Origin of the sequence: Gordonia amicalis NBRC 100051 = JCM 11271 (genome assembly GCF_000332995.1) — a bacterium.
Classification (GTDB): Bacteria; Actinomycetota; Actinomycetes; order Mycobacteriales; family Mycobacteriaceae; genus Gordonia; species Gordonia amicalis.
The window spans coordinates 57,672-115,342 of record NZ_BANS01000022.1; the positions used below are offsets into that span (position 1 = coordinate 57,672).

The window sequence follows — 57,671 nt, forward strand, 5'->3', positions numbered from 1 at the left end:
GCCGCCGACTGCCGTGCGATCGCGAGCTCTTCGTTCGTCGGCACCACCAGGACGTCGATCGCACTGTCGTCGGCGGAGATCCGACGCGCCGATCGGTCGGCGGCCGTGTTGCGGTCCGGGTCGACGACGATTCCGAAACGCTGCAGCCCGTCGAGTGCATCGGCGCGGACGCGTGCCGAGTTCTCGCCGACGCCGGCGGTGAAGGTGATCGCGTCGAGCCTCTCGAGGGCGAAGGTGTAGGCGCCGAGGTAGTGCCGCAACCGGTGGATGTAGACGTCGTAGGCACGGCGGGCGTTCTCGTCACCGGCATCGACCAGCTCGGCGATCGAGCGGAAGTCGTTCTCGCCGCACAGTCCTCGGAGTCCGGACCGATGATTGAGCAGGGTGTCGATCTCGTCGACGGACAGGTGGGCCACGCGGTTGAGGTGCAGCACGAGGCCGGGATCGATGTCGCCGCTGCGGGTTCCCATCACGAGACCCTCCAGCGGGGTCATCCCCATGCTGGTGTCGACGGGCTGTCCACCCGAGATGGCCGACGCCGACGCCCCGTTGCCGAGATGCAGCACGATCTGGTCGAGATCGGCGAGGTCCTTCCCGAGGAACCCGGCGACGCGGCCCGACACGTACTCATGGCTGGTGCCGTGGAATCCGTACCGCCGGATGGCGTGTTCGGCCGCCACCTCGCGGTCGATGGCGTAGGTCGCGGCCGCGGGCGGCAGCCCGTGGAAGAAGGCCGTGTCGAACACCGCGACCGACGGCACGTCGGGAAGCAGGGCCCGGGCCGCCTCGATACCCACGAGATTGGCCGGATTGTGCAGCGGCGCAAGGGGCGAGATCCGCTTGATCTCCGAGATCACCCAGGAGTCGACGAGTGTCGGCTCGTAGAACGACCGGCCGCCGTGCACCACGCGGTGCCCGACCGCGGCCAGGTCCGCGTGCACCAGGTCGGTGCCGTTGTCCGCGAAGAATTGTTCGGCACGCAGGACCGCCGTCAGGTGATCGGGTAGCGACACCGGCTCGGTGACCGTCTCGCCGTTCTGTTCGTGCGTGATCGACGAACCGGCGTCGCCGATGCGTTCGGCGATCCCGTCCGCGAGGACGACGCCGGTGTCCGGCTGGACGAGTTGGTATTTCAGCGACGACGAGCCGGCGTTCAAGACGAGGACCGCGCCGGCGGTGCCGGCGCTCAACGCGCCTCTCCGGTGGCGACCTCTTCGGTGCCGGCTTCTGCGGTGCCGGCCTCTTCGGTGGCGACCCCATCGGTGCCGACCTCTTCGGTGCCCACCTGCTGCGCCTGGATCGCGGTGATGGCGACCGTGTTGACGATGTCGGACACGAGCGCGCCACGGCTGAGGTCGTTGATCGGCTTGTTCAGGCCCTGCAGCACGGGGCCGATCGCGACGGCACCGGCGCTGCGCTGCACCGCCTTGTACGTGTTGTTGCCGGTGTTCAGATCCGGGAAGATCAGTACCGTCGCCCGCCCGGCCACCGGGGAGTCGGGCATCTTGGTCTCCGCTACCGACGGTTCGACCGCCGCGTCGTACTGGATGGGACCCTCGACGAGCAACTCCGGCGCGCGTTGCCGCACGAGTTCGGTTGCGGTTTTGACCTTCTCGACGTCGACACCCGATCCGGACGTGCCGGTGGAGTAGGACAGCATCGCCACGCGCGGATCGATGCCGAAGGCGGCGGAGGTCTGCGCCGACGAGATGGCGATGTCGGCGAGTTGCTCGTCGGTCGGGTCGGGGACGATCGCGCAGTCGCCGTAGGCGAGCACCTTGTCGGCCAGGCACATGAAGAACACGCTCGACACCGTCGAGACCCCCGGCTTGGTCTTGATGATCTCGAACGCCGGCCGGATGGTGTGGGCGGTCGTGTGCGCCGCTCCCGACACCATCCCGTCGGCGCGCCCGGTGTGCACCATCATCGTGCCGAAGTAGGAGACGTCGATCACCTTCTCCCGCGCGCGGTCGAGTTCCATGCCCTTGTGCTTGCGGAGATCGGTGTAGATCCGGGCGAACTCGTCCAGGTACTCCGAGGTGGCCGGGTCGATGACCGTGACCCCGGCCAGGTCGAGTCCCAGCTCGATTGCCCGCTCCTGCACGACATCCGGGTCACCGAGCAGGGTGAGGTCGGCGACCCCGCGGCGGAGGAGCCGGCTAGCCGCCCGCAGGATGCGATCGTCATCGCCCTCGGGGAGCACGATGTGCTTGCGCTGTGCCCGTGCACGGGAGATGAGCCGGTACTCGAACATCTGCGGGGTCACGACCGACGGGACCTCGACGTTGAGGTTGCGCATGACCACCTCGGGATCGACGTGGGTCTCCATGAGCGCCAACGCCGCCTCGATCTTGCGTGCCGACCCGGCGCCGAGCCGGCCACGGGTGTGGGCCGCGGTCCGCGCGGTGTCGTAGGTGCCGTGCGGGCAGCTGATGATCGGCAGCGTCGGCTTGAGTCCGCTGACCAGCGCCTCGATCATCGGATGCGGTTTGAGCCCACCGTTGAGGATGATGCCCGACAGCCGCGGGAATCCCTGTGCCGTATTGGCATTCACGAGGGCGAGCAGGACGTCGGAGCGATCGGCGGGCGTGATGACGACCGTGCCGTCGGTGAGGCGCTCCAGAATGTGCTCGACGGTCATGCCGCCCACCATCACCCGCAGCGCCTCGTGGTCGAGGAGTTCCTCGTCGCCGCTGTACAAGGTGGCACCGAGCGACTCCTTCAACTCACCCATGGTGGGCGCGAACAGGATCGGCTCCTCGGGGAGACACAGACTCGGCACCCCGGTGCGGCGCAGCGTCGCCCGGATCTCGTCGAGCCGATCAGGGTCACAGCGGTTCGCGACCATGGCGATCGGTGTGGCATGGGCGGCGCCGACCTCGGCGAGCAACCCCTCGGCGAGGTCGGCGATCTCCGCCGGGGACCGGTCGATGGCTTTCAGTGCGAGCACCATCGGCGCCGACAGGTTCGCGGCGATGCGTGCGTTGAAGCTCAACTCCGACGGGGTGCCGACGTCGGTGTAGTCCGAGCCGACGATCACCACGCGGTCGCACCGCGTTGCCAGTGCATGGAACCGGGCGACGATCTCGCCGATCGCGGCATCCGGGTCGTCGTGGACCTGCTCATAGGTCACGCCCAGGCAGTCCTCGTAGGGAACGTCCACGGAGTCGTAGTCGATCAGGAGATCGAGCAGCGGGTCCCGCTTGTCTCCGTTGGCGCGGGTGATCGGGCGGAAGACGCCGACCCGGCCGCCCGTCGCCGCGAACAGGGCCAACAGCCCCAGCGCGACCACGGATTTCCCGGTCTCCCCCTCTGCCGAGGCCAGATAGATGCTGGTCGTCGACTCGCTTCCGGCACCTCTGTCACCGGCAACTCGATCTCCAGCAGAGCGGTCGGAAACGGCAGCGTCGGTGGCCATGCGCCCCAGCATAGTGGCGCCCGGTGATCAGATCAGGATGCCGGGATTGCAGACGCCGTCGGGATCGACGGTCGCCTTGACCGCCCGCAACGCGTCGAGTGCCAGCGGACCGATCTCGTCGTGGTAGGCGTCGCGATGGTCGCGACCGACGGCGTGATGGTGGGTGATGCTCGCGCCCGCGGCCCTGATCGCGTTGTTGGCCGCGGTTTTCGCCGACGCCCACTCCGCGATCGGATCGGCGCCGAGCGGTGCCACCACGGTGAAGTACAGGGACGCACCGGAGGCGTAGACATGGCTGATGTGACACATCACGAGTGGAGGTGTGCCCGATGCGGTCAGGGTGTCGGTGATCGCGGCGGTGACCGAGGCGCGCAGCTCGTGCAGCTTCGACCAGTAGGTCACGGTCTCCAGGGTCTCGACCAGCACTCCGGCGTCGAGCAGCGGGTCGCGCAGGTAGGGCCCGGCGAAACGTCCTGTGCGCCAGGACTCTCCGGGACCGCTTCCCAGGGCCGTACCGCCGGCGTCGACGAGCACCTCCGACGCGGCGTCGCGGCGTCGGCGCACCTCCTGATCGCCGCCCTCGTATCCGGTGATGACCAGGCAGCCCGTCGAATCACCGCCGAGCTGCGCGGGATCGGCGAGATTGATCGCGGTCTCGACCTCGTCGGACAGCCGGATCACGGTGGGCAGCGGGCCGTCCTGGGCGAGTCGTCGCAAGGCGGTCGCGCCGTCGGCGAAGGAGTCGAACCGCCAGCCGTCGAAGAGCCGGGTGGCCGGGACGGGACGGATCCGGACCCGGACGCCGGTGATGACGCCGAAGGCGCCCTCGGAGCCGAGGATCAGCTGGCGGAGGTCGGGTCCGGCCGCGGACCGTGGCGCCGTGCCGAAGTCGAGGGTGCCGCGCGGGGTGGCGAGGACGAGCCCCTCCACCATCTCGTCGAAACGGCCGTACCCCGCCGACGACTGGCCCGCCGACCGGGTCGCCGCGTACCCGCCGATCCCGGCTCCCTCGTAGGACTGCGGGAAGTGTCCGAGCGTCCAGCCCCGGTCACGCAGGAGTGCTTCGGCGGCACTCCCCCGCAGACCCGCCTGCAGGGTGGCGACACGGGAGACCTCGTCGATCTCGACCAGACGGTCGAGACGCCGGAGGTCGAGGCTGAGGACACCGGCGAATCCGGCTCGGTCGGGCGCGAGCCCGCCCACCACCGAGGTCCCGCCGGTGAACGGCACGACCGCGACCTTCGCGGCGGCGCAGACCTGCAGGATTCGCACGACCTCGTCGTGATCGGCCGGGTAGATCACCAGGTCGGGGGCGTCGACGGCGTCACCCACACGCAGACGCAGGAGGTCGGGAGTCGAGTAGCCGCGGGTGTGCTGGACGCGCTCGTCGTCGGAAGCGGCCACGTACCCGGCGCCGACGACGGCTTCGAGGTCGGCGCGAACGGCCGCCGGCAGGGTCGATTCGCGCGGGGTGATCGACTCGGGTGGGACGCCCCGGTCCTCGGTGGCGTCGCCGGCCAGCGCGGCCGCAGCAGCGGGTAGCTCGGTGACGCGCGCCGGGTCGCCCCAGCGCGGCCGCCGCATCTCGACGACGGGGATCGCGGTCTCGTCCGGCTTCGGCTCGTCACCCGTCCGATCCGTGCCGGTCGTCATGAGGTCACTGCTCGTTCTTGACGACCGCGCGTACGACGAGGTCGGCGATCTGCTCGTCGGTGAGCGAACTGTCCGGGATGAGCATCAGGGAGTAGATCGTGCGCACCAGGAACTCGGCGGCCCCACGCGGGTCCGGGACGAGCTGGTCCCCGATCTGCGGTTCGAGATCGGGCAGCGTCTGGTCGACGATCTGGTGGATGAGGGTCGGACCCGACGAATCGCTGGTCGCGACCAGCGCCCGGACGACTTCCTCGGGTTCCTTGCGCAGCACGTACTGCAGGGCCTCGTGCTCGCGGATGTAGGACAGCACGTTCACGACCTGCGCGCGCACCTTCCCCGCCGCGTCGGGCGCGGAGGCCGACCATTCCCGCAGCTTCACCCGCAGAAGGGACACCTCACGGTCGACGATCGCTGCGACCAGCGCATTCCGTCCGCCGAACATGCGGTAGGCGGTGGCCCGGGCGACGCCGGCATGACGCGCCACGGACGTCAGACTCAACGTCTTGGCGCCGAAGCGGGAGACGAGTCCCACTCCGACCTCCACCATGCGGTCACGATCCATGCGAAAAACTTATCGAATCAGGGTGCCCGCAGGTCCGGGCGCCTCCGATCAGGCTACCGTCCATCGGCCACCGACCGGATGTGCCGGGCGGCCACCGCGAGCGTCGCCAGGCGAAGCGTTCGGCCGCCTCGATCTCGCCCTGGGTGACCGTCACCCTCTGCAGCGCCGTCTGGTTGGAGAGTTCCCAGGCCTCGATGGCCTCGGTCGGCCAGTAGGAGACCGCGGCCGCCCGGACCGGGTCGTCGGCCAGGGTTCCGACGACGTCGCAGGTGAGGTCGCGGAGTGCGCGGTACAGGTCGTCCCGCAGCCCGGAGCGGGCCAGCGCATGCCAGCGATCCCCTCGGGGCAGTGCCGAGAGACGGATCAGCCCATCGGTCGACGTCGATGTGGTCGGACAGCGCGAAATAGACGGCCCCGACGGTCGCGATGTCGCACCCCGTCTCCTCGGCCACTTCCGCGATGTCGAGGACGCTGTAGCGGTACAAGCCCTCGGCCACCCGCCGTGCGATCGCCGGCGGAACCCCGGCCTCGGTGTATTGGGCCACCGCCGATTCGATGCGGGCCGCCTCGTCGCGGCGCAGCCAGATCGACACCTGCGGCGCCGAGTCCCGGACGATCCGGAAGCGCTCGATCGTCTCCGTCACCGGGATCGGCTGCGGGCGGCGCGTCAGCAACCAGCGCGACGCACGGTCGAGGAGCCGGCGCGCCTCGGCGATGATCTCGTACTCTACCTCGGGACGCAGACCGGCCGCCTCGATGTCGGACTGCAGCTCTGCCAGTCCCATAACCTCCACGGCGACGACGAATGCCCGCACGATGTCGGCGGCCGCCGCGCCGGTCTCCTCCCGCAGCCGGAACGCGAACGTCAGGCCGCCGAACGCGAAGAGATCGTTGACGAGTTCGGTGGCGATGACCTCGGTCCGCAACGGGAAGTCGTCGACATCGCCCAGATCCGCGAGGGCTTGCGGGAAGTACCGCGTGAGCCGGTCGGAGAAGTAGGGATCGTCGAAAGCGCCCGTCCCCGCACAGAGCTCGGTCTTCACATCCAGCTTCGCGTGCCCCATCAGCGTCGCCAGCTCCGGCGACGTCAGGCCCTCGCCGCGTCGGGCCAGCGCCGCGAACCCCTCTGCGGTCGGCACCCCACCGGTTACCTGGAGGGGCTCGCGGCTGCCGGAGCGGTCGGGGTGATCGCGGAACTCCTCGACGCCGACGTACCCGATTCCGTTGCGGCGAACGCTGATCGCCTCGAGCTGCCCGTGGTGGTCCTCGAACGCGCGATCCGCTTCGTGGACGTCACCGAAGAGGTGCACAGCGCCATCGTCGCCGACCAGTACGAGGAGGTCGTCTTCTCGCGGCACGTCCACGAGGTGTTCACCGGACTGGGGATGCGCCGGGCGGAAGTCACGGAGATCGTCGAGGCCGCAGCCGAACTCATCGACTCGGCGGTCGTCCTGGAGGATCTCACCCGGCAGGTGCTGGCATTCGCCGGTCGAGTTACTCCGGCGAAGGATCTGTTGCGCGACTGGGAAAGACGCTCCCGACTCACGCCGACCGGACGGGAGACCTCGACCTCCGGCCCCGAGGGATGGCTCACCGCGCCGGTGGGTGCGCATCGCCAGGAGTGGGGACGGCTCGTGGTCCCCCACCCCGGCGACCTCGGCGAACGCGCGCGCATGCCGTTGGAACGCGCCGCGCAGGCCCTCGCACTGCATCGGATGATCGAACAGAACTGGACCGAGCTGGAGATGCGTGCCCAGAACGGTCTGGTCGACGATCTGCGGCTGGGACGGATCCCCGACGAGGCCGAAGCCACCGCACGCGCCCATGCGCTGGGTCTGCAGCCGGGACTGACCTACGCGCCGTTGACGATTCGCGTCGTCGAGTCGGTGAGCGCCGACCAGGCGATGGCACAGGGCCGCTTGACGCGGGCGCTCGATTCGGTGCGGCACTCCGTGCGGGGTGTGGGACGCACGGCATTGACCGCGCTGCGTCCGACCGGCCAGATGGATCTGATCCTGTCGTTGCCCGCCTCCCGGAACACCGACGTGATGACCGAGGTGTACAGCGATCCACACCTCACTCCTGCGGGTCGACGGCGTCGTCCGCGTGACGATCGGTGTCGCACCGGACTCGACGCGGCTCGTCGACGCCGCGCGCGGTCTCGCGGAGTCGGCCCACGTGGCCGAAGCGGCGCTGTCACTACCCAAGAGCGACAAGGTGTTCCATCGGACGACCGACGTCCGGCTGCGTGGCCTGATCGCCGTCATCCGGTCCGACGCCCGCGTCCAGGCGTTCGCCGAGACCGAACTGCGCGGCCTACTCGAACACCACGCGCGTCACGACGACAACCTGCTCGAGACGCTGCGACGCTTCATCGGGTTGGGCGGCAACAAGACCGAACTCGCCAAGGCGATGAACCTCACCCGACCGACGGTCTACGCCCGTCTCGCACGGATCGAACGCATTCTCGGCGTCGAACTCGACGACGCCGAATCCCGGACGTCGCTGCATGCGGCACTGCTCATCCTCGACAGCCGGCCGGAAGCCGAACGCGGCCGCTGACGCAGGATCGGGGCCCGCGCTCATCGCAGCAGGCCGACCACCGCTCCTCGCACCTCAGGAAGCGGCTGTGCCCCGGATCTGCTGGACAGTGACGACGCGCAGACCGTGTTCGTCGGCGAATTCGAACGCCTCACCGGCGTCGGCCATCTGCGTCTCGTCGCGCACCGACACCAGGTCGGTGAAGGCAACGACACCGGAAAGCCCCGCGCGGCGGGCGAGTTCACCCAGTTCGCGTGCACGGCCGTACGACGCCGCGGCGTCGGCGGCGACACCGACGACCAGGACGTGGCCGGGCCGGGTGAAGTCCGCGTGGCCGAGCCGGTCGTCGGCCAGGGCCCGGAGGGTGCGGGCGCGGTCGGCGGCCGAGATGCCGGTTCCGACACCGGCAACCGCATCCACCGAGACCGCGAAATCGGTTGGTGCACCCGGGGTCACGTCACCGGCGGGCAGCATCGGCGGCAGCCCGAGGACCCGGCATCGATCGGCGGGCAGCGACACCGTCACGAGACCCGAGCCGAACCGGATGACGAAGGCCATCTCCTCGGTGGTCGCGGGTTCGGCGGCGAGTGCGAGTACCACCCGCCCGGATTCGACGTCGGACACGACGACGGGACGTCCGCCACGCACGTCGTCGAACACCTCGTGCGCGATGTGCGACGAATCCTGCGCAGGGGTGGCACGTTCCAGCAACACGGTCATCGTGAATCCTCTCGGAGGAAGAGTGGAGCGGCCGCCGACCGATCGGACCCATCACGATCGATCGGCGGCCGGGTTCTGGTGGAACACCTGCCCTGAGGCAGGACTTGCTCAGACGCGCTCGGCGAATTCGCCCGCGTCGGGATCGACGGAATCCGCTGCGTGCCGGACTCCGGCGGCCTCGTCTTCCGCGGCCAATCGCTCGGCCTGCGGGACAGCGAGCCACAGTGCGAGGCCGATCGCGACCACACCACCGAGGAGCTTGCCCACGAGCATCGCGCCGATCATGTTCGGCTGGAAGTTCGCGGTGAAGGCGACGTAGTCGCCGATCGCGAAGCCGGCGCACACCGCGAACGAGATCGTCAGCACCTTGTCGCGCGCCGGCATCAGCGGGACCACGCGGAACAGGGCGAGGACGTTCGCCGCGCCGGCGAAGAAGCCGGTCATGCCCGCCTCGGAGACCCCGACGCGATTGCCCAGAGCAGCCAACGGCTTCTCGAGCCAGGTCCTGATGGCGTAGACCATCGGGAACGCACCGGCCAGCATGACACCGACATAGCCGGCGACCTCGAGGGCTCGGAACTGGTCCTCCTCGTCGGCGATGAACGGCGCCAGTCCCCATGAACCGAACAGCCACGAGAAGACACCCGTGAAGTATTCGACGATCCCCAGCGCGAGTGCGGCCGCGGTGACGCCGCGGATCAGCTGCCCGAAGGCCATGAATCCCGAGATGGACTGACGGGGGAAGAACTTCAGCAGCATGGCCAGAACGACCATCAGCAGAACCAACGGGATGAGGTTCAGGAGGATGTCGCCGACCGGCAGGTCGAACGGCTTGCTGGCCTCCGAATCCGTCGACACGTCCTCGCGGAGCAGCACACCCGTCTGCGACAGGATCAGCGTCATGAAGAAGGCAGCGAACGGGATGCCGAGCAGGCCCGTCATCACCCCCAGCGCCATGTACTTGTGGTCCTTCTTCGGCAGCATCGCCAAGCCGACCGGAACGCTGAAGGCGATCGTCGCTCCCGCGGTCATCGCGACCGCGAAGGCCAGGATCCACGCGTTGTGACTTCCGGCGACCTCGTGCGACAGCTGGTAGGCGCCCTGATCGGCGGGGATGAACGAACTCACCGCAACCGCGGCGTCGGAGTGCATCCACCGGTACACCGGTGCGATCCACTTGTCGATCCCGTCCGCGAGGAACGGGATGATCGACATCATGCCGCCGACCGGGATGAAGATCGGACCGATCGATGCGAGGCCCTCACGGAATTCCTCGCCCAGCGGCGACCCCGGCTTGAAGATGTACGCACCGGCCCCGAGGAGCAGGAACGCCATCATGATGTAAACGATGATCTGGCCGAACAGTTCCATCAGGCCGACCTCCCTTCAAGTGATTTCAGTTGCACGCTCATCTGCCTGGCCCCTTGTCCTCGGCGCCTCAGCGACCCGCGAGCAGACCGCCGTCGATGAGCAGTTCGGCACCGCTGATGTACGAGGCATCATCGGAGGCCAGGAACGCCACCGCGGGGGAGATCTCCTCCGGGCCGGCCAGGCGACCCATCGGGATGGTGGTCAGGGTGCCTCTTCGGCGCCCTCGCCCAGCTGGGCGAACTCGTCACGCAGCATCTGGGTGTCGATGTAACCCGGATGGATGCTGTTCACGCGGATGCCGAACCTGCCGTAGCTGAAGGCGGCCGACTTGGTCATGAGTGTCACCGCGCCCTTGGACGCGACGTAGGACAGGTAACCGTCCGCACCGACCAGGCCGAAGATGCTCGAGGTGTTGATCACCGAGGCGTGCTTGCTCTTCTTGAGCAGCGGGATCATCGTGTGGAACGACAGGAAGATGGACTTCTGGTTGACGTTGGTCGTCTTCTCCCACGCGGCCTCGGTGGAGAGCTCGGCCGGGTGGATGTCGGCGAGGATGCCGGCGTTGTTGACCAGGATGTCGAGGTGTCCGACGGTGGCCTCCAGCTCGGCCGCCAGCGTCTGCCACTGCTCGATGCGGCTGACGTCGAGCTGATGGAAGACGACCTGCAGGCCCTCGGCTTTCAGGGTGCGCTCGGCCTCCGCGCCGACCTCGGCATTGATGTCGGCGAAGTGGACGATCGCACCCTCCTGCGCGAGGCGGCGGGTGTGTTCGAGTCCCTGACCGCCGGCACCGCCGGTGACCAGGGCGATGCGGCCCTCCAGGCGGTTGGCGACAGGTGCGGTGCTGCTCATGATGAAATACCTTTCAGTGCTCGTGAATCCTATGGGTGCGGTGCGTGCGGCAGCACCGTCTGTGGAGGGGGACTCTCTTGTCCCCGAAGTGAGGCGTGACCTGTGGGTCGGACCGCTGTGACCCGGGCTATCGATTGACGACGTAGAACTTGCGGACGGTTTCGAGGACCTCCCAGGTCGCGGTCTCATCGGCGTCGATGACGAAGGTGTCACCCGCGGCGATCTCGAAGACCTCCTCGGAGGGATGGACGGTCACCCGTGCGCGACCGGCCACCAGAGCCACCGACTCGGGGCCCGCCACGTTGCGCAGCACACCCGGCGTCATCTGCCAGATGCCGTGCGACTGTCCGCCGTCGGTCCACAGCACGCGCGAGCTGATGATGCCGGTCTCCGGGTCGGTACGCTCCCGATCGACGAGGTCGGCCTCGGCGATGCGGAGGTGACGGGAGTCGACGATGGTGCCCAAGGCATGGTCCTTTCGGGATGAGTCGGCCCGCCTGAGGCCGTTGTCCGGCGGGCCGATCCAGATGTCGGTGAAGCGGCGGGCCTCAGCCGTTGAGGTGGGCGAGCTGCGGGGCGACCTTCGCGCCGAGGAGCTCGAAGCTGCGTCGGTAGGGTTCCGGGTTGTCGGTGTACTCGTGGACGAAGCTGACCAGGGTGCCGAAACCACCGACGGCGTTGTACAGCTCCTCGATGCGGGCGGCGACGGTGTCCGGCGAACCGATGATGAAGAAGTTCTCGATCATCCAGTCCAGGTCCAGGTCGTCTTCGTCGATCAGGCCGCCGGTCAGCAGCGGACCGAGCCCCAGCCCCTTGAAGGTCGGGATGTTGTACTTGCCCCACAGGGTGCCCATCGCGCCGTTGCGGACCAGGTCGAGAGCTTCCTCGTCGGTGTCGGCGACGAAGATGTCGCGGCAGACGCGCCAGTCGGCCTTCGACGGGTTGTATCCCGCTTCCTTCGCCGCGGTGGAGTAGGTCTCCCAGTGGTTGATCCAGGTCTTCTCGTGCACCTGCTGGCTCAGCAGGTAGGCACCGCGGGAACCGGCGAACTTGATGGTCGAGGAGTTCTCCGACATGCCGGTGATCATGATCGGGATCTGAGCCTGAGCCGGCTTGAGGTGCGGGCCGGCGATCTCCTCGTCGTAGGCGGGCATGTCGACCGAGAAGTACTCACCCTCGATCTTGAAGGCGCCTTCGCGCTTGAAGATCGCCTCGAGGATGTCGAGTGCCTCCACCATCATCTTCGAGTTGTTGGCACCGCCACCGGTGCCGAACAGCTGCGCATCCGAAGCGTATGCGCCCGGGGCGATTCCGGCGATGTACCGGCCTCCGGTCATGTGGTCGAGCCACATCATCCGGTGCGCCAGCGCGATCGGGTTGTGGTACGGCAGCAGGTGTGCGGCCGCGCCCAGGGTGAGCCGCTCGGTCACCCTGGGACGCGGCGGCGATCATGGCGTCGGGGGCGGGCGACGGCTCACCGCCGAGGGTGTAGTGCTCGGCGAAAAAGGCCTCGTCCCAACCGTATTCCTCGGCCCATTTCACGAGCTGGAGGTCCCAGTCGATGACCTCTTTGGCGGTGCGCTTGCCGTGGGCGTAGTCGTGCGAGTAGGGCGCGCTGAAGGTTCCGAATCTCATTGATCTCCTCTTTCTCGATGGACCGGCGGGCGCCGGGCGGGTAGGGCGGGATGGCCGGCCGGCGCGATGCGCCGTCGGGTGAGTTCTGGTGGCTGGGGCCTGGGGGAAGGAAGGGGGCGTCGGCTCGGCGAGCCGGCGGAATCCGCTGCGATGGAAGATGATCGGCTCGCGCGGCGTGGACTCCTCCGCCTGCCCGAGTTCGAGGACCTCACCGAGCACGATCACGTGGTCGCCGCCGTCGAGAATGTCCGCGATCCGGCAGTCGAACCAGGTCACCGTCTCACCGAGGATCGGATTGCCGGTGTAAGTCGTTGTGTAGTCGAGGGATTCGAATCGGTCCCCGCCGCTCGAGGCGAACTTGCGGGCCAGCTCCGAGTGCTGCTCCGACAGGATGTTGACCGCGAACGATCCGGTTTCGGCGATCACCGGCCAGGTCGTCGAAGTCCGGGCAGGAGCGATGGCGATCAGCGCCGGCTCGAGCGAGAGCGACATGAACGACTGGAGCGTCATGCCGTGCGGCCGGCCGTCGTCGACACCGGTGACGATCGTGAGGCCGCTGGGGAACTGGCCGACGGCCTTCTTGAACGCGTCGTGGTCGAACGCTTGGGTTGGCATGAACCACCCCTTCCGGAGTTCTGAACCTTTGTTGACACTTTGTTGGACGTAAACCCAAAGGCGAGCATCCTCGCTGCCAACGGGTAGTTCTCAAGTTTTCCGCGCCGTAACAAGCGAACTCATTGGTTACACGGGTGTTAACCGGGGCGGGATTCTAGCCAGTTCCCGACCCGCACATACCGTCGAAATTGAGACACAACTGAACGTTTGTTGGACCTGGAGGTGAGCAGAGAGCGGACATGCACCTGGTAAGACACTTGAGACCCCGGCGTTCAGCTCGGCGAGCAGGGCGTGTCAGCCCGACCACGCCGAGCTGAAATCCGCCCCCGAAAACCGCCCCCGTAATCCGCCCTCCAGCAGGACGCCGGCGACATATCGTCCGTGCCGGACTTACAGAGGGCTCATCCCCGGGGTGCATTTTCGGTGGATGGCTACGGGGGCGTCGTCGATCGGGATCAGGCTTTCGCACCCGCGGAACGGGTCTTCACCTGCGGGTATTCGCGCGACTCGTCGGTGCGGATGATCGCGAGCACGACCTCGCGGAGCTCTGCGTCCGACAAGGACGCGTCACCGACGTTGCGCTGGACCGCCGATCCGTCCCAGACCGCTTCGAGGATGGTGGCCACTCGCGCCGAGCAGTACGTCTCGACACCCGATTTGGCACGCTTGGACCACTTCCGGATGAGCTGCCGGTAGGCCTTCTCGCGGACACCCTGCGCGTACATCTCCCACATGAGCACGACGGATTGGGTGTCCTCCGAAAGCTTTCGCGTCATGTCGACGACTGCGTCGGCGAGATCTTCGTCGTTCCGGACGAACGTGAATCCGCTCTCGTACTTCTCGGAGATGCGGTCCACGTAGTAGGCGAACGCGTCGAGGAGCAGTTCATCGAGATCGGCGTAGTGATAGTTCACGGTGCCCAGCGCGAGGTTTGCTGCGCTGCACACCTTTCGGTGGGTCACGCTCTTGACGCCGCTCTCGGTGATCACCTGCAGAGCTGCTTCCATGAGAGCGGCACGGGTCGCCTCGGACCGCGCATTCTTCGCTTTCATGAGCCCTTCCCCGACATCGACGGAACTGCGATTATCGCACTCCGGAGTCGCGCACCGCAGTGGCACCCTGGGCACCGATGACGCCGGCCGGCGCGACACTCTCGACACCACCGCCTCGGCGGGTACGCGGCAGCAGCCGACGGGCGATCGCCACCCCGCCGATGCACAGCACGCCGCCGATGATGCCGATACCCGTCGGGAGTTCGTCGAGAATCGCCCAGGACATCACGATGACGATCGCGGGAACCACGAGCGTCGTCGCCGCCATCGCGCCCGCATCCGTGCGCGCAAGCGCGTAGGCCCAGGTCGAGAAGGCGATCGCGGTGGGACCGATGCCGAGATAGATCACCGCGGCGACCGCCGACGCGTCCGCGTCGGCGAGTTCGGCGATCGCGGCCGGCGCGAACGGGAGCGTCGCGACGAGACCGGCGAGCGCACCGAGCCAGGTCGCGGTCAGCGCGCCGACCGTGCGGAGCGCGGACTTCTGGATGAGCACTCCGGTCGCGTAGAGGACCGCGGCACCGAGGCCCAACAGGATGCCGAACCAATCGGCGTGTGCGTCGGCGGTGGCCGAACCACCGACCGCGATGAGCACGACCCCGGCGAAGGCGATCGCCATCCCGATCACCAGGTGTCGCGGAAATCCCTCTCCCAGAAAGGGTCCCGCCGCCAGCGCGACGAGGATCGGGGCGAGGTTCACCAGCAGGGACGCAGTGCCGGCATCCAGATGCTGCTCGGCCCAGTTCAGCAGCACGGTGTAACCCGCGAACCAGGCGACACCGTAGGCGATCACGAGACCCAGTGCCCGTCCGCGGGGAAACCACGCGGGGACCGGACGGTCGTCGTCGACGGCAGTGCCCCGTCTCCGCAACCGCACCACCAGCATGATGGCCGTCAGCGGGACGACCGCCGCGAGCAACCGCACGAACGCCATCGACCCCGGCGAGAACGAATCCCCCAGCGCACGAATGCCGATGAATGCCGACGCCCACAACACCACGGTGACCACCGCAGCGAGCGCAGGCAGAGAGACGACGCGGATGCGTGGCGGGAGCAGGGGCACGGTCCCAGCGTCGCGTATCGCGCCTTGAAGGACAAGCGATTTCATGGGCTTCGACAAGCTCAGCCAGCGAGGACGGCTCAGCCAGCGAGGACCGCTCAGCCAGCGAGGACCGCTCAGCCAGCGAGGACGACTCAGCCCGCGGGGGCGGCCCAGCCAGCGGGGACCGCTCAGCCGGTGAGGGCGGCCCAGCCGGCGGAGCGGGTTAGCCGAGCTTGCGCAGGCGCGGTTCCAGGTCGCGCTGGAAGTTCTCCAGGAACCGACGCTGGTCGTGGCCCGGCGCGTGGAAGACGAGGTGGTTGAGACCGGCGTCGGTGTAGAACTTGACCTTCTCCACGGCCTCGTCGGGGTCGGACGCAACGATCCAGCGCTTGGCGACCTGCTCGATGGGCAGTTCGTCGGCGAGACGTTCCATCTCGGTGGAGCTGTTGACGCTGTGCTTCTGCTCCGGTGTCAGTGACAGCGGCGCCCAGAAGCGCGTGTTCTCCAGTGCCAGTTCGGGATCGGGATCGTAGGAGATCTTGATCTCGATCATCTTGTCGATGGCGTCGAAGTCCCGTTCGGCCTTCTCCGCACCTTCCTTCACCGCCGGCAGCAGCTTCTCGGTGTAGAGCTCGGCGCCCTTGCCCGAGGTGCAGATGAAGCCGTCCCCGGCGCGACCCGCATACCGGGCGACGACCGGACCACCGGCGGCAACGTACACCGGGATCGGTTGTTCCGGAACGTCATACATGTACGCACCCTGCGTGTGGTAGTACTCGCCGTCGAAGTTGACCTCGTCGCCGGTCCACAGTTCACGCATGAGCGTGATCGCCTCGCGCAGGCGGGCGAAGCGCTCCTTGAACTCGGGCCACTCGCCCTGGAAGCCGGTGGCGTATTCGTTGAGCGCCTCGCCGGTGCCGACGCCGAGCATGATGCGGCACGGGTACATGCAGCCCATCGACGCGAAGGCCTGGGCGATGACGGCCGGGTTGTAGCGGAAGGTCGGGGTCATGACCGATGTGCCGATCTGAACACGCTTGGTGCGCTCGCCGACGGCCGCCATCCACGCGAGCGAGAAGGGAGCGTGGCCGCCGTTGTGCCGCCACGGCTGGAAGTGGTCGCTCACCGCGACCGAGTCCAGTCCGTGTTCCTCGGCCGCGACCGCGATCTCCACCAGCTCGCGCGGGTCGAACTGCTCCGCCGATGCCTTGAAACCGAGCTTGAGTTCTGCCACGAGCCTCGCCCCTAACCGTCGGCCGTGCCGACCTGACATTCCCTGGTCGATCCGCTGATCGTGATCGCCGTCTGTGACCTCAGTTACCAACCTAGAGCATGGGTGGCGGGACGCCTCTCGAGCTCCCGGCATGCACCTCCACCCGCATCCGAAGGGACGAGTAGACATCAAGTTCACTTGAAGTCCTACCCTGGGCGACATGAGCATGGAGTCGGTCGCCTGGGACATGATGTACAAGTCGTCGACCTCGCCGGACGGTAAGCGGTTGCGGGGGGATCGGCGTACGACGCTGCGTCGGATCAGCGGGTTCGCCGGCCCCCATCGCCGCCGGATAGCGCTGTTCCTCGTGCTGTCCGTGTTCACCGCGGTCCTGACGGTGGTCACGCCGCTCCTCGCCGGACGCGTCGTCAACCTCATCACCGACAGCGGGTCCGAGGCGATGATCGTGGGTCTCGCGGTGACGATCGCCCTGATCGCCGTCGCCGAGGCGGCGGCCGGAATCGGGGTGCGGTGGCTGTCGTCGAACATCGGTGAGGGCCTCATCCTCGACCTGCGTCGCGCAGTCTTCGACCATGTCCAGCGGATGCCGGTCGCCTTCTTCACCCGCACCCGGACCGGCGCCCTGGTGAGCCGGCTCAACAACGACGTCATCGGCGCGCAACGCGCCTTCAGCGACACGCTCTCGATGTCGTGTCGAACATCGTGACGCTCACGCTGACGCTGGGCGTGATGATCTACATCAGCTGGCAGATCACGCTGCTCGCCCTCGTGCTGCTGCCGATCTTCGTGGTCCCGGCGCGCCGGATGGGACGCCGGATGGCCGCCCTGTCGCGTGAGGCCGCCGAGCACAACGCCCGGATGTCCACCCAGATGACGGAACGGTTCTCCGCACCCGGAGCCACCCTGGTCAAGCTGTTCGGACGTCCCGACCTGGAATCACGCGAGTTCGCCGACCGTGCGGATCGTGTGCGCGACATCGGTGTGCGACGCGCGATGCTGCAGGCCTACTTCTTCACCGCGTTGACGCTGGTCTCGGCTCTCGCGCTCGCCCTGGTCTACGGGCTCGGGGGATGGCTTGCGGTGAACGAACATCTGTCGGCGGGTGCGGTCGTCTCGCTCGCCCTGCTCCTCACCCGCATGTACGCCCCGCTCACCGCGCTGGCGAACGCACGGGTCGAGATCATGAGCGCGCTGGTCAGTTTCGAGCGCGTCTTCGAGGTCCTCGACCTGACACCGCTGATCACCGACGCCCCGGACGCACGCCCGGTCCCGGGCACCGAGAGCGGCCGGCCGGTCCCGGTGTCGGTGCGCTTCGACGACGTCTCCTTCGCCTACCCCGCCGCCGACAAGGTCTCACTGGCATCACTGGAAGAGGTTGAGCAGCTGGACAACCGGGCGGGTACGACGGTTCTGCACCACGTCGACCTCGATGTTCCCGCGGGCAGCATGGTGGCTCTTGTCGGCAGTTCGGGTGCCGGCAAGTCGACGATCGCGAGTCTCGCGACCCGGCTGTACGACGTCGACGAGGGCTCGGTGCAGCTCTCCGGCGTCGACATCCGCGACCTGCAGACCGCGTCGGTGCATCGCACCGTCGGCCTGGTCACCCAGGACGGCCACCTCTTCCACGACACCGTCCGCGCCAACCTCGTCCTCGCCCGACCCGACACCTCCGACGAGGAGATCTGGGACGCGCTGCGCCGGGCGCGTCTCGACGAGCTGGTGGCGTCGTTGCCCGACGGACTCGACACCATCGTCGGTGAACGCGGATACCGGCTCTCCGGCGGTGAGCGCCAGCGGATGACGATCGCGCGGCTACTGCTCGCGCAGCCGTCGGTGGTGATCCTCGACGAGGCGACCGCACATCTGGATTCGACCTCGGAGGCGGCCGTTCAGGAAGCGTTGGGCGAAGCCCTCGAAGGCCGGACCTCGATCGTGATCGCACACCGACTGTCGACGATCCGCGCGGCGGACCAGATCGTGGTGCTCGAAGCAGGACGCGTCGTCGAACGCGGCGATCATCCGACGCTGCTGGCGCGCAACGGACGCTACGCCGAGCTCTACCGCACGCAGTTCGCCGACGACGGCGACGCGAACGAGGACGACCCGCTCACGGCGTAGGGCTGCGACGTCATCTCACGAGGCCTTCGAGGCTCGTCGCTTCGCTCCTCACACCTCAGGCAGCAGGGGGTGGCTCGTCGCTATCGCTCCTCACACCTCAGGCAGCAGGGGGAGGGTTGTCGTCGAGGTCGTCGAAGTTGTCGATCAGCGGGCGCCGGGGGCGCTTCGGGCCCTTGGCGCGCTCTGCGCGTTGGCGGCGGATCTGCAGCACGATCAGCACGATGTTGACCACGATGATGGCGATCCCGACGGCCACCCAGAACCAGCGGCCGTCGCGCCACCAGTCGACGGTCAGCCAGCCCAGGCAGACGATGAGGATGGCCGCGCCGATGCTGGTCATCGTCGTCGACAGCGTCTGCGCGCCGCGGGAGAAGTCGGGGCCGGTACTCACGGGAACTCCTGGGTAGGACAGGTCGGGATGGCGATCAGGTCTGGATCACGACGACAACCGCGATCAGGATGGCCACCCCCACTATCGCAGTGACGACGAACAGGACCTGGGCCGGGCCCGGCATCTGGCCACCGTGTTGGAGCACGTGCATTGTGCGTTGCCAGCGCCACGCACCGATCACGGCGAGAGAGCAACCCAGAGCGACGAGGACGAGACCCAGGACCAGTTCGAACACCGGACTGTCGATGTCGGGGGCGAGGTAGACGATCGCCATACCTGCCGCCATGAATCCCATCGCGGTCCGCACCCACGCGAGGAGCGTGCGTTCGGCGGCGAGGGTGAAGCGCGCGTCGACCGCACCGGGCGGGGCGTCGGTGGGTGGCGCGGCGGTGGGGACGGCACCTGCTTCGGTGCCGGGGCGGCTTTCGTCAGCCGACCCGTTGGTCCTCTCGGTCGTCAGTGCTCTTGCCCTCTCGTATCGCCTGTTTCGCGAAGGTCGCGGTCACCTCGATCGCGTGGATGGTCTCCGGGTGATGCGAGGCCAGCACCGGGAACGCGTGCACCTGCCAAGCGTAGCTGTGCGCGAGGGCCTCGATCCCCGCCTGGTCGAGAATCTCGACCAGGTCGATGACGTCCGGCTCCAACATCTCGCCCTGGGCAGTGACCATGACCGTCGGCGGGAACTCGTCCGGATCGAGATCGGAGATCCGGCGCACCCCCGTCAGCGGCACGGGACCGCGATCGAACTTGGGGGCCAGCTTGGCCATCTTCGACTTCGGCAGATAGGCGTCGGAGCGACTGGACCGGTCCGGGTTGGTACCCAGGTCCACGTCGAGCAGCGGAGAGAAGCCGATGAGCGCCGCCGGGGCCGGGAGTCCGCGCGCGGCGACGGCCTCGACGACCTTGGCCGCCAGGAATCCGCCCGCCGAATCACCGGCGACGATGACCCGCCGATAGTGGCGTTCGTTGATCAGTTCGGCGTACGCGTCGATCGTGTCGGCCACCGATGCGCCCACCCCGGCCTTCGGCAGCTGCCGGTACTCGAGTGAAAACACCGGGATCTCGCAGGCGCGCGCCAGCCGCGCGGCGATCGAACGGTGGGTACCGAGACCGCACACGACGAAAGCGCCGCCATGCAGGTACAGCATCGCCGTGTCGCTGTCCCGGCGCGACGGACCGGAGGGCATGATCAGCTCCGTGGAACGACCCGCGAGGGTCAACTGCTCGCGGACGACCCCGCGGGGTTTGGGTCCGACCGCCATCAGCCGGTCGATCAGGAACAGACCGGCGAGGCCCGCACTGTTGACCGGCCACAGGGTGAGCATCGGCTTCAGGAACAGGCGCGATCCGAGCCAGAGAGGATATGACAGGAGACTCGGCCGCCGGTGATGGACGATGGGCATGGAATTCCTCCTGGTCTGAGCCGAAGCTACACCCTCAGCCCCCCTCCTGTATCCGGTAAACGCCGGGGAAAAACATTCACCGGGCCGAGCCCTGCTGGTCACCTGGGTCGGCTATATTCTCGAACTCGTGACTAGACGGTGGCTGTGACGCAGGTACAGATCTCTCCTCAGTTCCTGCTGTCCGCGCAGGCAGACGATCCGCGGACCCTGTGCGACGTCCTCACCGAGACCGCGCGGGCACACCCCGACGCCGCCGCGATCGACGACGGCGACGTCACCCTCACCTACGGCCAGCTGCTGGCGCTGATCCGACGCACCGTCGCTCGTCTCGCCGAGGTGGGCGTCGGGCACGGCAGCCGCGTCGGCATCCGGATGCCGTCCGGTTCACGCGATCTGTACGTCGCCATCCTGGCCACGCTGTACGCCGGTGCCGCCTACGTGCCCGTCGACGCGGACGATCCCGATGAGCGCGCCGAACTCGTCTTCGGCGAGGCCGACGTGGATGCCATCGTCGACGCCGACGGTCCGCACGCGACGAAACCCGCCGGCACCGCGGTCGCGCCGGCGCGTCCGACACCCGACGACGACGCGTGGATCATCTTCACCTCCGGCTCCACCGGGACCCCGAAGGGCGTCGCGGTCACCCACCGCAACGCGGCCGCCTTCGTCGATGCCGAGGCACACATGTTCCTCGCCGACGAGCCGATCGGACCCGGTGACCGTGTGCTCGCCGGGCTCTCGGTCGCGTTCGACGCGTCGTGCGAGGAGATGTGGCTGGCCTGGCGCAACGGCGCCTGCCTCGTTCCGGCACCACGATCGCTGGTGCGCAGCGGCATGGACCTGGGGCCCTGGCTGGTCGCGCGGGACGTCACCATCGTCTCGACCGTGCCGACACTCGCGTCGTTGTGGCCACCGGAGGCCCTGGAGGCGGTGCGACTGTTGATCTTCGGCGGCGAGGCCTGCCCGCCGGAACTCGCCGATCGCCTCGCCGTGCCCGGACGCGAGGTGTGGAACACCTATGGACCCACCGAGGCGACCGTGGTCGCGTGCGCCGCCCCGCTCGGCGGACCCGGTCCGGTGCGCATCGGATTGCCTTTGCGCGGATGGGATCTCGCGGTCGTCGACGCCGACGGCCGGCCGGTCGACGAGGGCGAGGTCGGCGAACTGGTCATCGGCGGCGTCGGACTGGCCCGCTACCTCGACCCGGCCAAGGACGCCGAGAAGTATGCCCCGATGCCGACCCTGGGCTGGGAACGCGCCTACCGCAGCGGCGATCTCGTGCGACTCGAGTCCGCGGGCCTGATCTTCATGGGTCGCGCCGACGACCAGGTGAAGGTCGGCGGGCGACGCATCGAACTCGGCGAGATCGACAATGCCCTACAGCACCTGCCCGGTGTGAGTGGCGCCGCCGCCGCGGTCCGCAAGTCCGCGGCGGGCAACAGCCTGCTCGTCGGCTACCTGGTCTCCGCTGATCCCGACTTCGACGTCTCGGCCGCGCACGCCGAACTCACCCGCCACCTGCCCACCGCGATGGTCCCGACCCTCGCCCTCGTCGACGAATTGCCCACGCGCACTTCGGGAAAGGTTGATCGCGATGCGCTGCCCTGGCCCCTGCCGGGCAGCAGCAGACCAGTGGATGAGGATGTGGAACTCGGTGAGACCGAGTTGTGGCTGGCCCAGTTGTGGACCGATGTGCTCGGCATCCGGATCAGCAGCCCCGATGTGGACTTCTTCGCCGAGGGCGGTGGTTCGCTCGCCGCCGCACAGCTGGTGACCGCGATCCGTGGACGCCACCCGGACATCTCGGTCGCCGACCTCTACGACCATCCCCGTCTCGGCTCGATGGCCGAGATGCTGGACGCGCGCAGACCGACGACGAACATCGTCGAACGTCATGTGAGACCGACACCGCGCGCCACGGGCGTCGCCCAGGTCGCGCTGACCGTTCCCCTGACAACCCTGACCGGTCTCCAGTGGGCGACCTGGCTCGGCGTCGTGAACAACCTGGCCGCCGTCGTCGCCGACCGGATGAACCGCTCGGTCCCGTGGCTGGTCGAGGTGAACTGGTGGGTTCTGCTCGTCGCGTTCCTGGTCTTCATCACGCCGCCCGGCCGGATGTTCATCGCGGCGTCGGGTTCCCGTCTGCTCCTCACCGGCGTCACCCCGGGTGAGTACCCCCGCGGCGGTGGCGTGCACGTGCGGCTCTGGGTGGCCGAACGACTCCTGGACGCGAGCGGGGCGGCGAACCTCTCCGGCGCGCCGTGGATGATCTACCTCGCCCGCGCTCTCGGCGCACAGGTCGGACGGGGCGTCGATCTGCACACGATCCCGCCGGTCACCGGACTGCTGACGGTCGGGGAAGGCGCCTCGGTCGAACCCGAGGTCGACCTCGCCGGTTGGTGGATAGACGGCGACGTCGTCCACATCGGGGAGATCGCGATCAAACGCGGGGCGACGATCGGCGCACGGTCGACGCTCATGCCGGGAGCCGTCGTCGGGCGCGATGCCGTCGTCGCGCCCGGTTCCGCGGTGTTCGGTCGGGTCAAGGCGCGCCAGCACTGGGCCGGCTCACCCGCGATCAAGGTGGGCAAGGCCGCACACCCCTGGCCCGATCACCGTCCGCCGCGCGCCAGTGCCTGGGTGCCGGCGTACGGCCTGTCCTCGCTGGTCCTGGCCGCCATCCCGCTGGTTTCGCTGGCCGCGGGACTCGCCGTCATCGGCAGCTGGGCCCTCTCTGCGGACCGGTTGCGCGACGCCGCGGTCCGTGCGCTCATCCTCCTGCCGGCCGCGACCCTCACCAGTCTCGTCGTCTTCGCCGCGATCACCGCAGGACTGGTACGCCTGGCATCGCTGGGGTTGAGCACCGGCTACCACCCGGTGCGATCCCGGGTCGGTTGGCAGGTGTGGCTCACCGAACGGCTGCTCGACACCGCCCGCACCTATCTGTTCCCGCTCTACGCCAGCCTGCTGACACCGATCTGGTTCCGCGTGCTGGGCGCCAAGGTCGGCAAGAGCACCGAGATCTCGACGGCACTCGTGCTGCCGCGCTTCACCACCATCGGCGACGGCGCCTTCCTGGCCGACGACACGATGGTCGCGTCGTATGAGCTCGGCGGCGGCTGGCTGCACATCGACGAGGCGAAGATCGGCAAGCGCTCGTTCCTCGGGAATTCCGGGATGACCGGGCCGGGCCGCAAGGTGCCCAAGAACGGCCTGGTCGCGGTGCTGTCGGCGACGCCGAACCGCGCGAAGTCGGGGTCGAGCTGGCTGGGCAGCCCACCGGTCCGCCTGCGCCGCACCGCCGCCGAGATCGACACGTCGCGCACCTTCGACCCGCCGACGAAGCTGAAGGTCGCGCGTGCCGTCGTCGAAACCCTGCGTCTCGTGCCGGTGATGGTGTCGTTCGGGCTCGGTGTCGGCATGTTGTTCGCGCTGCAGTACGTCGCCGTTCACGTGCACTACGGCATGGCCGCGCTGGTGAGCGGACTGTTGCTGCTCGGGGTCGGCGCCGTTGCCTGTGGCACCGCGGCCGCCGCCAAATGGCTCGTCGTCGGCCGCATCACGGTGAGCGAGCACCCGCTGTGGAGTTCGTTCGTCTGGCGCAACGAGCTGTCGGACGCGTTCGTCGAGACCGTGGCCGCGCCGTGGTTCGCCAATGCCGCCACCGGGACACCGATTCTCAACCTGTGGCTTCGTCTGCTCGGCGCCCGGATCGGGCGTGGCGTGTGGTGTGAGACCTACTGGCTACCCGAGGCCGATCTGGTCAGCCTCGGCGACGGCGCGACCGTGCAGCGAGGCTGCGTCGTCCAGACGCATCTGTTCCACGACCGCGTGATGGCCATCGACCGCGTCACCCTCGACGCCGGCGCGACCCTCGGACCGCACTGCGTCGCCCTTCCGGCATCGGGGCTGGGCGAATCGGCAACGGTCGGACCGGCTTCGCTGGTCATGCGCGGCGACGTCGTGCCCGCGCACACCCGTTGGCAGGGCAATCCCATCGCCCCGTGGCCGGCGGCGAAGTAGGTTTCGACAAGCTCAACCGGCAGAAATACAAGCTCAACCGGCAGAGAATGATCCGCCGGCCGAGCCGCGACGACCGAGCGCAGCGAGGACGCCGCGTGTCGAGGTCAGACCGCCGGTCCGGCGGCCTCGACCTTCTTGGGGAGCGTCAGGAGCGTCGCGATGGACAGTGCGACCAGCATGATGCCACCGACCCAGGCCAGGACCTGGAGCGAGAAGACCGGCAGGATGATCATCACGATTCCGGCGATCACCGCGACGATGCCCGAGAGGATCAGGAACCAGGTCGGGCTGTGACCGGACTTCGTGACCGCCGCGTAGAGGTCGGCGACACCCTGGAAGATCCAGCCGATGCCGATGAAGACCGCGAGCAGCCAGATCGCGTCGCCGGGGCTGAAGAGCGCGATGATGCCGGCGAGCAGCACGATCACGCCGACCACGCCGAGCAGGACGCGCACTCCCGTACTCAGGAACGACGCCGCGAACGCCTGGTAGATGCGGAAGATCCCGGCGATGATCAGCGAGATCGCGAACAGGATCGCCACCACGACGATGGTGGGTCCCGGCCACACGATCACCACGACACCGAGAACGATGCCGACGATCGAGGTGACGATCAGCGCGGCGCGGACGGCGCCGATCAGTTCGTCGGGGAAATGTTTCGTGTACGCCGTCGCAAATGTCATGGTCGAAGGTTATCGGGAGACGGACCCCGGCACATGCTGATCGCGGGGCCCTGGCACAAACCTGACTGCGGCTACCGGTAATAAGTAACGGATGACCACCATCGCCTTTTTCGAGGCTGTCGAGACCCCCTCGGCGGCGGACCGGCGCTACCGGCCCACGCAGTTCGCCTCCAGCCTGTGGGCGCCGGGCACGTTGAGCGGGCCTGCGGTGTGTGCGCTCGCCGCGCGCGCGGTCGAGGTGGAGTACGGCGACGATCAGTTCCTGCCGGCCCGATGCACGATCGACCTGTTCAAGGCCGCCCGCGACGTCATCACCTCCACACGAACGCGGCTGACACGCTCCGGTGGACGTATCCGGGTCGTCGACGTCGAGATCGTGCAACACCCGGAGGACGGTCAGGAGGTCGTCGTGGCACGAGGGACGACCGTGTTCCTGCGGACCTCGGTCAACCCGCCGGGAGAGCGATGGCAACGGCCGCCGGAGGCGGTGACGTTCCGTCCGCCGAGATCGACGACCACGGACGACGACCTCATCCCGCGATGGGCGTCCGACGCGCCGGGCCGTGCACCCAGGGAATGGGAGTACGAGATGCCCGATCACCAGAACGCCTATCGCAAACGAGTCTGGACTCGCGCGGCCCCGATCGTGCCCGGCGAGGAGCCGACACCGTTCCAGCGCGCCGTCATCAGCGCGGAGTCGGCGAGTGTCATCTCGAACTGGGGTACCACCGGCATCGGTTTCATCAACTGCGACCTCACCGTGGCGATCAGTCGTCTACCCCGTGGTGAACGCATCGGCGTCGAGGCCGACCTCCATGTCGAGGACGACGGCGTCTCGGTCAGCAACGCGGGACTGTACGACGCCGACGGGATGTTCGGGACGGCGCTGGTGACCGCGGTGAACAACGCTGCGGCACAGATCGACTTCACCACCGTCGACACCACCGCACGCTATCGTCCACTCTGACCGTTTTCAGCGTTTCGCCAGGGTAAAGACCTTTTCTTCTGGCCCCCAGCCCCTCTCAGGTCTTGATAAGGTCTCGCCCATGACACGACGCCTTCATCGGCTTCTCCTGGGTCTCGTCGTCCCGACGCTCACCGTTGCCCTGACGACGACACTGGCCGCTTCACCCGCACAGGCCGGCAATGCCGCCGGTCCGGCGTCGATCGTCAATCGCCTGACCGGGCCGTTCGCCATGAACGACACCATCGGGCGCTACAACATCGTCGGCACCGACCTGGGCGTCATGTGGGACAACGGCCGTGGTGAGGTCCTCACCGCGTTCGGCGACACGCAGTCGTTCAACGGGTGGTCGCTGCTGTACGGCGAGCTGTTCTACTGGCGATCCAACGTCCTGCTGCGCAGCGCGGACCGCAATCTGGCCGACGGCATGACCTTCACCTCGCACGCCGGCCGCCCCGGCCACGCGAAGCGACTGCTGAAGCCCAATGTCCGTCGCGAGGTCACCATCATCCCGACCGCGGGTGTCGCCGCCAACGGCAAGCAGTACATGACCGTCATGTCGGTCAAGCGGTGGGATCAGCCGGGTATCTGGACGACCAACTGGTCGGGCCTCGTCGTTTCGAACGACAACGGCGAGAACTGGCGTGCCCTGAACGCCTTCCGCCCGAACGGAGGCGGCAACAAGAAGTTCCAGATGGGCGCCTTCCTGAAGGTCGGCAAGACCATCTACTACTACGGCACCCCGGACGGCCGGTGGGGCGGCGTCTACCTCGCCCGCGTCGACGAGAAGGACATCGAGAACCTCGGTAAATGGGACTACTTCTCCTACGGCCGTTGGGTCCGCAACGACCCCGGCGCCGCGACCCCGGTGATGGGCGCCCCGACCGGCGAGCTGTCCGTGGCCTGGAACGATTACCTCGGCAAGTACATCTCGCTGGCGAGCCAGGACATCGGCGTCACCCTCCGCACCGCCGATAACCCCTGGGGCCCTTGGACTTCCGGTGAGATCGTCGCACCGTCCGCCGACCCGTACACCGGCTACTCGCCGTATATCCACCCGTGGTCGAAGGGCAGCACGCTCTACTTCACGTACTCGATCTCGATCGGCTATCAGGTCTATCTGATGCGGTTGCCCCTGAAGAAATGACGCTGAAGAGATGACCCTGAGGAGATGACGCGGCAACGCTGAGGTCGGCACAACGGGGGTGTGGGGCGGTTCCGGATCTTCTCCGAACCGCCCCACACCGCGTTCTCCGGGTGGTTCAGCCCTGGCCCAGCATCGCCCGCATCTGGTCGATCTCGGCCTGTTGGGTCTTCTTCACGTTCGTGGCAAGGGCTTTCGTGGCCGGGTCGGTGCCGTTGGCCAGCACCTCGTCGGCCATCGCGATGGCGCCTTCGTGGTGACGGATCATGCCCTCGAGCCAGAGTCGGTCGAACTCGGCGCCACTGGCGTTCCGGAGTGCCGCCATCTGCGCCGCGGACATCATCCCCGGCATGCCCCCTTGGCCCATGCCGCCGCCTCCGGGCCCCATGTCCCCGTCGTCCATGTTTCCGTCGTCCATGTTTCCGTGACCCATGTCCCCGTCGTCCATGTGTGCCCCCATCGGGACGCCCCATGACCTGAGACGGGCTGTCATCTGGTCGATCTCGTCTTCCTGCGCGTCCTCGATCGTGTTCGCGAGGGTGATCAGTTCGCGATTCTGCGTCCGGTCCTCGACGAGTTCGGCCATCATCACCGCCTGACGGTGATGCGCGATCATCTCGGTGGTGAACTCGACGTCGGCGTCGTTGTGGGCCGTCGCAGACGACTGACCGGGCGCGGACGAACCGGCCGGGGACGATGCCGCCGGGCGGTCGGCGGAGGTTGTGCCGGAAGGAGATTCGTCGGACGAACATCCGACGAGGGTGAGGGCGACGGCAGCGCCCAGGGCGGTCCCGATCGCGGCGCGGCGTCGAACAGTTGCATTGCGGTGTACAGACATCGGTTTTCCTTGCTGCTGAGGGTTTTCGGGTATGACGACATGGCGGACCCACCGGTCCGCGGACGTCTCCTCAGCAGCGGATCACCTGCAGCTGCAGGTGCGAGCGGATGGCCCACGGGGGCGGACGTCCGAGGACGACGACGCCGCGACGAGCCGGGCGATACCGCGCTGCCGCCGACAGGGACAGGAAGGCCCAGACGAGCAGCACGAGAGCGGCAGTCGGGAGATCGATGTCGGCGGCCCGGGTGAACACGCACCCGTGGTCGTGATCTCCGCAGTCCGCACCGGACATCGACGGGGCCTCACCCATCACCGCGGCATGGGTCATCCCGGGCTCCGACGACGCTGCCGCCGTCTGATGACCGGCGTGGGAGTGGGAGCCGGCACGACCTTCCGCCCCGGCACGGCTCTCCGCCTCGGCCGGACCCGCGACCACGGTGTGCATGAGCATCACCGCGAGCGCGAGCGGAAGGATCAGCCCCCGATACCGTCGTACGGTCCGGGCCCTGTGCCGGGTCATCTGTCCCAGGCTAGCGGGGTCACGACGCGGGCGTCAACACCTTCTCGGCGTCCGGGTCCTCACGTTCGGATTCGGTCCCGGCGGCATCGGAACCGGCGGCTTCGGCCTCGGCGGCCAACCGTTTCCGCCGCGGGATCAGATACTTCCGATCGACGATCTGGTACACCGCGATCACCGCTGCGGCGAGTGCCCACCCGAGCACGATGTCGAAGACGTAGTGCTCGGCGGTATAGACGAGGGCGAACGCCATCGCGAACGCGTAGCCCATGAAGAGCGTCTTGGCGAGCGCCTTCACCCGCGGCCACATGAAGAGCGCGAGCAGCATGGTGAGACCGGCGTGCAGCGACGGGATGGCCGCGACGAGGTTGGACTTGCCCTGACCGAGGGTGACCAGATTCGACGCGGCGTGGATGTTCAGGTAGTTCCAGCCACGCGCCGAGATGCGTTCCACGTACGGTTCCGCGTCGGGATGGGCATTGTCCAAGGGGCCGAGCAGGCCGCCCGGTTCCTTGGCCACGGGCTCGTACATGCAGATCGGGTCACGGGGATAGTCCTGGACCTCGGCCGCGGTGCATCGTGCGGCAGCCCACGGCGGGGCACCCGGGACGAGGGTGTATCCGACGAGGGCCAGGAAGGTCGTCGCGACGAAACAGGCCGCGTATCGGCGCCAGGCCGCTCGGTCCTTGAGCCACAGCCAGGCGGCCACCGCATACGGGATGATGAAGTACGACATGTAGACGACGCTGACGATGACCTCCCACCAGGGTGGGCTCGCCTGCTTGAGGTTCTCCTGCAGCCACACCGTTGGCGTGATGCCGCCGAAGAGGAACGCGTCGAAGTCGATCGCGAGATTCCAGTGCGTCGGCATGCCGACGACCTGCGCGATGTTGCGCGTCCAGTCGTAGAGGATCAGGATCAGGGCGAACGGCGCCCAGTCGAGGATGATCGTGATGAACCTGCGGCGCCCGATGCTGGCCGCCGCCAGTCCGAGGCACATCAGGATGATCAGCCGCGTGCGGTCGAAGGCCAGACCCTCGAGGGCGATGTGGACGCCCATCAGCACGAACCAGGCGGTGACAGCGATGCGTCGGACCATGGTCAGGTCGCGACGGTTCTCGGGTTCGGCCTCCATCTCCGCGGCGGCGGCCAGGTCCTCGAGAACCGGCGCCATCTCCGGCGGGTCGACCTCGGATGCCTCACGGCCGGATTCGGGTCCGGAGAGCGGTTGGCCGGGCTTCGACAGCGTCACATCCGCCGAGTTCGTGTCATCAGGCTTCTGGCCCTCACCGCGTTCCGTGGACCTGCCCGGCCGCGGGAAGCCCACCGACTCGTCAACACTCACCCGACACAATCCCGCCCGTCACGCCCCTCAGGGCACCCACGCTCGTAACCTGCCGTCAGTGTAATGGCCATGTCCCATTCGTGAGCCATCGCAGCACGGCGCGTACCTGCCGGTCGTCGCGACCGGCCCGATCACCCGCCCGGCAACCGGTTTCGGTTGAAATACACCCCGGCGGGGTGTCGTGGATCACACTGGAGTCCGGCAATCCCACTCCAGAGGAGGTCTCGGTGCCCAATCGCTACCTGCGCTACGGCGACCAGCGCTACATCATCACCAAGGAGGCGGAGGCCCGGCTGAACCGCACCCTCGATGCGGTGTATTCCGACGGGACTCGCGGCCATGAGTGGCTGAATCTGTATCACGACAGTGCGGCCCCGTGCCGCCTGCTGATCGCGGCCGGGGTACCGATCACGATCGAGACGGAGCCGGCACCCGACGAGTGACCCGACGAGTCGTCGAATGACCGACCGCGGTGGCCCGTCCATCGGGACACGGGCACCGGCATTGCCGCCCGGATGCGGGCACTATCGTTGACGCATGCGCATCGGAGCACACCTTCGCGAGGACACCGACCCGTTGGTCACCGCCGCCGAACTCGGCATCGACGTCTTCCAGATGTTCGTCACCGATCCGCAGAGCTGGAAGAAGCCGCAACCGAATCCGCATGCGGCCGCGATCCGCGAATCCGACGTCGACGTCGTCGTGCACTCCAGCTATCAGATCAACGTCGCGAGCCTCAACAACCGGCTGCGCATGCCGTCGCGCAAAGCCGTCGAACAGCAGGCCGCCGCAGCCGCCGAACTCGGGGCGTTCGGTCTCGTCGTGCACGGTGGGCACCTCCGTGACGGCGAGGAGTCGGCTGAGGGATTCGCCAACTGGCGCAAGCTCTTCGACCGCCAGGTCGACAAGGGCGGCTTCGGGGTGCCGATCCTGATCGAGAACACCGCGGGCGGCGATCACGCGATGGCACGGACGCTGGAGTCGATCGATCGGCTGTGGGAAGCGGTCGGCGACTTCGAGCAGGCCGGCTTCTGCCTCGACACCTGCCACGCCTGGGCCGGCGGTGAGGATCTCGTCGGACTGGTCGAGCGCGTCAAGGAGATCACCGGACGCATCGACCTGGTGCACCTCAACAACTCTCGCGACGAGTTCGACTCCGGCCGCGACCGTCACGCCAACCTCGCCTCGGGGCACATCGATCCCGAGGTGCTCGTCGCCGTGGCCGCGGCCGCCGACGCGCCGGTGATCCTGGAGACGCCGGCCGAGGGCATCCCCGCCGACCTCGAATACCTTCGTTCAGCGCTCTAGCCGGTCACGACAGATTCCGGCCCGGGGCCGGAGGTCTCACGGGATACGCGGCCACGTTCATGACGACCGTCCCGTCACAGGGTCCGCCATCGATCGTGGTGCGCCATACGCCTCCGAACCCTGCCGCCGCCAAGCGCATGACCGATTGGACCGCACATCCCCGTCACCTGCAGCCATTGCCGGAATTGTCGTGCGCCATCGCCGGCCCGGCGGTCGGTGTAGATCACATCGAGCAGCGATTGATCCCCCGGCGATATGGGTCTATATTGGCGGTTACCGGCGAGTAACTTAGCTCGAACCGAGACTGCTCCACCACGCCCGGCCGGTACCCACTTCACCCGAGTGGGATCGGACCGGGACATGGAACAACCCGCCATCACGCATACGGCCGCACCAGACAAGGAATTCATCATGGGCCATTACAAGAGCAACATGCGCGACCTGCAGTTCAACCTGTTCGAGCTGTTCGAGCTCGACAAGGTACTGGAGTCGGGCGACTTCGGCGACCTCGACCACGAGACCGCCGTCGACATGCTCCGCGAGGTCAAGGCACTCGCCGAGGGCCCGATCGCCGAATCCTTCGCCGACGTGGACCGCAACCCGCCGGTCTTCGACCCCGAGACCCACAGCGTCACCATCCCCGAGGGCTTCAAGAAGTCCTACAACGCCCTGGTCGAAGGTGGCTGGGACAAGATCGGCATCGCCGAGGAGCTCGGCGGCCTGCCCGCCCCGCGTTCGCTGTACTGGGCGATCGGCGAGATGATCCTCGGCGCCAACCCCCCGGTGTTCATGTACGCCGCAGGTGCCGGCTTCGCCAACATCTTCTACAACAACGGCACCGACGAGCAGAAGAAGTGGGCCGCGATCTGCGCCGAGCGCGGCTGGGGCGCCACCATGGTGCTGACCGAGCCCGACGCCGGTTCGGACGTGGGCGCCGGCCGCACCAAGGCCACCCAGCAGGAGGACGGCTCCTGGCACATCGACGGTGTGAAGCGCTTCATCACCTCGGCCGACCAGGACATGACCGAGAACATCTTCCACCTCGTGCTCGCGCGCCCCGAGGGCGCCGACCCCGGCACCAAGGGTCTGTCGCTGTTCTTCGTGCCGAAGTTCCACTTCGACTTCGAGACCGGTGAGCTCGGCGAGCGCAACGGCGTGTTCGTCACCAACGTCGAGCACAAGATGGGCATCAAGGCCTCGGCCACCTGTGAGGTCACCTTCGGGCAGCACGGCACCCCGGCCAAGGGCTGGCTCGTGGGCGAGGTCCACAAGGGCATCGCGCAGATGTTCGAGGTCATCGAGCACGCTCGGATGATGGTGGGCACCAAGGCAATCTCGACGCTGTCGACCGGCTACCTGAACGCTCTGGACTACGCCAAGGAGCGCATCCAGGGTGCCGACATGACCCAGATGACCGACAAGGCCGCTCCGCGCGTGTCGATCACCCACCACCCGGACGTGCGTCGTTCGCTGATGACCCAGAAGGCCTACGCCGAGGGCCTGCGCGCGGTCTACCTCTACACCGCATCGCACCAGGACGTCGCTGCCGCCAAGATCGTCTCCGGCGCCGACGCGGAGATGGCGCACCGCGTCAACGACCTGCTCCTGCCGATCGTCAAGGGCGTCGGTTCCGAGCGCGCCTACGCCACCCTCGGTCACGAGTCCCTGCAGACCCTCGGCGGTTCGGGCTTCCTGCAGGACTACCCGATCGAGCAGTACATCCGCGACTCGAAGATCGACTCGCTCTACGAGGGCACCACCGCCATCCAGGCGCAGGACTTCTTCTTCCGCAAGATCATCCGCGACAAGGGCCAGGCCCTCGCGCACGTCGCCGGCCAGATCCAGAGCTTCATCGACTCCGAGGCCGGCAACGGTCGGCTGAAGGCCGAGCGCGCTCTGCTGAAGACCGCCCTCGAGGACGTCCAGGCGATGGCCGCCTCCCTGACCGGCAGCCTGATGGCCGCACAGGAGAACTCGGCCGAGCTGTACAAGGTCGGCCTCGGTTCGGTCCGCTTCCTGATGTCCGTCGGCGACCTGATGATCGGCTGGCTGCTGCTGCGTCAGGCCCAGATCGCCCTCGCCGCACTCGACAACGGCGCATCCGACAACGACAAGGCCTTCTACGAGGGCAAGGTCGCCGTGGCCAGCTTCTTCGCCAAGAACATGCTGCCGCTGCTCACCTCCGTCCGCGTCACCGTCGAGAACGTCGACAACGAGATCATGGAGCTCGACGAAGCGGCCTTCTGATCTGAGAATCCGCAAACCCACCCTTAATCGGCAAACCCACCACCTTTCGAGGCGGTGGGTTTGCCGATTTGTGGTGGGTTTGCGGAGCTGAGCCCGCAACGAATCGGGTGAACGACTTACTGGCGACGACGTAGTGGAGGTCGGTGGTGTCACACGAGATCGTCTCGGCCTTCAGCGAGTCCGACGCCGCGGTCACCTCGAGGCACTGACCGACCTCGACAACTCCACACACCCACCCCTTTTCGGCAAACCCACCAGCCCGCAAGGTGCCGGATTTGCCGAAAAAGGGTGGATCTACGGCTGCGGTCGCGTCTCGATCCGAGAAGGTCCGGGTGTGTCCGGCGAAGGTCTCCTAGCCTCGGGAAGTGAGACCACCGACAGTCGGGGACAACTCGAGGGAGAGCCCATGAAGGCGCTCGTCTATCACGGACCGGGCCAGAAGAGCTGGGACGACGTACCCGATCCGACGATCCTCCACCCCACCGACGTCATCGTGAAGATGGACACGACCACCATCTGCGGCACCGATCTGCACATCCTCAAAGGTGACGTACCCGCGGTCGAACAAGGCCGCATCCTCGGCCACGAAGGCATCGGGACGATCACCGAGATCGGTTCGGCGGTAACCACTCTCGCAGTCGACGACCAGGTGATCCTGTCGTGCATCTCGGCCTGCGGCAAATGTGACTTCTGCAAGCACGGCGTGCATTCGCATTGTCTCGGCGAGGAGGGGGCGTCGGGTATCGGCTGGATCTTCGGGCACCTCATCGACGGCACGCAGGCCGAATACGTACGTGTCCCCTACGCCGAGACATCGGTCTACAAGCTGCCGTCGGGGGTCACGCCGGAGCAGGGCGTCGTCCTCAGTGACATCCTGCCCACCGGTCATGAGATCGGTGTCCGCTACGGCAGCGTCGAACCCGGCGATGTGGTGGCCGTGGTCGGCGCCGGACCGGTGGGCCTCGCGACGATCGCGACCTCGGGACTGTACGGGCCGAGCCGGGTGATCGCCGTCGACGTCGATGCCAACCGCGTCGAACAGGCCAAGGCCTTCGGCGCGACCGACGGCGTGGTGTCATCGGATACCGATTGGAAGGACCAGGTCCTCGCGATGACCGACGGTCTCGGCGTCGACGTCGCGATCGAGGCGGTCGGCATCCCGCAGACCTTCCAGATGTGCCTGGACGTCGTGCGCCCGGCGGGCCATGTCGCCAACGTCGGCGTGCACGGTGCGCCGGTCGAGTTCGCACTCCAGGACCTGTGGATCTCGAACATCAACGTCTCGATGGGTCTGGTGAACACCGACACCCTCGGCGTCCTGCTCAAGCTCGTCGCGCAGCGCCGGATCGACCCGGACCTGTTCATCAGCCACCGATTCGCCCTTTGCGACATCATCGAGGCCTACGACGTCTTCGGTCGGGCCGCGGAGACCAAGGCACTCAAGGTGGTCCTGCAGGCCTGAGCCATCCGCACACCCTCCGGGAACGGCCGAACCCACCACCCCGGAGGGCAGTGGGTTCGGCGAGCAGTGATGGGTTGTGCAGGCTACTTCGGAGGCATCCGGATACCGCCGTCGACGCGGATCACCTCGGCGTTCATGTAGCTGTTGGTGACCAGCTCGACGACCATCGAGGCCAGCTCGTCGGGAGCGCCCAGGCGGTGCGGGAACAGGACCGACTCGCCCAGCTTCGCCTTGAACGCCTCAGCGGCCTCGCCCTCGCCGTAGATCGGGGTGTCGATGAGGCCCGGGGCGATGGTGTTGACGCGGATGCCGACCGCGGCCAGGTCGCGGGCGACCGGCAGGGTCATGCCGACGACGCCACCCTTGGACGAGGAGTACGACGCCTGGCCGATCTGGCCGTCGAAGGCGGCGACGCTGGCCATGTTCACGATCGCGCCACGCTCACCGTGGGCGTCGAGCGGCTCGTTGCGGCTCATCGCAGTGGCGGCCAGACGGATGCAGTCGAAGGTGCCGATCAGGTTGATCGCGATGACCTTCTTGTAGGCGTCCAGGTTGTGCGCCGACCCGAACTCACCGTCGCGGCCGATGGTGCGCTGGGCCCAGCCGATGCCGGCCGAGTTGACCAGCGCGCGCAGCGGGCCGAGTTCGGTGGCCGCGTTGACGGCGGCCTCGATCTGCTCGGTCGAGGTCACGTCGACGGCGACGAACTGTCCGCCGATCTCCTTGGCGAGTTCCTCACCTTTGTCTGCGTTGAGGTCGGCGACGATGACCTTCGCACCCTTTGGCCGCCAGCTGGCGAGCCGCAGCTGCGCCGATGCCCGACGCTCCACCCGTGACGATTGCACTAGCTCCATTGATATCCACGACTCGGAGCCTATCGAGCGTTCTATCGCTCGGCAAAGTCCTTCGGTGAAAGACGCCGATCGTCTTACACGCACTTCACGTTCGGCTCGGGCGCGTACCGGACGGTGCGGGTGTACCGGTTGATCTCGCGGCCCGTCTTCGCGTCACGGATGATGCGCGTGTTCGACGTGGTGAATCCCTTGCTGCCGCTGCTCGCGATGCAGTCGTCGCCCTTGGGGAGTCTGATCCGTTTCGGTTCGGTGGTGTCATAGCGTTCGCCGGTGATCGACTCGACCTCGAAGGCCTTGGTGCCCCACAGCCGCACCGTCACCGCGGACGGCGACCAGCTCGTCTCGATGAGCACACCGTGACGGGTGTTGTTGCGGAACTTCAGGTCGATGGCGCCCTCGAAGACGGTGGCCTCCCGGGCCTCCGGATACCGCGAGATGTAGTACGCGTGCTCGGTGTGGTCGACGTCCTCGAGACCGGCGAAGTAGGCGGCGTTGTAGAGGGTGGTCGCGAACTGCGAGATGCCGCCGCCGACGGCCGTCGCGGCGCGGCCGTTGTTGATGATCGTCGAGTCGACATAGCCCTGCGCCGTCCCGCGCGGACCGGTGTGGCCGTTGAGCGAGAACACCTTGCCGGGCAGGACCAGCGCACCGTCGACCTCGGCGGCGACGAGGCGGATGTTCTCGCCGGAGGCACTCGAGAAGCCATCGGTGGTGTACTCGCTGATCAGTTCGCGCACACCGAGTTTGCGGGCGGCGTCGGTGGTGAGCCGCGGATCGACGTCGTCATAGACCACCTCGGCGGTGCGGCTGCCGCCGCCTGCGGTCGCCGTCGTCGCGAGTTCCCGAAGCGTCTTGTCCCAGTTGATCTTCGAGCCGGTGACCGCGGGCACGACGGTCGGCCGGCCACTGGCGAGACTGAAAGTCGCACTGACGGCGGGACTCTGGGACGGATCGAGATCGGGCGCGAGCGCTTCCCGCGCCTTCTTCTCGTCGACGAGCGGCGTGAGCCCGCCCCGGCCGTCCGGACCGAAGGTCAGCATCGACGCGATGTCTCCCGCCGGGACCTCGACCGTGCGTTTCCGCCGGTCGATCAGCTTCACCGGGCCCGACGTGGCGCGTTCGGCCGGCCCGGCCACGGTGGCCGCGACGACCTGGGGGCCGACGGTCGGCGAGAACGGTTCCATCGGCATGTCGATCGGCGCCCCGTCGAGCCAGTGGTCGACGAGCACGGCGGCCGCGGCCTCCCGTGCGATGCGTTCACCCGGCGCCGGTTCGTCGCCCACCGGCGTGGTGCCCTCGAAGTGCACCCCGCCCTCGACCGCGGCCTTCTCCAGCGACCGGCGGTGGGCGTCGAGCGCCTTGTTCATGGTTGCGGGGTCGAGTTTCACGACCGGTTCGACGTCGACATCGCGACCGACGAGTGCCAGGAATCGCACGAGCGGGTTGCGCGGCTGTTCAAGGAGGCGTGCGCGGGTCGTCTCGGCGTCGAACTCGAGGCCCAGTTCGGCAGGCGCGACCTCGGCCGAGCCCTCGGGGGTCCGGAGGACGACCGGCTGGGTGGAACGCATGGTCAGCTCGTCGAGGACGGGCTCCAGCCCGGCGGTGTCGCGATTGCCTGCCGAGATCCCGCCGATGACGGCTCCACGGGCGGAGTGGTCACGGGTGGCGACGAAGTCGATGGAGAGCGTGAGGGTGACGATGGCCACGACGGCGAGCACAGCGCGTATCGCGTGGCGTACTCGCCCGGCGCTTGTGGTCACAACTCCATCCATCACGGCTGACTACCTGGGCCGGTCATGGTGGTGGCCGTAGAACGTACCCGAGAAAAGTAGGTGCTCCAGCCGAGCTGTCGGGTCGGGGGTCTGACAGCTCTGCCGGAGCTGTCTTCATGTTTACGCTACTTTTCGGCCGTTGACACGTCCGCGGCCGCGTTTGGTCCAAACATGTGACGAAGGACCCCATTTCGCGCGCGAAAACGAGACGGATCGAGCGATTCGTCGCCTCCCCCGCTCCTTGCGCGAAAAACTAGACGGATCGAGCGATTCGTCGCGTCCCCCGCTCCTTGAGTAGCCCCGGAGCTTGCGGAGGGGCGTATCGAAAGGACCGGCAGACGAGCGTCTTCGCCGAGTCCCTTCGATACGCTCGCAAGCTCGCTACTCAGGGAGCAGGATCGCGTCGCAAGCTCGCTACTCAGGGAGCAGGATCGCGTCGCAAGCTCGCTACTCAGGGAGCAGGATCGCGTCGCAAGCTCGCTACTCAGGGAGCAGGATCGCGTCGCAAGCTCGCTACTCAGGGAGCATGGAGTGCCGGACGAGGGATCAACCCTCGATGATCGCGGTGACGCCCTGCCCGCCGGCGGCACAGATCGAGATCAGCGCGCGTCCGCCGCCGTTCTCCTTGATCTGCTTGGCCGCCTGGGCCACGATGCGTCCGCCGGTCGCGGCGAACGGGTGGCCCGCCGCAAGCGAGGAGCCGTTGACGTTGAGCTTGGACCGGTCGATCGGTCCGAGTGCCGAGTCGAGGCCCAGACGCTCTTTGCAGTACTCCTCGGACTCCCACGCCTGCAGGGTCGCGAGCACCACGGAGGCGAACGCCTCATGGATCTCGTAGAAGTCGAAGTCCTGCAGCGTGAGACCGTTGCGCGCCAGCAGCCGCGGTACGGCATAGGTCGGGGCCATGAGCAGGCCGTCGGGCCCGTTCACGTAGTCGACGGCGGCCGTCTCGCTGTCCACGAAGTACGCGAGCACCTGCAGGCCGCGCTCGGCCGCCCACTCGTCGCTGCCCAGGAGCACGGTCGACGCCCCGTCGGTGAGCGGCGTCGAGTTGCCCGCGGTCATCGTCGCGTCGCCGAGGGAGACGCCGAAGACCGGCTTGAGCTTCGCGAGCTTCTCCGCGGTCGAGTCGCCACGCAGGTTCTGGTCACGCGTCAGACCCATGAACGGGGTGATCAGGTCGTCGAAGAAACCGTCGTCGTAGGCGGACGCCATGTTCTGGTGGCTGCGTGCCGCGAGTTCGTCCTGGTCGGCCCGCTTGATGCCGAACTCCTTGGCGGTGATGGCGGCGTGCTCACCCATCGACATGCCGGTGCGCGGCTCGCCGTTCTGCGGGATCTCGATCCCGAGCTTGGTGAGCAATTTGGCGGCACCGAGGATCTGGTCCTTGGTCGACCGCGCGCGATTGACCTCGAGCAGCTGGCGGCGCAGGCCCTCGCCGACGGCGATCGGGGCGTCGGAGGTGGTGTCGACACCGCCGCCGATCGCGGCGTCGTAGCGGCCACGTGCGATCCCGTCCGCGACGGTGGTGATGGCCTGCAGGCCGGTGCCACACGCCTGCTGGATGTCGAAGGCGGGGGTATAGGGCGAGAGTGCCGAGCCCAGCACCGATTCGCGGATGAGGTTGAAGTCACGGGCGTGCTTGAGCACGGCACCTCCGGCGACCATGCCGAGCCGCTCGCCCTGCAGGTTGAAGCGGCTCACCAGACCGTCGAGCGCGGCGGTGAACATCTCCTGGTTGCTGACCTTGGCGTATGCCTTGTCCTGGCGGGCAAACGGGATGCGATTGCCGCCGAGGATCGCCACCGGACGCTCGGGGCGGGTCTTCGGTTGGGTGGTCTTGTTCGCGGGGGAATTGTTCTCTGCCACGTCGATCTCCAGGGTCGTGTGCGGTATCTATAGCGTATTCTTACTCAACAGTAAGTTCGTTGTCGAACGACAGTCAGAGGAGATCAACATGGCCGCCACCGGAAACACTGGCCTGTACTCGAGCTTCGTCCATTCCGCGCCCGGCGCTTTCATCGCCAAACAGGCCGGACTCCCCGTCCCGCCGCCGTTGCGGCGGTACAAGCCGTCCGAACCGGCGCTGCCCGGTCCCGTACTGCTGGGAGGATCGGGACGCCTCGTCGAACCGCTGCGCGAGATGCTCTCGGGCGACGACTATGACCTCATCCAGAACGCCGTGACCGGCCGCAGCGCCGACAAGTACGGCGGGCTGGTCTTCGACGCCACCGGCATCACCTCCCCTGCCGAACTGCGTCAGTTGTTCGAGTTCTTCCAGCCGGCCATGCGCTCGACCGCCCCGTGCGCGCGCTTCCTGGTCATCGGCACCACGCCCGAGCTGGTGACCGACCCGTCCGAGCGCGTCGCACAGCGTGCTCTCGAGGGCTTCACCCGCTCGCTCGGCAAGGAGCTGCTCAAGGGCTCCACCGTCCAGCTGGTGTACGTCTCGCCCGACGCCAAGACCGGTCTGACCGGCCTGGAGTCGACCGTACGCTTTGTGCTGTCCGCCAAGTCCGCTTTCGTCGACGCGCAGGTCATCCGCGTCGGTTCGGCCGACGCGACCGCCCCGAAGGACTGGGATCGCCCGCTCGAGGGCAAGGTCGCGGTGGTCACCGGCGCCGCCCGTGGCATCGGCGCCACGATCGCCGAGGTCCTCGCGCGCGACGGCGCACACGTCATCGCCGCCGACGTCCCGCAGGCGGGTGACGCGCTGTCGGAAACGGCCAACAAGGTCGGCGGCACGTCGTTCCCCATCGACGTGACCGATCCCGAGGCCGGCGCGAAGCTCGCCGAGCACGCCCTCGAGCGTCACGGCGGCATCGACATCATCGTCAACAACGCCGGTATCACCCGCGACAAGCTGCTCGCCAACATGGACGACGCCCGCTGGGACGCCGTCATCGCGGTGAACCTCATCGCCCCTCAGACCCTCGTCGAGGTGCTGCTGGAGAAGGGTGCGCTGCGTTCCGGTGGCGCCGTCATCGACGTGTCGTCGATCGCCGGCATCGCGGGTAACCGCGGCCAGACCAACTACGGCACATCGAAGGCCGGCGTCATCGGCCTGGTCGACGCCTACGCGCCGATCCTGGGCGAGAAGGGCATCACCATCAACGCGGTCGCCCCGGGCTTCATCGAGACCAAGATGACCGCGGCGATCCCGCTCGCCACCCGTGAGGCCGGCCGCCTGATGAGCTCGCTGCAGCAGGGTGGGCAGACGGTCGACGTCGCCGAAACCGTTGCCTACTTCGCCAACCCGGCGAGCAGCGCCATCACCGGCAACGTGGTCCGCGTCTGCGGCCAGGGATTCCTGGGTGCGTGATGGGTAAGACGATCACGCTGCCCGGCGCCCCCGGCACGGGCGAGCTCTACGGCAAGGCCGTCACCGGGATGTTGCCGGGCATCGGCAAGCCCGCCCGTGTCCCGGCGGACGCGACCGTCCCCGACACCCATTACCGCCTCGACGACGTTCGCGTCGATCCCGCTGCGCTGCAGGCGTACTGCCATGCGACGGGCCAGCGTTTCGGCACCACCCTGCCGGTGACGTATCCGTTCGTACTGCAGTTCCCGGTGGTCATGAAGCTGTTGACGTCAGACGAATTCCCGTTCGGCGCAATCGGTTCGGTGCACATGACGAACAAGATCGAGCGCAAGCGCCCGATCGAGGTCGACGAGCCGCTGTCCATCGAGACGCATGCGGAGAACCTGCGTGAGCATCGCAAGGGCATCCTGGTCGACCTCATCAGCGAGATCAGCGTCGGCTCCGAACTGGTGACGACGCAGACGGCGACCTTCCTCAAGCAGCAGCGGACCAGCCTGTCCGACGAGCCGCGTGGCCCCGAGCCGAAGTCGAAGACCCCGCCGCCGCCGGATTCGATCCTGGCCGTGGATCTGGGGCGGATCCGCGAGTACGCGGCCGCGTCGGGCGACCGCAACCCGATCCACATGGCGAATCTGACGGCCAAGGCCTTCGGCTTCCCGAAGGCGATCGCGCACGGGATGTGGAGTGCCGCAGCGGCGGTCGCGAACGTCGAGTCGCAGCTGCCCGACGCGGTCACCTACGATGTGAAGTTCGGCAAGCCGATCCTGCTGCCCGCCAAGGTGAACCTCTACACCCGTCGGATCGACGGCGAGGGGAACTTCGACATCGCAATCCGCGACCGTCGCAAGGGATTCCCGCACCTCACCGCGACGACGCGGAAGGGCTGATAACTCGCTCACCGTTTCCGTTCCCGCTCACCCCATTTGTGTGAGCGGGAACGGATCGTGTGAGCGACCCTTCGAGCGCGGCTCAGATGTCGGTACCGACACCCTTCAGGCCGCGCCAGGTGATGCCGACGAGCATGTTGGTGGCCTTCTCGAGGTCCACGTCGCCCTCGGTGATCCGGTCGGCAACCGCCTCTGCCGCGCCGACGATGGCGACGGCCGTGAGTTCGAAGTCGATGTCACTCGCCGTCTCGACGGTGGTACCGGCCTTGATGAGCGCGGCGACCATCTCGGTCACGCGCCGGCGACTGTCGGAGACGATCCCGGAGAAGCTCGCCGTCCCGATCGCGACGCGGTACAGCACGCGCCACGATTCCCGGTTCTCGTGGACGAAGCGCAGGAACTCACGGATGACGGTGACGGCCTGTTCGCGCTGGGTGAGTGACGGGTCGAAGCCCACGCTCATCGCGTCGATGAACAATCCGGACTCGCGGGCGACGCAGGCGCTGAACAGCTCCTCCTTGGAGCCGTAGTACAGGTACAGCATCGGCTTGGAGATCTGCGCCTCGGACGCGATGGCGTCCATCGATGTCTCACGGAAACCGTTCTGCGAGAACACTTTCACGGCGGCGTCGAGCATCTGCTGTTCGCGCACTGCACGTGGCAGGCGTTTGGTTCCGCCCGACATGGCCACCTCCATCCTCACTGTCGTGTCCCCAACGACGATACCCAACAACTTACCAAGCGGTAAGTTTAACGTTCGCTCGGGCCGCTCACGACAGATTACTCAGCAGGTGACGACGCCCTTGGACCGGAGGATGCGTGTCACCTTCGCGTCGAGGCGTGCGGGTGCGAGGCGTCCGCGCTTCACCGCGACCTCCAGATTGTCCAGAACCGACGAGACCCGGTCGGTGGACAGCCACAGCGCGACGTCGCCGCCGGCGAGGATGAACTTCTCCACGGCCTGCTCGATCGGGTACCGCTGGCTGATCGCCGCCATGCCCGAGAGGTCGTCGGAGAAGATCACGCCGTTGTACCGCGGACCGTCGTAGCCCACCCCCGTGCGCAGCATCTGGATGGCCGGCCGGCTGATGGACGACGGCAAGCGGTCGGTCAGCCCGGGCACGATGAGGTGCCCGACCATGACGCCCGCGGTCCCGGGGTCGCGCAGCAGATTGCGGAAGGGCACCAGATCACTGTTCTGCAGTTCGGCGAGTGACGGCACCGTCACGACGCCGAGGTGCGAATCGCCCGAACCGTGGCCGTGTCCGGGAAAGTGCTTGTACACCGGCGTGATTCCGGCCTCGGCGAGTCCGGCGGCGTAGGCGGCCGCGTACTCGGTGACGACGGCCGGGTCGTTGCTGAAGGAGCGATCGCCGATGACCTCGTTGTCGGATTCGTCGCTGACGTCGGCAACGGGCGCGAAGTCGACGGTGACGCCGAGGTTCTTGAGTTTGCGACCGACGCCGGCGGCGATCTCCTTCACCTGCGCGGGCGTCTTCGTCTGCGCGAGTTCACGAGGCGAGGCGTGGTCGATGCCGAGCGACGACAGGCGCGACACCCGACCGCCCTCCTGGTCGACGGTGATCATCAACGGGATCGACGAGTTCTGCGAGATCCGTGATGCCGCACCACTCGTCAGGATCGCCTTGTCGGTCCAGCTCCCGACGAAGATCCCGCCGATCTCCTCGTCCTCGACGATCTGCTGGGCGTCATCGGCACCCGTGACACCCACGACGATCAGCTGGGCCAGTTTCTGCCGCAGCGTGACCTTGGCGAGTTGCTCAGCGCCACAAGGATTTGCGACGGTGGTCGTGGTCGCGGACACCGACGACGGGGAGGCCGACGGCGAGCCGGACGCGGACGGTGTGGGCGGCGGAGAATCCGGCGTCGACGAATCGCAGGCGACGAGACCGAGACCCAACGCCGCAACCGTCGCAGTCGTCAGCACGTTCCGAATCCACCGAGGTCGTCGAGTTGGGCCCATGGCACGAGTCTGGCATGTAACCTGAGCAAATGGACGTGGGGTCCATCCCGGCCACCACCGCGACCGCCCCCAGCGGTCGCGGTGGTGGCCGCGCCACTCAGACGCTGATGATCGCCTACGACGGCTCACCGAACGCCGATCGTGCCATCCGCTATGCCGGACACTTCCTGCGCGCCGAAGCCGCGGTCGTCGTGACCGCCTGGCAGCCGGGCGGCATGACCTCAGCCCGCATGTCCACCCTCGCCGGCGGAATGCAGCCGTTCGTCGACACGCAGCTCGACGTCGGAGTCGACCGTGCCCTCGAAGACGAGGCCGAGCGGATCAACGAACGCGGCGTGGTCCTCGCCCGCGAATGCGGACTGACGTCGAGGGGCACGCTCGTCGAGGTCGAGTCGACGGTCTGGGGCGCACTCGTCGCCGCCGCGGAGGCGCTCGACGTCGATCTGCTCGTCACCGGAACCCGCGGCGTGTCGGGCCTCAAGGCGCTGCTGCGGTCCAGCGTCGCCGAGCGCGTGCTCAAGCATTGCCATCGTCCGGTCTTCATCGTGCCGGCGAAATGTGAACAGGAGCCGCAGTTGACGCTGTAGGGGGGTTTCGATACGGCTCGTCGCAAGCTCCTCGCCTACTCAACCAGCAGGAAGATACGGCTCCCTAAGTCAAGCGGCGGCCAGGGTTGCTGGTCGAGCCGGTAGCGAGCGAAGCGAGCCACCGCGTCCATGCTGGTTGAGCCGGTAGCGAGCGAAGCGAGCCACCGCGTCCATGCTGGTTGAGCCGGTAGCGAGCGAAGCGAGCCACCGCGTCGAAACCGCGCGTCCCTGCTGATCGAACCGGTCGGCGGGGTCTGATGGCGGACGGGTTTCGACACGACGCCTCGCTACGCTCGGTGTCGGCTCAACCGGCATGGGTTGCTTGGTGTGGTGGCGGACGGGTTTCGACGCGACGCCTCGCTACGCTCGGTGTCGGCTCAACCGGCATGGGTTGCTTGGTGTCGGCTCAACCGGCATGGGTTGCTTGGTGTCGGCTCAACCGGCATGGGTTGCTCGGTGTCGGCTCAACCGGCAGGCGGCGGGGATGTCCTCAAGTGTGGGAAGTATGTCCTGGACGACGAAGCCGACGTCGGGACACGATGAGCACATGACACGAACGGTGCTGGTTCTCGGCTTCCCCGGGGTGCAGGCACTCGACGTGACGGGACCGGCCGACGTCTTCACCACCGCATCGATCGCGCTGCGTGACCAGGGGTCGCCCGTCACCTACGACCTGCGACTGGTGTCGCAGCACGGAGAGCCCATCGACACCGGCGTCGGCCTGCAGTTCGTCTCCCACCCGCTGCCCGACCCCGCCGAACCGATCGACACTCTGGTGCTGCCGGGCGGCACGGGCGTCCACCGGGCCACCGAGGACACCGACCTCATCGACTGGGTCCGCGACGCGGCGGGTCGGGCACGGCGCGTCATCAGCGTCTGCAACGGCGCCTTCCTCGCCGCCGAGGCCGGGCTGCTCGACGGCCGACGCGCGACTACGCACTGGGCGGTGGGCGAGCTCCTCGCCGAGCGGTATCCGGCCGTGCGGGTCGACGCCGACGCCCTGTTCGTCCGCAGCTCGGACCACGTGTGGACGTCGGCCGGTGTCACCGCGGGCATCGACCTCGCCCTCGCGGTTCTCGAAGAGGACCACGGCACCGAACTCGCCCAGCTGGTCGCCCGCTGGCTCGTCCTCTACATGCGTCGGCCGGGTGGACAGAGCCAGTTCGCGCCGCCGGTCTGGATGCCGCGCGCACGATGCGAGGTGATCCGGGCGGCGCAGCAGCGCATCGAGGCCGAACCCGGCCTGCCCCACCGGCTTTCCGACCTCGCGCAGGAAGCCGATGAGTCCGCGCCATTTCTCCCGCGTCTTCACCGCGGAGACCGGCGAGGCACCCAGCGACTACCTCGAACGGGTCCGCACCGACGCGGCTCGTCGGGCGTTGACCGAATCCGCCGACACCATGCCGGTGATCGCCGCGCGCTGCGGGTTCGGTTCCTCGGAGTCTCTGCGCCGCACGTTCATCCGACGTCTGGGCATCTCCCCCGACCAGTACCGCAAGACCTTCCGCTGACACAGTCCTCGCCACCGACCAGACAGGCAGACCCAGATCGCGATCGTCCTCTATCCACGGTTCACGGCCCTCGATTTCGTCGGACCGTACGAGGTGCTGCGCATGCTCCCCGACGCCGACGTCCGATTCGTCGCCCACGAACCCGGCCCCGTCGTCGCCGACTCCGGTGTCCTCGTCGTCGGCGCGACACACTCGTTCGACGAGACGCCGTCACCCGATCTGATCCTCATCCCGGGCGGACCGGGATGCTTCGGGGCGGCGAAGGACGAGAAACTCCTGGAGTGGCTGCGCACGGTCGGGCCGGCCGCGCAGTGGACGGCGTCTGTCTGCACCGGCTCGGTGGTCCTCGCCGCGGCCGGACTACTGGACGGTCTCCGGGCCACCACGCACTGGTCGTCGCTGACCGCGCTGTCCCTCTACGGTGTGACGGCGGTGTCGGACGAGCGCGTCGTGCGCGCCGGCCCCGACGAACACATCGTGACCGCGGCCGGCGTCTCGGCCGGCATCGACCTGGCACTGTGGCTCGCCGACCAGATCGCCGGGACGAAGAAGGCCGAGGCCATCCAACTCGCGATCGAGTATGACCCGCAACCGCATCTCGACTCCGGCCACCGATCGAAGGCGTCGGCCGCCACGATCACGGCGTCGACGGTGATGCTCAGCCGCGACGTCGACAAGCCCGAGGTGCTGAAGTTGAGCACCGGCTGCTGTGGGATCGGGCCCTGGCGACGGTCCGTTCGCGCCGCTGACGCCGAAACCCGTGATGGAACTGCCGGACATGCCCGGGTGACACCCGGGTGAGACTCCGCGCGATGGTAGTTTCTTCGCCATGACCAACAACCGCCTTGTGGCCGGCGCCGTCGCCGGAGTGGCCGGCATCCTGGTGGGACTCGGCGCGGTGTTCCTCGGCGGGTTCATCACCTCGGAGAACAGCCCGTCGACGGACCTGAACAACATCAATCCGAACAGCGGATTCGTCCAGGGTTCGGTCGACTACGGATCGCGCGGCGGCGCGGGCGAGACCAACTGACGCCCGACCCCGATGCCGTGCACGGCGTCGGGACGACCTGACGCAGCAGCAACTGAGTAGGACACCGACCACCGCTCCCACAGGTGTCCTGTCGGCACGTGGGATCGGTGTGGCTGCCGCGGTCGCGCTGATCGTCTGTCTGCTGCAGTCCCCGGGGCAGATCGCCGCCGACACGAAACTCGACCTGACGGCGAATCCACTCGGGTTCCTTGCGCGTGCCGCACACCTGTGGACCCCGAACGCCCCGATGGGCCAGGTCCAGAACCAGGCCTACGGATACTTCTTCCCGCACGGCGCGTTCTTCGCCGCCGGCGACCTCCTGTCGGTCCCGCCCTGGATCGTCCAGCGGCTGTGGTGGGCGCTGCTCCTCACCATCGGCTTCGTCGGCATCGTGCGCGTGGCGGAGGCGATGCGGCTGGGCTCGCCGGCATCCCGCATCCTCGCCGGCGTCGTCTTCGTCCTGAGCCCCCGCGTCCTCACCACCCTCGGCTCGATCTCGTCGGAGACGCTGCCGATGATGCTGGCGCCCTGGGTCCTCCTGCCCGTGATCCGGGCGCTCGACGCCCCCATCTCCGATTCCCGGCCGCTGTGGCGGGAAGCCGCACGCTCGGCGGCCGCCGTCGCACTGATGGGCGCGGTGAACGCGGTCGCGACGGCGGCCGCGCTCGGCGTCGCGGCCGTGTGGTGGCTGCTGCATCGTCCCCGCGACCGCCGCTGGCGGCGCTTCGGTGCGTGGACCGCGCTGGGCCTGGTCCTGGCGTGCGCGTGGTGGATGGTGCCGCTGCTCATCCTGTCCCGGGTCAGCCCGCCCTTCTTGGACTACATCGAGTCCTCCCGGGTGACGACGCAGTGGACGTCGCTGACCGAGGTGTTGCGCGGCGCGAGTTCGTGGACACCGTTCGTCTCCACCGAGCGGGTCGCCGGGGCGGTGCTCGTCACCCAGCCGGCCGCCGTGCTGGCGACCGGTGCCATCGCCGCCGCGGGACTCGCGGGTCTGTGCATGCGGCACATGCCGTTCCGGGGACGTCTCGTGACGATCCTGGGCGTCGGCCTGGTGATCATGTGTGTCGGCTTCGCCGGTGGTCTCGGTTCGCCGATCGCCGAGCAGATCCGGGTGTTCCTCGACGGTTCCGGTGCCCCGCTGCGCAACATCCACAAGTTCGAACCGTTCATCCGCATCCCGCTGGTGCTGGGTGTCGCTCACCTGCTCGCGCGGGTCCCGCTGCCCGGCACCGTGTCGGTACAAGAGACGCTCTCGGCCTTCGCCCATCCGCAGCGCTCCCGCCCGGTGGCCGCGGCCATCGTGCTCATGGTCGCGGTGATCGGTGCGGGTTCGCTCATCTGGACCGGCCAGCTCGCACCCGCCGGGACCTACACCGCGATCCCGAACCACTGGAAGCAGACCGCGGACTGGTTGTCCGAGCACAGCAGCCGGCCGGACGGTGCCCCGGCGCGCGCGCTCGTCGTCCCCGGTGCGCCGTTCGCCGACCAGCTGTGGGGTCTCACCCGCGACGAACCCCTCCAGCCACTGGCCGACGCCCCGTGGGCGGTGCGGGACGCCATCCCGCTGACGCCACCCGGCGCCATCCGTGCGCTCGACTCCGTGCAACGCGAGATCGCCGCCGGACGCGGATCACCCGGCCTCGCCGAGACCCTCGCGCAGCAGGGCGTGGGATTCGTGGTGCTCCGTGCGGACCTCACCCCCGAGACCTCCCGGTCGGCACGACCGCTCCTCGCGCAGCAGGCACTCGACACCTCGCCCGGGTTGACGCGGGTGGCACGGTTCGGCCCCCCGGTCGGACCGCCCACTGTCCGAGGAGTGATGCGCGACAACGGATTGCGACCGACGATGCCCGCGATCCAGATCTATGCGGTCGAGGCGACCGGCTTCGACGGCACCGGCCCCCTTCTCGTGGACCAGCACGGGATGCCGCGGGTCGCGGGCGGTCCCGAGGCCATCGCGGCTCTCGCCGAAGTGCGTGCGCGTCAAGGACTTCCACCTCTCGGTCCGGTGTTGCTCGACGCCGATGCCCGACGCGCCGGGATCACCGACGGCCCACTCATCGTCACCGACACCCCAAGCGATCGGGAAACCGACTTCGGACGGGTCGACGACCACAGTTCCGCCATCCGGTCGGCCGACGACCCGCGACGGACCCAGAACGCGGCCGCGGACTACCCGGTCGACGACCAGCCGCTCGTCCGCGGGGAATGGTTGCTGGACAACCGGAGTGGCGAGGTCCAGGTGACGACGTCCGGTTCGGCGTCGGACGCGGTGCAACCGGGGCAGACCTCCCCCGCGAACTCCCCCGCCGCCGCCTTCGACGGCAACCCACAGACGGCGTGGGTCAGCGGCGGACTCGAAGGAGCGCTCGGGCGGTGGATGCGAGTCGGATTCACCACACCCCAGACGGACCTGGCGCTGTCGTTGACCACCGCCCGGGCCCTCGGCCCGGACGTGACCAGCGTCCTGGTCACCACCGAGGCCGGAAGCACGGTGGCGTCGGGACTCGAACCGGGCAGACCGACGACCGTGACCGCCCCGAGCGGCTCGACCCGCTGGATACAGATCCGCGCGCTGAGCACCGAAGACGGCACCGCCGGGAACCAGTTCGCCCTCGGTGAGGTGGAGGTGTCGAACCTGCGGACCTCGACACCGCTGCAGATCAGACATCGTGTCGTTCTGCCCGAACTCGCGGCAGGCACCGAGGTGGCCCAGTGGCTGCTGTACTCGGAGCTGAACGGGCGGGCGTGGTGCGTCGCCGACCCCGCCCGCGAGATGACCCGGTGCGCTCCGGGACTCGGGCTGTCGCCGGAGACATCGTCGGTGTTCAGCCGGGCTCTCTCCGTCCCCGAGGACACATCGGTCACCCCGTCGGCCATCCTCCGCCCACGACCCGGAGACGCGCTCGATCGGCTCCTCGCCACCCCGGACGGCGTGAGCGCCACCGGACCGCGACCGGTCACCGATCCCCGTGGCGGTCCGGCCGCTGCCGTCGACGGCGACCCCGGAACCGCCTGGACCGCACCGCAGATCCCGGCCAGGGAAAGGCCCCAAGACCGCAACAACGACGACGAGGAGTCGGCGGACGAGGCGGAGCCGACCCTGACCGTCCACCTCCCCGCCGAACAACGCGTCGAATCGCTGAAAATCGTTGCGCCGCTGGATTACCCGGCCGCACCGACCGAGGTCGCCGTCGATCTCGGCACCGGCGAACAGATTCGCGAGGTCGGCAAGGACGGCGTCCTTCGACTCGATCCCGCGGTCACCGACCGCATCGAGATCACCGTCCGCGAACAGCGCGACCTGATCGACGTCAACAGTCTCGGATTCGCCACGCCCGCGCCGCCGGGGATCGCCGAGGTCGAGGTGCCGCCGGCACCGCGGGCGCCCGCCGGCGACCGGGTCGTCGAGATCGGTTGCGGTGACGGTCTCGGCGTCACCGCCGCCGGTCAGGTCATCGGGTTCTCTGCGCGGACCACCACGAAAGCACTGCGCGCCGGTGAACCGGTGGTCGCCCGTGCGTGCGGACCGGGCGAGCTGCGACTGCCCGCCGGTCAGCAGGAGGTGTCGGTCAATCCCGGACCGGCCTTCACCGTCGACGCGGTGTCGCTGACCGCCGGGACACCGGTGACCGGGGCGGCGACGACCACGCCGGACGTCACCGAGTGGACAGCGGCGAGCCGCGCGGTGCAGATCGAGTCCGGTCCCGAACGCCTGCTGGTGGTCCCCGAATCCACCAACCCGGGCTGGATCGCGCGGATCGACGGCCGGGAGTTGTCCCCGGTGGTCGTGAACGGGTGGCAGCAGGGCTGGGTCGCGCCGGCCGGGGTGTCGGGTGCGGTCGAGCTCACCTATCGGTTCGATTCGCTGTACCGCTGGTCGCTCGTCATCGGACTGGTGCTGATGGCCCTGTTGCTCGTCGCCGCGTGGTGGCCCTTTCCCCTGGTGTCACGATCCGGGCGGGACACCGTTGCCGAACCGCGGACGGTGCCCACCGGACGGTTCACCCTCGTGGCCGCCGGTCTGGGGATTCTCGGCGCGTCGTGGCTGCTGTCCGGATGGTGGGGTCTGGCCGTGGGCCTCGCCGTCGCCGTGGTCGGTGCGGCCGTTCCGCCGAAGGTCGATGTCACGACGACATTCGTCATGATGATGGCTGCGACCGTCGGCCTCACCGCCGGTCCGTGGCACGCCTCCGGCGGCTACCACGGCTGGGAGTGGTGGGTTCAGTTGCCGGCGTTGATCGCCGTGCTGATGACCGGCTGGCTGGTGTTCTGGTCCTGCGACGCCGACGAGCCGGGCGAGGCCGAGTCGGACGACACCGAGTCACCGGCCGCACGGTTGCGGCGTCGGGTCTCGCGGTTGCGCAGCCAGTGGCGGGCCGGCTCCTCGATGAAGGCGTAGGAGGCCGCGGAGATCCCGACCGTGAGTCCCAGCGTGATCACCCAGACGAGGACGGTGTTGCCGTTGAACGGCACGATGCCGAACAGCGGGAAGACGACGGCCAGGATCGCGATGTGCCAGATGAAGATGCCGTAGGACCAGCGCCCCAGCGCGAGCATCACGCGTGAGGTGAGGAGACGGAACGGCCCCGCGTTGCAGACCAGCGGGGCGAGAAGGGCGTAGCCGCAGAGTCCACCCAGGATCATCTTGGTGGCGAACTCGATGTTGGTGACGTCGCCGAGCCCGGTCGGACCGGCGAGCCGGGTGCACGCGAGGCCGTAGGCGACGACGAGGAGCCCGAACATCAGCGAACGGTTCGCGCTGAGCCGCATCGCCAGGGTCATCCACCGGCCGCGCGCTGCGCCGGTGTCGAGGACACCGGCGATCTCGGCGAGGATCAGGCCGGCGACGAACCACGACAGATGACCGAACACCCAGTTCTTGGTCTCCACCCCGTCGGCGACCGGCAGCGAGGTACCGACCCAGGCCCAGCCGAGGCTCAGCGCACCGAGCATCAGCAGCACCGGGATGCGCGCCCCGACGCGCGGACCACGCAACTGCAGGAGTGCGAGGCCGATGAGCGGGAGCAGAGCGTAGAAGGCGATCTCGACCGACAGACTCCACATCTGCGTGAGACCCGCGGTCAGCGTCAGGGGCACGAAGACCTGCGTCAGCGTGAGGTTGGCCAGCCAGACGTCGAGGTCGGCGCCCTGGGCCTCCGGCAGCAGGAGCAGCACCAGCGCGACGACCACCACATACGCCGGCCAGATGCGGACGACGCGGTGACGGAGATAGCGCCGGACCGGCGGATGCCCGGCGCCGCGGTGCGCGGCGTCGACCCACGGTCGCCACAGCAGGAAGCCGGAGAGACCGAAGAACAGCGCGACAGCGAGGTCGAGGCGACCGAGCACCGGTCCGAGGACCGGGATCTCGACGGCACTGGTCTGGAAGGCGACGTGGGTGGTCAGCACCCCGATCGCGGCGAGCGCTCGCATGCCCTCGAGTTGCGGGTAGAAGCGTCGCGAGTCGGTCGCCGGTCCGGGGGCGTCGGGATGGCGCGCCCCGGATCGGGAGTCGGTGCCCGATGATCCGACAGAGTCGGGGCTCGATGATCCGACAGAGTCGGTCCTCGAGGCAGCGACGGAGTCGCGGGCGGAGTCGGTGCTGGTCATGCTGGTGACAGGGTAGCCCGGGGACATCCACTACCCTCGCCACCATGCCTTCGGAGCCGTCCCCGGTGCCCCAGTCCGCGGAGTCAGAGTCCGTACCTCGCCGCTGGTCGACCACGGACCTGGCCGGGCCGACACTGATCTTCGTCGGCAGTTTTCTCATCGCGGTGACCATCGCGTTGCCGACGCTGCTCGTCGGCAACTTCCGCGAGATCCCGCTCAGCACCGACTTCACCACGGTCGCCACCGCCGAGGACGCGACGATCCTCGACCGCTGCTCGCTCGCCACGCCCGCCGCCCGGACCCTCGACGCCGATCTGGTTCGCCAGCAGCGGGTCGTCGCGGTGCAGCCCTCCGACGAGCACCGCGTGACACTGCAGGCCGGCACCTCGGTCCAGACAGACACGCTGCGTATCGACGACCGCGAGGTCGAACCGGAGGCCCCCCGGCCCGGCAGCGAGGGCGACGCCGAGTCGTCGGAGGTCTGCAACGACGTCACGGTCAACGCGCTCAAGGACCGGGTGACGCTCGACCGGGAGACCGCCGTACCGCAACTGTCGGCGCGCGGGGCGTCGGAGATCCAGTACGACAGCAACCAGGCACCGGTGCTGGTGCCGGACCGCCGCGGTTTCACCTACCTGCTGCCCTTCGACACCAGCCTGACCGACCACGAGTTCTTCGACGTGGTCACACGCACGACCGTGCCTCTGAGATACGACGGAGACACCGAGGTGGTCGGCAAGGACGTGGCCCGGTTCCGCGCCGAGGTCCCCGAGACCGACCTCGCGCGGGCAGCGCTCGGCCGGCCGGTGGGCACCGATGTCACGATCACCCGGCCCGCGTCGTGGTTCGGCCTCGACGGTCCGCCGCGTGAGCTGACGGCCACCCTGCGGCACCGCAGTTCGTGGGATCTCGCCGTGGAACCGCGCACGGGGACGATCGTCGACGCGAAGATCACCGTCGACGAGTTCTACGCCTTCCCGGAGGGCACTCCCGGAGTGCCGGCGGACTTCCGGCTGCCCCATCTACAGGCCGCCTTCGCCTACGACGACACGTCACAGTCCCAGATGTCGCGCCTGGCTTCGGATCTGGCGACGCCGATCACGATCTGGGGCCGGATAGTGCCGATCGTGACCGGCGTCCTGGGCGTTGTCGCGCTGGTCGCCGGCGGTTTCCTGATCAACCCCGCGTGGCTGCCGCCGAGATTCCGGCGGACCGGTCGGGATTCCGGTGACGTGACCTAGATCAGGACGCGGCCTCGGCGGCGAGTCGGCCGAGCGTGTCCTCGAGCTGGGCCTCGGTGACGAGCGGGAACCCCACCTGTTCGAGGAGTTTCTTGTCGGTGACCTTCGACCAGTCGTAGGTGTGGCGGACCAGCGTCTCGTTGGGACCCTGGGACTCCAACTCCCACAACCACTCCCATCCGGGCGGCTCCGTACCGGCGGGGGTCGTCTTCCAGGCCAGCAGCTTGTCCTTGGCGTATCCGGTGACGTGGTTGTCGGTCTTGTACTCCCCGCCCATGTGGTCGCCCGCCATGTTCATGGTGAACACGTCGCCGACCTTCTGGATCCGATCGGCGTGGTCGACGCCCCGGATGAACCCCGAACCGTCGAGCGCCTGGTGCCTCTCGGGGTTGGAGAGGACGTCGAACACCGCGTCGACCGGTGCCTCGATGACTCGTTCGACCGTGACCTGAGTACTTCCGTTGTCGCTCATTACACAACCCTGCCGAAACATGTGTATCTCGGCAACGTTCCTGCTGAGGCCGGCGGTCAGCGGGCGAGAACCCATGTCCCGGCGGCCGCGACCGTCACCGCGACCGCCGCAGTGGCTGCGACCCCGACCACCGAGCCGGCGACGGTGAGGATGACCGTCACCTCGATCGCCACGACGATCCACGTCCCGAACGCGACACGGGTGCGATCACGGGCGATCGCCGACAACAGCACCACCTGGAGGACGGCGAGGGCGGCACCGATGTAGGCGAAGAGCCACAGCAGGGGGACGAGTTCGTCGTAACCGTCGCCGAAGACGATCGGGACCATCGGCCCCGCGCCACCCGCCACCAGCGTGAGCACCACGCCCACACCCGCGACCACCGTCACCGCCTGCCGAAGAGAGACCCGGGACCGGGCGGGATCGGCGAGGCGCGGATAGAAGACGACGCCGATGGCCTGCGGCAGCCAGAACGCGACCTTCGTCGCGATGGCGCCGAGCGCGTACACCCCGACCGACTCGGCATCGAGCACGCGCGGTGAGAGCAGCAGGTCCACCGACGACGCCACGATCAGCACCAGCTGGACCTGCGACGCGCGAACCACGCTGAGGACTCCGACCGTCCCCGACGTCGCCGCGGCACGCGCCCGCTCCCCGACCCTTCCTACGACCACCCAGACGACGACGGCCGACACCGCGGCACCGAGAGTCCCGGCGAGCAGTCCACCCGCCGGACCGGCACCGACGACGAAGGCCCCGATGATCGGCATCGAGCGCAGGATCCCGACGGCGGCCAGCACCCACGACAGCGTCCGGAACTCGCCGCGTCCCTGCAGGATGCCCTGACCGGTGGCGATCAGCGCCAGCAGCGGGGCCGCGCCGAGGGCGGCGAGAGTCGTGACGACCCCGGTGCGCATCAGCAACGCGACGAGCGGTGTCGCAACGGCGACCAGCACCACCACGTACAACGTCGTCTGGACACCCACCCGGCGCAGGCGGCGCTCGTCGCAGCCCAGGACCACCTCGCGCGCGACCACGTTCTGCAGCGCCAGGGCGGGCACACCCAGCACGAGCATCGCCGACAGCAGGACCGCGAACTCGCCGTACTCGCTGACGTCCAGGTAACGGGCGCTCGCGGCCAGATGGACCACGTACATGCAGACGTTGGCGACCATCGATCCGACGGCCACCGATCCGACGGCGCCGACTGTGCCGGCGGCGGGCCGGCGCCGTCGGCTCGGTCGGATCTGCTGCATGGCACAAGTGTGCCGAGTTGGCACCGGGTCCCGTGCACAGGGTGCTTTGCACCGGTCGTCGGGCATAGGCAACGATGGGTAGGCTGCAGAGTTCACCGACGAGAGATGCCGATGTACGACGACAACACCACCGACGACGCCGAATCGACCGATGTCGGTTCGCGTATCGATCCGGTGCTGGCCCGAAGCTGGCTCCTGGTCAACGGCGCGCACTACGCGAAGTTCGAGCGCGCCGCTCGTTCGCGCGCCGACATCGTCGTCCTCGACATCGAAGACGCGGTCGCTCCCAAGGACAAGGTCGAGGCGCGCAACAACGTCGTGCGGTGGATCGGTCCGAAGGACGGTTCCGGCCCCGGTGCCGGTGAGTGGGTCCGGATCAACGGATTCGGCACCCCGTGGTGGGCCGACGACCTCGCCGCCCTCGCGGAGACCGCGGTCGGCGGTGTGATGCTGGCGATGGTCGAGTCCGTCGACCACGTGACCGAGACCGCCAAACGCCTGCCCGGCCTGCCGATCGTCGCCCTCGTCGAGACGGCACGCGGACTCGAGCGGATCAGCGAGATCGCATCGGCCAAGGGCACCTTCCGCCTCGCCTTCGGCATCGGCGACTTCCGTCGGGACACCGGTTTCGGCGACAGTCCACAGACGCTGGCCTACGCCCGGTCCCGATTCACCATCGCCGCCAAGGCTGCTCACCTGCCCAGCGCGATCGACGGCCCGACGGTCGGTTCCAGCGCTCTGAAGCTGAGCGAGGCCACGGCCGTGAGCGCGGAGTTCGGCATGACCGGCAAGATCTGCCTCACCCGGTCACAGTGCGCCCCGGTCAACGAGGGCCTGTCCCCGTCACAGGACGAGATCACCTGGGCGAGGGAGTTCTTCGCGGAGTTCGAGCGCGACGGCGGCGAGATCCGCAACGGTTCGGACCTGCCACGCATCGCGCGTGCCACCAAGATCCTCGACCTCGCACGGGCCTACGGCATCACCGAGTCGGAATTCGACGACGACCCGGTGCACGCACCGGCGCCGTCGGACACCCACCACTTCTGAGCCGCACGGGTCGCGGTGTTCTCCGGACGGTTGCTCCCGGCGCTCTATGTGGTGAGTGTCGTTGCGGCCGCGGCAATCCTGGGACCCCTGCTACCGGCACTGCTCGGTATCGGACCGGGATACCTGCTCTTCCGGGATGCCGTGTCGACGCCGCGCACCCATGTCACCGACACCACGCTCGGCATCGGTGACCTGCCGCCGCGCGCGGTGCCGCAGGACTTCTTCGTCGCGATGGTGTCGTCGGTCGTCGACGGCGGTGTGGTGGTCGTCGCGATCTTGTCGGCCGCGTTGGTCTTCGCCGGCGTCGGGTTCGGCCGGTTGGCTTTTCGTCTCGTTCCCGGCGCCGGGCGTCCCGGGGCCGTCGCCGCCGCGCTCGTGGCGATCTGGAATCCCTATGTGGCCGAACGACTCCTGCAAGGGCACTGGAGCCTGCTCGTCGGCTACGCCGCGCTGGGCTGGATTCTCGTCGCCGCATCCGATCTGCGGGAACGGCCAGATGCGGCACGGTTTCTCCGGCTCGGCGGATTGCTGGCGGCAGCCGGGCTGACGCCGACGGGTTCGGTGCTCGCCGGGATCGAGCTGGCCGTGGTACTCATCGGTCGTCCGGTCGGCCTGCGGCCCGGCCTCGTCGCCGTCGGCCTGTGGGTGCTGAGCACCCTGCCGTGGGTCGTGACGGCGGTGATCAGCGACGCCACCACCACATCCGCCGCGGCGGGCGTCGAGGCGTTCGGTCTCCGGTCCGAGCCGGGGCTGGGTCCGGTCGGGACCGTTCTCTCCCTGGGGGGCATCTGGAACGTCGACGCGGTACCCGCCAGCCGGACGATCTGGTGGGCGGCGATCGCGACGTTCTGTTCGTTGCTCGTGGTCGCGACCGGCGTCGTCCACCTCTGGCAACGTCGGCGGACGCTCGATCCGCTGGTGCGGGCGATCGGAGCATCGGCCGTCGTCGTCGCG

Annotated in this window: 42 protein-coding genes and 9 pseudogenes (2 of these 51 cut by a window edge); 19 read left to right on the plus strand and 32 right to left on the minus strand. The window is 68.2% G+C overall.

Going from position 1 to position 57,671, the window contains the following annotated elements; all coding sequences use genetic code 11:
• The 6 genes and pseudogenes from GOAMI_RS11765 to GOAMI_RS22330 all read right to left on the minus strand — a co-directional run.
• On the minus strand, positions 1-1,190 hold the 5' portion of the coding sequence (locus tag GOAMI_RS11765) for an acetate kinase (protein ID WP_006436729.1). 28 nt of this gene lie to the left of the window's left edge; the window shows 1,190 of its 1,218 coding nt (coding positions 1-1,190); its start codon is at positions 1,188-1,190; its stop codon lies off the left edge, out of view.
• Positions 1,187-3,430, minus strand: a complete 2,244-nt coding sequence (pta, locus tag GOAMI_RS11770) for a phosphate acetyltransferase (protein WP_006436730.1) — start codon at positions 3,428-3,430, stop codon at positions 1,187-1,189. Before pta ends, GOAMI_RS11765 begins: the two co-directional genes overlap by 4 nt.
• A gap of 15 nt (positions 3,431-3,445) precedes the next feature.
• Positions 3,446-5,071, minus strand: a complete 1,626-nt coding sequence (locus GOAMI_RS11775) for an FAD-binding oxidoreductase (protein WP_006436731.1) — start codon at positions 5,069-5,071, stop codon at positions 3,446-3,448.
• A gap of 4 nt (positions 5,072-5,075) precedes the next feature.
• Positions 5,076-5,633, minus strand: coding sequence for a TetR/AcrR family transcriptional regulator (locus GOAMI_RS11780; RefSeq protein WP_006436732.1), 558 nt, complete (start codon positions 5,631-5,633; stop codon positions 5,076-5,078).
• Positions 5,623-6,039, minus strand: a complete 417-nt coding sequence (locus tag GOAMI_RS23795) for a hypothetical protein (protein WP_369403354.1) — start codon at positions 6,037-6,039, stop codon at positions 5,623-5,625. The genes GOAMI_RS11780 and GOAMI_RS23795 overlap by 11 nt, the downstream gene beginning before the upstream one ends.
• 19 nt (positions 6,040-6,058) lie before the next feature.
• A pseudogene (locus GOAMI_RS22330) lies at positions 6,059-6,697 on the minus strand (NAD-glutamate dehydrogenase domain-containing protein); the annotation flags it as partial.
• A 78-nt stretch (positions 6,698-6,775) separates the two neighbouring features.
• Between GOAMI_RS22330 and GOAMI_RS22600 the strand changes: the two are divergent.
• Positions 6,776-8,195: pseudogene (locus GOAMI_RS22600) on the plus strand (PucR family transcriptional regulator); the annotation flags it as partial.
• A 54-nt stretch (positions 8,196-8,249) separates the two neighbouring features.
• Here GOAMI_RS22600 and GOAMI_RS11795 read toward each other — a convergent pair.
• The 10 genes and pseudogenes from GOAMI_RS11795 to fgd all read right to left on the minus strand — a co-directional run bounded on the left by GOAMI_RS11795 (position 8,250) and on the right by fgd (position 16,734).
• Positions 8,250-8,894: a 3,4-dihydroxy-2-butanone-4-phosphate synthase gene (locus GOAMI_RS11795; protein ID WP_006436736.1), complete on the minus strand. Its 645-nt coding sequence runs from the start codon at positions 8,892-8,894 to the stop codon at positions 8,250-8,252.
• Between the two features lie 108 nt (positions 8,895-9,002).
• Positions 9,003-10,265, minus strand: coding sequence for an ethanolamine utilization protein EutH (locus GOAMI_RS11800; protein WP_006436737.1), 1,263 nt, complete (start codon positions 10,263-10,265; stop codon positions 9,003-9,005).
• A 67-nt stretch (positions 10,266-10,332) separates the two neighbouring features.
• Complete coding sequence (locus GOAMI_RS22605) at positions 10,333-10,455, minus strand: SDR family oxidoreductase (protein WP_081598234.1); 123 nt, start codon at positions 10,453-10,455, stop codon at positions 10,333-10,335.
• Positions 10,456-10,466: 11 nt separating this feature from the next.
• Positions 10,467-11,117, minus strand: a complete 651-nt coding sequence (locus tag GOAMI_RS11805; protein WP_006436738.1) for an SDR family NAD(P)-dependent oxidoreductase — start codon at positions 11,115-11,117, stop codon at positions 10,467-10,469.
• 127 nt (positions 11,118-11,244) lie between these two features.
• Positions 11,245-11,583 carry a cupin domain-containing protein gene (locus tag GOAMI_RS11810; protein ID WP_006436739.1) on the minus strand — a complete coding sequence of 113 codons (339 nt, stop codon included), beginning with the start codon at positions 11,581-11,583 and terminating at the stop codon, positions 11,245-11,247.
• Between the two features lie 82 nt (positions 11,584-11,665).
• Positions 11,666-12,547 carry an LLM class flavin-dependent oxidoreductase gene (locus GOAMI_RS11815; protein WP_040004784.1) on the minus strand — a complete coding sequence of 294 codons (882 nt, stop codon included), beginning with the start codon at positions 12,545-12,547 and terminating at the stop codon, positions 11,666-11,668.
• 346 nt (positions 12,548-12,893) lie between these two features.
• A pseudogene (locus tag GOAMI_RS23800) lies at positions 12,894-13,367 on the minus strand (flavin reductase family protein); the annotation flags it as partial.
• 455 nt (positions 13,368-13,822) lie between these two features.
• The gene (locus GOAMI_RS11825) at positions 13,823-14,419 is read right to left on the minus strand and encodes a TetR/AcrR family transcriptional regulator (RefSeq protein WP_006436742.1); all 597 of its coding nucleotides are present in this window, start codon (positions 14,417-14,419) and stop codon (positions 13,823-13,825) included.
• 31 nt (positions 14,420-14,450) lie between these two features.
• Positions 14,451-15,482, minus strand: coding sequence for a DMT family transporter (locus GOAMI_RS11830; protein ID WP_006436743.1), 1,032 nt, complete (start codon positions 15,480-15,482; stop codon positions 14,451-14,453).
• A 202-nt stretch (positions 15,483-15,684) separates the two neighbouring features.
• Complete coding sequence (gene fgd / locus GOAMI_RS11835) at positions 15,685-16,734, minus strand: glucose-6-phosphate dehydrogenase (coenzyme-F420) (protein WP_051995408.1); 1,050 nt, start codon at positions 16,732-16,734, stop codon at positions 15,685-15,687.
• A 160-nt stretch (positions 16,735-16,894) separates the two neighbouring features.
• On the opposite strand from fgd, the pseudogene GOAMI_RS11840 reads away from it, so the two are divergent.
• Positions 16,895-18,813, plus strand: a pseudogene (locus GOAMI_RS11840) (ABC transporter ATP-binding protein).
• Between the two features lie 97 nt (positions 18,814-18,910).
• Here the strand turns inward: GOAMI_RS11840 and GOAMI_RS11845 are convergent.
• From GOAMI_RS11845 to GOAMI_RS11855, 3 genes are read right to left on the minus strand one after another with little or no spacing between them, the layout of a single operon-like run.
• Positions 18,911-19,204, minus strand: coding sequence for a hypothetical protein (locus tag GOAMI_RS11845; protein WP_006436752.1), 294 nt, complete (start codon positions 19,202-19,204; stop codon positions 18,911-18,913).
• Positions 19,205-19,238: 34 nt separating this feature from the next.
• Positions 19,239-19,664: a YidH family protein gene (locus GOAMI_RS22615; protein WP_081598236.1), complete on the minus strand. Its 426-nt coding sequence runs from the start codon at positions 19,662-19,664 to the stop codon at positions 19,239-19,241.
• On the minus strand, positions 19,633-20,607 hold the full coding sequence (locus tag GOAMI_RS11855; RefSeq protein WP_006436754.1) for an alpha/beta hydrolase: 975 nt from the start codon (positions 20,605-20,607) through the stop codon (positions 19,633-19,635). The genes GOAMI_RS22615 and GOAMI_RS11855 overlap by 32 nt, the downstream gene beginning before the upstream one ends.
• A gap of 144 nt (positions 20,608-20,751) precedes the next feature.
• On the opposite strand from GOAMI_RS11855, the gene GOAMI_RS11860 reads away from it, so the two are divergent.
• On the plus strand, positions 20,752-24,630 hold the full coding sequence (locus GOAMI_RS11860) for a Pls/PosA family non-ribosomal peptide synthetase (RefSeq protein ID WP_006436755.1): 3,879 nt from the start codon (positions 20,752-20,754) through the stop codon (positions 24,628-24,630).
• A 104-nt stretch (positions 24,631-24,734) separates the two neighbouring features.
• Here the strand turns inward: GOAMI_RS11860 and GOAMI_RS11865 are convergent, their stop codons facing one another.
• On the minus strand, positions 24,735-25,313 hold the full coding sequence (locus GOAMI_RS11865; RefSeq protein ID WP_006436756.1) for an HdeD family acid-resistance protein: 579 nt from the start codon (positions 25,311-25,313) through the stop codon (positions 24,735-24,737).
• A gap of 91 nt (positions 25,314-25,404) precedes the next feature.
• Between GOAMI_RS11865 and GOAMI_RS11870 the strand changes: the two genes are divergently transcribed.
• Entirely contained in the window at positions 25,405-26,280 is an 876-nt protein-coding gene (locus GOAMI_RS11870; protein WP_006436757.1) for an acyl-CoA thioesterase domain-containing protein, read from the plus strand.
• 79 nt (positions 26,281-26,359) lie between these two features.
• Complete coding sequence (locus GOAMI_RS11875; RefSeq protein WP_006436758.1) at positions 26,360-27,424, plus strand: glycoside hydrolase family 183 protein; 1,065 nt, start codon at positions 26,360-26,362, stop codon at positions 27,422-27,424.
• A 115-nt stretch (positions 27,425-27,539) separates the two neighbouring features.
• Here GOAMI_RS11875 and GOAMI_RS11880 read toward each other — a convergent pair whose 3' ends face one another.
• The 3 genes from GOAMI_RS11880 to GOAMI_RS11890 form a co-directional block, all read right to left on the minus strand.
• Positions 27,540-28,259 (minus strand): DUF305 domain-containing protein, encoded by a 720-nt coding sequence (locus GOAMI_RS11880; RefSeq protein WP_006436759.1) that lies wholly within the window; start codon positions 28,257-28,259, stop codon positions 27,540-27,542.
• A gap of 70 nt (positions 28,260-28,329) precedes the next feature.
• A complete protein-coding gene (locus GOAMI_RS11885) occupies positions 28,330-28,779 on the minus strand; it encodes a hypothetical protein (RefSeq protein ID WP_006436760.1) in 450 nt (149 codons plus the stop codon).
• A 19-nt stretch (positions 28,780-28,798) separates the two neighbouring features.
• Positions 28,799-30,103 (minus strand): phosphatase PAP2 family protein, encoded by a 1,305-nt coding sequence (locus tag GOAMI_RS11890; protein WP_040004786.1) that lies wholly within the window; start codon positions 30,101-30,103, stop codon positions 28,799-28,801.
• 245 nt (positions 30,104-30,348) lie between these two features.
• On the opposite strand from GOAMI_RS11890, the gene GOAMI_RS11895 reads away from it, so the two are divergent.
• A complete protein-coding gene (locus GOAMI_RS11895; RefSeq protein ID WP_006436762.1) occupies positions 30,349-30,564 on the plus strand; it encodes a hypothetical protein in 216 nt (71 codons plus the stop codon).
• Between the two features lie 94 nt (positions 30,565-30,658).
• Positions 30,659-31,429, plus strand: coding sequence for a deoxyribonuclease IV (locus tag GOAMI_RS11900; protein WP_006436763.1), 771 nt, complete (start codon positions 30,659-30,661; stop codon positions 31,427-31,429).
• Between the two features lie 4 nt (positions 31,430-31,433).
• Here the strand turns inward: GOAMI_RS11900 and GOAMI_RS23955 are convergent.
• Positions 31,434-31,541 (minus strand): annotated as a pseudogene (locus GOAMI_RS23955) (Rv2253 family sensor-like surface protein); the annotation flags it as partial.
• A 299-nt stretch (positions 31,542-31,840) separates the two neighbouring features.
• Here GOAMI_RS23955 and GOAMI_RS11905 point away from each other — a divergent pair.
• Together GOAMI_RS11905 and GOAMI_RS11910 are read left to right on the plus strand one after the other, a co-directional pair.
• Positions 31,841-33,676, plus strand: a complete 1,836-nt coding sequence (locus GOAMI_RS11905; protein ID WP_006436764.1) for an acyl-CoA dehydrogenase — start codon at positions 31,841-31,843, stop codon at positions 33,674-33,676.
• A gap of 406 nt (positions 33,677-34,082) precedes the next feature.
• Positions 34,083-35,138 (plus strand): zinc-dependent alcohol dehydrogenase family protein, encoded by a 1,056-nt coding sequence (locus GOAMI_RS11910; RefSeq protein ID WP_006436765.1) that lies wholly within the window; start codon positions 34,083-34,085, stop codon positions 35,136-35,138.
• An 83-nt stretch (positions 35,139-35,221) separates the two neighbouring features.
• Here GOAMI_RS11910 and GOAMI_RS11915 read toward each other — a convergent pair.
• The 3 genes and pseudogenes from GOAMI_RS11915 to GOAMI_RS11925 all read right to left on the minus strand — a co-directional run bounded on the left by GOAMI_RS11915 (position 35,222) and on the right by GOAMI_RS11925 (position 39,633).
• Positions 35,222-36,002: pseudogene (locus GOAMI_RS11915) on the minus strand (SDR family NAD(P)-dependent oxidoreductase).
• Positions 36,003-36,066: 64 nt separating this feature from the next.
• A complete protein-coding gene (locus tag GOAMI_RS11920) occupies positions 36,067-37,764 on the minus strand; it encodes a VanW family protein (protein ID WP_174324731.1) in 1,698 nt (565 codons plus the stop codon).
• A gap of 546 nt (positions 37,765-38,310) precedes the next feature.
• Positions 38,311-39,633: an acetyl-CoA C-acetyltransferase gene (locus GOAMI_RS11925; protein ID WP_006436768.1), complete on the minus strand. Its 1,323-nt coding sequence runs from the start codon at positions 39,631-39,633 to the stop codon at positions 38,311-38,313.
• 88 nt (positions 39,634-39,721) lie between these two features.
• On the opposite strand from GOAMI_RS11925, the gene GOAMI_RS11930 reads away from it, so the two are divergent.
• Together GOAMI_RS11930 and GOAMI_RS11935 are read left to right on the plus strand one after the other, a co-directional pair.
• A complete protein-coding gene (locus GOAMI_RS11930) occupies positions 39,722-41,086 on the plus strand; it encodes a 3-oxoacyl-ACP reductase (protein ID WP_006436769.1) in 1,365 nt (454 codons plus the stop codon).
• On the plus strand, positions 41,086-41,973 hold the full coding sequence (locus GOAMI_RS11935) for a MaoC/PaaZ C-terminal domain-containing protein (protein ID WP_040004787.1): 888 nt from the start codon (positions 41,086-41,088) through the stop codon (positions 41,971-41,973). Before GOAMI_RS11930 ends, GOAMI_RS11935 begins: the two co-directional genes overlap by 1 nt.
• Positions 41,974-42,055: 82 nt before the next feature.
• Here GOAMI_RS11935 and GOAMI_RS11940 read toward each other — a convergent pair whose 3' ends face one another.
• The gene (locus GOAMI_RS11940; protein WP_040004795.1) at positions 42,056-42,658 is read right to left on the minus strand and encodes a TetR/AcrR family transcriptional regulator; all 603 of its coding nucleotides are present in this window, start codon (positions 42,656-42,658) and stop codon (positions 42,056-42,058) included.
• Positions 42,659-42,757: 99 nt separating this feature from the next.
• Positions 42,758-43,957, minus strand: a complete 1,200-nt coding sequence (locus tag GOAMI_RS11945) for a glycoside hydrolase family 3 N-terminal domain-containing protein (RefSeq protein ID WP_217996148.1) — start codon at positions 43,955-43,957, stop codon at positions 42,758-42,760.
• A 29-nt stretch (positions 43,958-43,986) separates the two neighbouring features.
• On the opposite strand from GOAMI_RS11945, the gene GOAMI_RS11950 reads away from it, so the two are divergent.
• The 5 genes and pseudogenes from GOAMI_RS11950 (at position 43,987) to GOAMI_RS23905 (ending at position 51,490) form a co-directional block, all read left to right on the plus strand.
• A complete protein-coding gene (locus GOAMI_RS11950; protein ID WP_006436773.1) occupies positions 43,987-44,544 on the plus strand; it encodes a universal stress protein in 558 nt (185 codons plus the stop codon).
• Positions 44,545-45,091: 547 nt separating this feature from the next.
• Positions 45,092-46,055 (plus strand): annotated as a pseudogene (locus GOAMI_RS11955) (GlxA family transcriptional regulator).
• Between the two features lie 36 nt (positions 46,056-46,091).
• Positions 46,092-46,804: pseudogene (locus GOAMI_RS11960) on the plus strand (DJ-1/PfpI family protein).
• 80 nt (positions 46,805-46,884) lie between these two features.
• Positions 46,885-47,085 (plus strand): DUF2613 domain-containing protein, encoded by a 201-nt coding sequence (locus tag GOAMI_RS11965; RefSeq protein WP_006436777.1) that lies wholly within the window; start codon positions 46,885-46,887, stop codon positions 47,083-47,085.
• A gap of 109 nt (positions 47,086-47,194) precedes the next feature.
• Complete coding sequence (locus GOAMI_RS23905; RefSeq protein ID WP_006436778.1) at positions 47,195-51,490, plus strand: DUF3367 domain-containing protein; 4,296 nt, start codon at positions 47,195-47,197, stop codon at positions 51,488-51,490.
• 59 nt (positions 51,491-51,549) lie between these two features.
• Here the strand turns inward: GOAMI_RS23905 and GOAMI_RS22625 are convergent.
• Positions 51,550-52,728: pseudogene (locus GOAMI_RS22625) on the minus strand (acyltransferase family protein); the annotation flags it as partial.
• Positions 52,729-52,745: 17 nt separating this feature from the next.
• Here GOAMI_RS22625 and pgfA point away from each other — a divergent pair.
• Positions 52,746-53,942 carry a cell envelope lipid trafficking protein PgfA gene (pgfA, locus tag GOAMI_RS11980; RefSeq protein ID WP_051995409.1) on the plus strand — a complete coding sequence of 399 codons (1,197 nt, stop codon included), beginning with the start codon at positions 52,746-52,748 and terminating at the stop codon, positions 53,940-53,942.
• 1 nt (position 53,943) lies between these two features.
• On the opposite strand, the gene GOAMI_RS11985 is transcribed toward pgfA, so the two are convergent.
• Both GOAMI_RS11985 and GOAMI_RS11990 read right to left on the minus strand, forming a co-directional pair.
• Entirely contained in the window at positions 53,944-54,414 is a 471-nt protein-coding gene (locus GOAMI_RS11985; protein WP_006436781.1) for an SRPBCC family protein, read from the minus strand.
• 56 nt (positions 54,415-54,470) lie between these two features.
• Complete coding sequence (locus GOAMI_RS11990) at positions 54,471-55,589, minus strand: MATE family efflux transporter (protein ID WP_040004796.1); 1,119 nt, start codon at positions 55,587-55,589, stop codon at positions 54,471-54,473.
• Between the two features lie 192 nt (positions 55,590-55,781).
• Between GOAMI_RS11990 and GOAMI_RS11995 the strand changes: the two genes are divergently transcribed.
• Positions 55,782-56,717 (plus strand): HpcH/HpaI aldolase/citrate lyase family protein, encoded by a 936-nt coding sequence (locus GOAMI_RS11995; protein WP_006436783.1) that lies wholly within the window; start codon positions 55,782-55,784, stop codon positions 56,715-56,717.
• Between the two features lie 15 nt (positions 56,718-56,732).
• On the plus strand, positions 56,733-57,671 hold the 5' portion of the coding sequence (locus GOAMI_RS12000) for an MmpA family trehalose lipid delivery protein (RefSeq protein ID WP_006436784.1). 777 nt of this gene lie beyond the right edge of the window; only the first 939 of its 1,716 coding nucleotides appear in the window; the start codon lies at positions 56,733-56,735; the stop codon falls past the right edge of the window.

Excerpts from the sequence above, each read along its gene's own strand:
- pta (WP_006436730.1), bottom strand. The coding sequence starts at position 3,430 with ATGCTGGGGCGCATGGCCACCGACGCTGCCGTTTCCGACCGCTCTGCT.
- GOAMI_RS11775 (WP_006436731.1), bottom strand. The coding sequence starts at position 5,071 with ATGACGACCGGCACGGATCGGACGGGTGACGAGCCGAAGCCGGACGAG.
- GOAMI_RS11780 (WP_006436732.1), bottom strand. The coding sequence starts at position 5,633 with ATGGATCGTGACCGCATGGTGGAGGTCGGAGTGGGACTCGTCTCCCGC.
- GOAMI_RS11795 (WP_006436736.1), bottom strand. The coding sequence starts at position 8,894 with ATGACCGTGTTGCTGGAACGTGCCACCCCTGCGCAGGATTCGTCGCAC.
- GOAMI_RS11800 (WP_006436737.1), bottom strand. The coding sequence starts at position 10,265 with ATGGAACTGTTCGGCCAGATCATCGTTTACATCATGATGGCGTTCCTG.
- GOAMI_RS22605 (WP_081598234.1), bottom strand. The coding sequence starts at position 10,455 with ATGGGTCGCCTGGCCGGCCCGGAGGAGATCTCCCCCGCGGTGGCGTTC.
- GOAMI_RS11805 (WP_006436738.1), bottom strand. The coding sequence starts at position 11,117 with ATGAGCAGCACCGCACCTGTCGCCAACCGCCTGGAGGGCCGCATCGCC.
- GOAMI_RS11825 (WP_006436742.1), bottom strand. The coding sequence starts at position 14,419 with ATGAAAGCGAAGAATGCGCGGTCCGAGGCGACCCGTGCCGCTCTCATG.
- fgd (WP_051995408.1), bottom strand. The coding sequence starts at position 16,734 with ATGTCAGGTCGGCACGGCCGACGGTTAGGGGCGAGGCTCGTGGCAGAA.
- GOAMI_RS11855 (WP_006436754.1), bottom strand. The coding sequence starts at position 20,607 with ATGCCCATCGTCCATCACCGGCGGCCGAGTCTCCTGTCATATCCTCTC.
- GOAMI_RS11865 (WP_006436756.1), bottom strand. The coding sequence starts at position 25,313 with ATGACATTTGCGACGGCGTACACGAAACATTTCCCCGACGAACTGATC.
- GOAMI_RS11870 (WP_006436757.1), top strand. The coding sequence starts at position 25,405 with ATGACCACCATCGCCTTTTTCGAGGCTGTCGAGACCCCCTCGGCGGCG.
- GOAMI_RS11875 (WP_006436758.1), top strand. The coding sequence starts at position 26,360 with ATGACACGACGCCTTCATCGGCTTCTCCTGGGTCTCGTCGTCCCGACG.
- GOAMI_RS11880 (WP_006436759.1), bottom strand. The coding sequence starts at position 28,259 with ATGTCTGTACACCGCAATGCAACTGTTCGACGCCGCGCCGCGATCGGG.
- GOAMI_RS11885 (WP_006436760.1), bottom strand. The coding sequence starts at position 28,779 with ATGACCCGGCACAGGGCCCGGACCGTACGACGGTATCGGGGGCTGATC.
- GOAMI_RS11900 (WP_006436763.1), top strand. The coding sequence starts at position 30,659 with ATGCGCATCGGAGCACACCTTCGCGAGGACACCGACCCGTTGGTCACC.
- GOAMI_RS11905 (WP_006436764.1), top strand. The coding sequence starts at position 31,841 with ATGGGCCATTACAAGAGCAACATGCGCGACCTGCAGTTCAACCTGTTC.
- GOAMI_RS11910 (WP_006436765.1), top strand. The coding sequence starts at position 34,083 with ATGAAGGCGCTCGTCTATCACGGACCGGGCCAGAAGAGCTGGGACGAC.
- GOAMI_RS11920 (WP_174324731.1), bottom strand. The coding sequence starts at position 37,764 with ATGGATGGAGTTGTGACCACAAGCGCCGGGCGAGTACGCCACGCGATA.
- GOAMI_RS11930 (WP_006436769.1), top strand. The coding sequence starts at position 39,722 with ATGGCCGCCACCGGAAACACTGGCCTGTACTCGAGCTTCGTCCATTCC.
- GOAMI_RS11935 (WP_040004787.1), top strand. The coding sequence starts at position 41,086 with ATGGGTAAGACGATCACGCTGCCCGGCGCCCCCGGCACGGGCGAGCTC.
- GOAMI_RS11940 (WP_040004795.1), bottom strand. The coding sequence starts at position 42,658 with ATGTCGGGCGGAACCAAACGCCTGCCACGTGCAGTGCGCGAACAGCAG.
- GOAMI_RS11945 (WP_217996148.1), bottom strand. The coding sequence starts at position 43,957 with ATGGGCCCAACTCGACGACCTCGGTGGATTCGGAACGTGCTGACGACT.
- GOAMI_RS11950 (WP_006436773.1), top strand. The coding sequence starts at position 43,987 with ATGGACGTGGGGTCCATCCCGGCCACCACCGCGACCGCCCCCAGCGGT.
- GOAMI_RS11965 (WP_006436777.1), top strand. The coding sequence starts at position 46,885 with ATGACCAACAACCGCCTTGTGGCCGGCGCCGTCGCCGGAGTGGCCGGC.
- pgfA (WP_051995409.1), top strand. The coding sequence starts at position 52,746 with ATGCCTTCGGAGCCGTCCCCGGTGCCCCAGTCCGCGGAGTCAGAGTCC.
- GOAMI_RS11985 (WP_006436781.1), bottom strand. The coding sequence starts at position 54,414 with ATGAGCGACAACGGAAGTACTCAGGTCACGGTCGAACGAGTCATCGAG.
- GOAMI_RS11990 (WP_040004796.1), bottom strand. The coding sequence starts at position 55,589 with ATGGTCGCCAACGTCTGCATGTACGTGGTCCATCTGGCCGCGAGCGCC.
- GOAMI_RS11995 (WP_006436783.1), top strand. The coding sequence starts at position 55,782 with ATGTACGACGACAACACCACCGACGACGCCGAATCGACCGATGTCGGT.